Below are 54,688 nucleotides of genomic sequence, written 5' to 3' on the forward strand. Positions count from 1 at the left end.
GAAAAGTCGAAGAAACAAAACCGCGTTGTGGAAGCTCTGCAACTCGCCGCTCAAGTAGGCATGCCGGCTTGGGTGGAAGTGAATGCTGAAAAGGCTGAAGGCATCTTCAAGAAGGTGCCAGACCGTGATGAGTTTGGCGCCGACATCAACGAATCCCTGATCGTTGAGTTGTACTCGCGCTAATCGCTCGGTACGTATTTCGAGAAAACCGTCCCTAAACCGCGAGGCATCGCGGTTTAGGCGCTTCACCAGCCTTACCGGTGTAACGAGCTGGGGGTATTGAGAGGAAGTCTGAATGCAAACCAATTTGCTGAAACCCAAGGCGATCAATGTCGAGCAGCTTGGCCACAATCGTGCCAAGGTCGCACTGGAGCCGTTCGAGCGTGGGTATGGCCACACGCTGGGCAACGCCATTCGGCGCGTCCTGCTCTCGTCCATGGTGGGTTACGCAGCGACGGAAGTCACCATTGCAGGCGTTCTGCATGAGTACTCGTCCATTGACGGCGTTCAAGAAGATGTGGTCAACATCCTGCTGAACCTCAAGGGCGTGGTGTTCAAGCTGCACAACCGTGACGAAGTCACGTTGAGCCTGCGCAAGGATGGTGAAGGTGTGGTCACGGCGCGTGATATCCAGACCCCTCATGACGTGGAAATCGTCAACCCTGACCATGTGATTGCCAACCTGTCGGCTGGCGGCAAGCTGGACATGCAGATCAAGGTTGAGAAGGGCCGTGGCTACGTGCCTGGCAGCCTGCGCCGCTATGCAGACGAATCGACCAAGTCGATTGGGCGTATTGTGCTGGACGCATCGTTCTCCCCTGTGAAGCGCGTGAGCTACACGGTGGAAAGCGCCCGCGTGGAGCAGCGTACCGACCTGGACAAGCTGGTCGTCGAGATCGAGACCAATGGTGCTATCACTGCCGAAGACGCAGTGCGTGCATCGGCCAAGATCCTGGTGGAACAACTGGCTGTGTTTGCACAGCTGGAAGGCGGCGAGCTGGCCGCGTTCGATGCACCTGCAGGTCCACGCGGCAACGCCACGTTCGATCCGATCCTGCTGCGTCCTGTGGACGAGCTTGAACTGACCGTGCGTTCGGCCAACTGCCTGAAGGCTGAGAACATCTACTACATCGGTGACCTGATCCAGCGCACCGAGAACGAGTTGCTCAAGACGCCTAACCTGGGCCGTAAGTCGCTGAACGAGATCAAGGAAGTGCTCGCATCGCGTGGTCTCACGCTGGGCATGAAATTGGAGAACTGGCCACCAGCCGGTCTGGACAAGCGTTAAGTTATAATTCTGGGCTCTCCGAATAGGAGGGCTCGGTTTTTGGTTCCCTTGAAGGGGACAGTGCCTCGGGCAGTACCTTATACGGCTGCCTGATTTAATTTTAAATAAGGAAAAAGCACCATGCGTCACGGTCACGGCCTCCGCAAACTTAATCGCACTAGCTCGCACCGCCTTGCGATGCTGCAGAACATGATGAACTCGATCATCGAGCACGAAGTCATCAAGACCACCGTCCCCAAGGCCAAGGAACTGCGCCGTGTGATCGAACCCATGATCACCCTCGCCAAGGTGGACACCGTTGCCAATCGCCGCCTGGCTTTTAACCGCCTGCGTGATCGTGACAGCGTCACCAAGCTGTTCAACGACCTGGGTCCCCGCTTCAATGCGCGTCCCGGTGGTTACACCCGTATTCTGAAGATGGGCTTCCGCGTGGGCGACAACGCCCCTATGGCCCTGGTTGAACTGGTGGATCGTGCAGCTGAAACTGAAAATAATTCGGCAGCAGCTGAATAATAGGGTATAATCTATTTCTTACCGCGCGATGGAGCAGTCTGGTAGCTCGTTGGGCTCATAACCCAAAGGTCGGAGGTTCAAATCCTTCTCGCGCAACCAAAAAATAGCAGGCATCTGCTAAGCAAAACGCCCACTTCATAGTGGGCGTTTTTGTTTGTGGGCCTTGGCTGGCGCTGCGCCCACACGTGTCAGGCAATTGCTGTGTCCTGCTGGGGCAAGTGATGCGGGCAGCCCTCCGTTAGCCCGTCGCGCGTACTCAACGGGGCAAATACCCTGGTGGCTCGCTCAGGGAGGTGGCGGCTGTGTTCAGCTATTGCGCCAACTGACCCCATTGCTGAGCACCGGTTTTCTGTAGCCACAGCAAAGCGCTTTGGCTGTGACAGGGGAGCTCCTCGCAGGGAATTCCCTGCGCAGTTACGGCCCGCATCGGGAGGTCGCTCATCGCCCAAAAAGATCAGCCTTTGCCGCCTTGGTAATTGCCACCACGCAAGGGTGCGTGATGCGCCGCTCCACGGAGATTGCAAAAAACTCCTCGACCAGCTCTGTAGTGCGACCGATCACCTCGACACCGAACTGGGTGGTGGTTTCCGCGTCGAGCACCGTGGGTGAGGTAAAAACTCCCCGGCCTTCGCGGCCGAAGGCATTCATGAGGGCGCTGTCATCGAACTCTCCCACGATCCGGGGCTGAAGATGGTGTTTATTGAGCCAGTGGTCGAGCTGCTGGCGCACGGAGGACATGGGCCCCTGGATGAGCATGGGGGCTCCTTGGAGGCATTGGGGGAATGTTCCGTCCAGCTGCGCCCTCAGGCCAGGCGCGCTGAAAAAACTCATGCCGCTGGTTCCCAAAGGGTGGTTGAACGCCTTGACACCGATCTTCTTGGAGACCGGCTCGTCCGCGAGCACCAGATCGAGCTTGTGCAGGCTCAGTTGTGCAATCAGTTCTGGAAATTTCCCCTCCTGGCAGGTCATGTGCACCTGCTCAGGCATTCCAAGCGCCGGCTCCAGAAGGTGATAGGCCACGGATTTGGCAATGGAGTCGGCCACCCCCACACGAAATTCCAGCGGCTTGGCCTGGCCACGCGAGAGGCGGATGGATTTCTCCAACTCGTCACCCAGCGCAAAGATCTGTTCGGCGTATCCCAGGGCGACACGGCCTTCGCTGGTGAGTTCAAGCCCGCGCCCGCGCTTGCGAAACAGGTCGTGGCCCAGCCATTCCTCCAGTTGCTTGATCTGGCCGGACAGCGTCTGGGGCGTGGTGTGCAGTTGTTCTCCAGCCCGCATGACGCCGCCGGCTTTGGCAACTGTCCAGAAATATCGGAGGTGTTTAAAGTTCATGGGGGTAGATACTGCGGAAAAAGCGAATTATTTGCTTTGATAAAACGAATATACGCGAAGTATCAAACGTCCTACATTGAACCCTTGGCCCATTTCCGCAGCGGTTCGCGCAGCGGTCTGGAACTGTCAACGTTCACAAGGAGTAGCAACGATGCGGATCACCACCCGAGGACAACTTGCGGTATCGGCAATGACGGATTTGGCACTGCGCCAGAAGATGCGGCCGGTAGCACTGTCGACGATCAGCGCACGGCAGGGCACCTCGCTGTCGTACCTGGAGCAGCTGTTCAGTGCCCTGCGGCGTGCCGGGCTCGTGGACAGCACACGCGGCCCTGGCGGCGGCTACACCCTGGCCCGGAACACCGACCAGATCTCGGTTGCCGAGATCATCCTGGCCGTCGAAAACCTCAAGACTGACGATCTGCAAAGCCTGGATGTCGGCCAGGCTGCCCAGGTGAAGTCGATGACGGGTGAACTTTGGTCCACCTTCAACGCGCGGGTCATGGAGTACCTGCAGTCAGTGACTTTGCAGGACCTTGTGGCCGAGCAGCATGCCAAGGGGGTGGTTGCTGAGGAGATGGCGCCTGTCGCACCCCGGCCCAAGCTGAACGCCAAGCCACGCCCTTTGATGGCGCGGGTGGGGGTGCCCAACTCGGTGTTCGCACTGGGCACCATCCCGTTGCTGCAACGCCGTTGAGCTTGCGCGCCGGCGGCGCACTGTAGTTGCTGGCATGCCAGTACTACGGGCGGAGCGGAGGTGGAATCCCCGGTTCCCCTCCCTCGCTTTTGGGCGCGCGCGGCGGCTACAGCTGCTGCGCGAGCTGCTTGATCCCCCGGATCAGCATCTCCACCGAGATGGCGACCAGGATCAAGCCCATCAGGCGTTCAAACGCCATCACCACGCGTTCTCCCACCAAGCGCTGGATGCGTTCGGCCATCAACAGCACCACGGCGCACACGGCCATGGTCACGCACAGCGCGCCCACCCATTCCCAACGGCGCTCGGGGGCCTGGGCCACCAGCAACATCACCGTGGCCAGGGCTGAGGGGCCGGCCAGCGCGGGAATGGCCAGCGGCACGATCAACGGCTCACCCGGCAGCTCGGCCTGTGGGCCATCCGCCGACGGAAAGATCATGCGCAGCGCGATCAGAAACAGCACCACAGCGCCTGCAATCTGTAGCGACAGATCGCTCAGGTTCATCACGCGCAGAAACTCCGCGCCGAAAAACAGGAACACCAGCAGCAGCGCAAACGCGATCAGCACCTCCCGCAGGATCACCCTTGCACGGCGCTCGGGCGCCACACCGCGCAGTGCGTTGGCAAAAATGGGGATGTTGCCCAGCGGATCGGTGATCAGCAGGAGCAGGATGGTGGCCGATGCGAAGGTGTAGCTCACGGTGCGTACACCGCGTCCAGCGAGCGAAAGCCCTTGATCTCGATGGGATTGCCGCTCGGGTCGTGAAAGAACATCGTCCACTGTTCCCCGGGCTGGCCTTCAAAACGCACCTGTGGCTCCAGGACAAAGGCGGTGCCAGCTGCTTTCAGGCGTGCGGCCAGCGCATGCCAGTCGGGCAATTCCAGGATGGCGCCGAAGTGCGGCATGGGCACCAGGTGATTGCCGACATGGCCCGTGCGGGCGCTGGAAAAGGGTGTGCCCAGGTGCAGCGAGATCTGGTGGCCAAAGAAATCAAAGTCCACCCAGGTGTCGGTGCTTCGGCCTTCCTGGCAGCCCAGCACACCGCCGTAGAAGCGGCGGGCGGCATCGAGGTCGGTCACGTGAAAGGCAAGGTGAAACAGGCTGCGCATCCTGCAAAGGATAGCAGCCAGTATCGGTAAGGATGCGGAGGTTTTGCTGGAAGTGATGGCGGAACGCTGGAGCAGCGTGCGCCGATTCAGGCTGCGCGGCGATGCTGCTCGGCCTTCTCCTGGCAATGCACGCAGCGCGCAGCTTCGGGGGTGGCATGCAGGCGGGCGGCGGTGATGTGGGTGCCGCAGTCCGTGCATTCACCGTACGTGTCGGCTTCGATGCGGGCCAAAGCAGCTTCCACGGCGGCCAGATGGGTGGTTTCGCGTTCGTCCAGCGCAAATTCCAGTTCACGCTCGGTGGCCAGCTGGGCCCGTGGGTCCTCGGGCTGGCCAAAGTGGTCGGCAGCGGCCTCTGCACGGCCTATGACGCCGCCGCGCTGCGCAGCCAACTGCGCCCGCAGCCCGGATTGCTGGGCCAGCAACAGTTGGCGGAATGGGGCGGCTTGGGTCTTGTCCATGTGGTGTCTCCTCGGGTGAGCGGATACCTGCATGGTGCGCCTGCGTGCAGAGCCCCTGGTTGACCAGGGTCAAGGGATGACGCCCCGGCCCTTTGCGGAAGAAGGGCGCTCAGCGCTTGGCCGGCCGTGCCAGCATCTCCGCGGTATTGGTCTTGCGATCCGCATTCACGCGCTGCACGTGCGGGCGCTCGGCCATGCGGGTCAGGTAATCCCGCACCGGCAGGCCAGCCAGGTAGTCGCGGCCATAGATGATCTTGGTGGCCGAGCTGACCAGCGGCAAGTGCACGATGGCGGCGCAATCGGCCAGGGTGAAGGTGTTGCCACCCACGTAGGGGCTGAACTTCGCCAGCTGGCCGAAGGCGGCAATGTTCTTTTCCAGTTGCGCCCCCACCTTTTCCTTGGCGGTATCGCTCACCGTGCCGCCAAAAAAGGCCTGCGGGTACAGGTTGCGCGCCACCAGCTCCAGGTGCAGCTCCAGAAAGGTGATCAGCTCGCGCACCTTGGCGGCCTGGTAGGGGTCGGCGGGGATCAGTGGGTGCGCGGGGTGGGCGGCCTCGATGTAGTCGGCGATCACCGCCGATTCGCACAGCGGGCCCTGGGGGGTGCGCAGGTAGGGCACCTTGCCCAGCGGGCTGGCGCTGCGGTCGGTTTCGCCCACCCAGGCCAGTTCCTCGGTGAACGGCAGGCCCTTTTCAAGCAGCGCGAGCTTGACCTTGTTGTAGTAGTTGCTGGCCGAAAAGCCGCAGAGTGTCAGCATGGTGTTGTCTCCGTCATGGTGGTGAATGCAGCACGCATCCTAGGTGCGGGCGGGGGTGCAGTCCGTCGCGCAGATGACCTCCGTCAAGGAGTTCGCGCGCCGGCCCCCTACAATCCGCACCCATGCCCTCCCTCCAAACCATCCGCAGCCTTCGCTGGCTCGCCCGCCTTGTGCTGGCGTGGTTTGTGTTGTCCATGGGGGTGGCGGTGGCGTCGCCCCTGGTCAATCCGCAGGCGATGGAGCTGATCTGTTCGGGCTCGGGCGCCATCAAGGTGCTGGTCAAGACCGACGACGGCGCCAAGGAGCTGCCCAGCCACACGCTGGACTGCCCGTTGTGCGCGCATGTGGGCGCTCCTCCCCCATCGTCACAGGCGCAGCTGCCTGTAATCCATCCCCTGGCGCATGCCCTGCGCCCCATTCCCGCCGCACACATTGCTGCGCGCACCGCCGCGCCGCTGCCGCCGCGCGGGCCTCCGGCCTTCTCCTGAAATTGCTATTTGTTTGATAGCTGTTTGCGCTTGATAGATAAGCGCTGACGGCCTATTTGGCTTGAAATTCAGGAGTTCCCATGCGCAAAAGCCGCATGGCGCTGGCCGTGGCCAGCGCCTTTCCCCTTACCCTGTCCTGGGCTATGCCCGTGTGGGCCCAGACCGCAGACAGCACCAACGCACCCGTCAAGGAGCTGGGCGTGGTCACCATCCGAGGCGGCCAGCCCACCTCGCTGCCCACGCAGATCCCCACCACCATCGAGGGCGTGACGCGCGAGCAGATCGAGCATTCGATCAACGCCACCGACAGCGAAGACGCCCTCAAGTACCTGCCCAGCCTGCTGGTGCGCAAGCGCTACATCGGCGACTACAACCACGCCGTGTTGTCCACGCGCGCCTCGGGCACGGGCAACCCGGCGCGGTCCATGGTGTTCGCCGACGGCATCTTGCTGAGCAACTACCTGGGCAACGGCCCCACCAACGCGCCGCGCTGGATGCTGGTCACGCCCGAGGAGATCGAACGCGTGGACGTGCTCTACGGCCCCTTTTCGGCGGCCTATGCAGGCAACTCGGTGGGCGCCGTGGTGGACTATGTGACACGCATGCCCACAAAGTTCGAGGTGCACGGCAAGGTCAGCTACCAGCACCAGCCATTTGACCTGTACGGCACCAACGCCACTTACGCGGGCAAGCAGGTCAGCGCATCCGTTGGCAACAAGAACGGTGACTGGTCCTGGTTCCTCAACTTCAACAAGACCGACAGCGAAGGCCAGCCGCTCACCTTTCCCACCCGCCTCGTCTCGGCGGGCACCGTGGGCAACGCAGGTACGCCCGTCACGGGCGCCGTGCCGGGCAACAACCGCAGCAACCAGCCCTGGTACCTGCTGGGCACGGCCACGCAGTACCACACGCAGCAAGACCACATCAAGGCCAAGATCGCCTACGACTTCTCGCCCACCGTGCGTGCGGCCTACACCCTGGGCTGGTGGCACAACGAATCCGAAGGGCGCCCCACCAGCTACCTGCGCGATGCCAACGGCAATGCGGTGTACGGCGGCACGGTCAACATCAATGGCCGCTCGTTTGCGCTGGCGCCCACAGACTTCAACGTCTCCGACGAAAGCCTCACGCATTTCATGCACGGGCTCTCGGTCAAGAGCAACACCAAGGGCGTGTTCGACTGGGAGGTGGCCGCCAGCCTGTATGACTACCAGACCGACACCCTGCGCGCCGCTACCGTAGCGATGCCCGCCGCTTTGAGTGGTGGCGCAGGCCGCATCGTCAACAGCAAGGGCACGGGCTGGAACACGCTGGCGGCCAAAGGCACCTGGCGGCCCGATGGCGTATTGGGCGCGCACATCGTGGACTTTGGACTGCAGCGCGACAGCTACCAGCTACGCACCATCGAGAACGCCACGACGAACTGGATCAACGGCGCTGTGGGTGCCCGCAACCAGGCCTTCAACGGCGACACCCAACTGCTGGGCCTGTGGGCGCAAGACACCTGGAAGATCGCGCCGAAGTGGAAGGCCGTGCTGGGCGCCCGCGCCGAGCGCTGGAGCGCAAGCAACGGCCAGACCGGCAACGCCACCACCACGGTGAGCCACGCCGAGCGCAACGAAACCTACCTCTCGCCCAAGGCTGCGGTGGCCTACCAGGCCAACGACCTGTGGGTGCTGAAAGCCTCCACCGGCCGCGCCGTGCGCATGCCCACCGTGGCCGAGCTGTACCAGGGCGGCATCAACGGCAGCGGCACGCTCATCAACAACGACCCGAACCTGAAACCCGAAAAGAGCTGGACCACCGAGCTGACCGCAGAGCGGGACATGGGCAACGGTTTGCTGCGCCTGACGGCCTTCTCTGAGCGCACGAAAGACGCCCTGTACTCCCAGACCAATGTGCTCGTCACGCCCAACGTGACCAACGTGCAGAACGTGGACGCCATCCGCACCAAGGGGCTGGAGCTTTCGTACCAGGCCGCCAACGTCTTCGTGCGCGGGCTGGAGCTGGGCAGCAGCCTGACCTGGACGGATTCCAAGATCACGCGCAACGACAAGTTCCCGGTCAGCGTGGGCAAGTGGCAGCCGCGCATCCCCGAGTGGCGCGCGAGCGCCGTGGCCACGTACCGGCCGGATGACAAGTGGTCATACACGCTGGGCGCGCGCTACAGCGGCAAGCAGTACAGCACGCTGGACAACACTGACGTGAACGGCTTTGCCTACCAGGGCGCGAGCCGCTACTTCACTACCGATGTGCGCGTGCGCTACCAGATCACCAAGCAGGTGAGCGCCGCGGTCGGTATCGACAACCTCAACAACTACCGGTTCTGGAACTTCCACCCCTACCCGCAGCGCACCTACCTGGCTGAATTGAAAGTAACCCCCTGAGCGGCTTGCGCCGCTTCCCCCAAGGGGGACGCCTCCAGCGGCCCGGCGAAGCCGGTTCCGCGGTGGCGCTCGCCTCGGGCGCGCCAGTGTTGAAGGCAATGAATCGTTGAAACGCAAGGTCTGAGTATGAAATCAAACACTATGAAAAATATAGCTGCCACCGCTTTACTATTAAGCGCTGGAGGCCTTTTTGGCTCTGCATCCGCCCATGTGGTGCTCGAATACCAGGTGGCCCCGGCAGGCGCCAGCTACAAGGCGAGCTTCAAGGTCGGCCACGGCTGCGGCGCGTCGCCCACGCGGCAGGTCGCGGTGGACATCCCGGCCGGCATGCGCGGCGCGCGCCCCATGCCCAAGCCCGGTTGGACGCTGGAGGTACAGCGCGAAAAACTCGCACAGCCGTACACCAGCCACGGCCGCAGCATCACCGAAGACGTGGTGCGCATCACCTGGACGGCCAAGACGCCGGACGACATGCTGCAAAGCGCCCATTACGATGAGTTCGTGCTCGTGGCCCAGGCGCCGGAGCAGGCTGGCACCGTGTACTGGCCCGTGCGCCAGGCCTGCGCCGAAGGCAAGAACGACTGGACTGACGTGCCCAAGGCGGGCCAGAGGCTGTCGGACCTGAAGTCCCCTGCGGCAGCGCTGGAGATTCTGCCCACGGGCGGCGGTGGTGCGCACAATCATTGACAGTCAGGTCCGCCCCGCGCCTGCTTCACCCCATTTCCTCCAGACATTCGAAAGACATCCATCATGAAAAAACTGCTTCACCGCGCCGCCCTCGTTTCCACACTGGCCGCAGCACTGGCCAGCGCCCCCGCATGGGCCCAGACCGCCGCCGTCAAGGTCGAAGGCGCCTGGGCCCGTGCCAGCGTGCAGGGCCAGAAGGCCACGGGCGCCTTCATGCGCCTCACCGCCAAGGACGGCGCCCGCCTGGTGCGCGCCGAATCGCCCGCCGCTGGCATCACCGAAGTGCACGAGATGAAGATGGAAGGCGACATCATGAAGATGCGCGCCGTGCCCACGCTCGATCTGCCCGCGGGCAAGACCGTGGAGCTCAAGCCCGGTGGTTACCACGTCATGCTGCTGGACCTGAAGGCGCCCCTGGCGAAGGACAGCTCGGTGCCCATCACCCTGGTGTTCCAGGATGCCAAGGGTGCGGAAAGCAAGCTCAACCTGACGGTGCCTGTGGGCACGGCGGCACCCGGTGGTGCCACTGCGGGCGGCATGATGGATGGGCATAAACACTGAGGTTCCCGCCGCCGCAGCGCCTTCGCGGGCGCAACGCATTGGAGTAAGCTGTGCCTCCACCACAGATCACCCTCGTCCACCTCTTGCGGAGCGGCCATGAGCGACACATCGAATTTCGGTTTCGGCAAACTTGTCCCAGGTTTTGACTTTTTGCAGAGCCTGGCCAAAGGGGCGTCCAACAGCATTCCGCAGTTGCCCAACCTCAGCAACTGGGTGGCGCCTACCATCAGCGTCGAAGAACTCGAAAAGCGCATCGACGAACTCAAGGCCGTGCAGTTCTGGCTGGAACAGAACTCGCGCGCGCTGGCCGCCACCATCCAGGCGCTGGAGGTGCAGAAGATGACCCTGGCCACGCTCAAGGGCATGAACTTCAGCATGGGCGACGTGGCCAATGCCTTCAAGCTCAAAACCGCCGACACCGTGATGAGCGGTGTGCAGAAAGCCGCCGACACCGTGAGCGGCGCGGCGGGCGCCATCGCTGGGGCTGCCGCCCGTGTCACGGGCCGCGCGAGCGCTGCCGAAGAAGCAGAAGAAGACGAGCGCGAGGAAGCCGAGCCCGCCGCCCAGCCTGCCGAGGCCAAGGCGAAGGGCAGCAAGGCATCGGCCGCCGCCGCCGCGCCCACCGTGGTGGACCCTATGCAGTGGTGGGGCGCGCTCACCGGCCAGTTCCAGCAGATCGCCGCCAACGCCATGAAGGACGCGGCCAAGCAGACCGCCATCGACACCACCAAGAACATGGCCACGGGCCTCGCCAAGGAAGCCCTCAAGACGGCCACCGGCATGGCCACCCAATTCGCCGCCAAGGGCATGCAGACCATGCAGGGCGGCGCCAAGCGTGCCGCTGCACCGGGCGCCACCAAAAAGACCACCGCCACCCCGAAGCCTGCGGCCCGCAAAACCACGGCGAAACCCGCCGCCAAAAAAGCCAGCAGCAGCACCCGCAGCCCAGCGGCCCGCAAGCGAGCGGGCTGACGCCAACGCGGGCGGGTGTGGCAACAACCCGCAAGTGGGCGCAACATCGGCCCACCACCGCCCTGGCATGGAGATCCACCCCATGAAACTTTTCCCTTCCGGCCACGCCACCCACCCCCAGTGGCGCATGGCCGCCGCGCTGGTGCTGGCGCAATTGCGCGCCCAGATGGCGCTGCCCGAATACGCTTCGGCACCCACCCTGGGCCTGCTTTACGTCACCGACCACTACGGCAACGAAGCCCAGGCGCTGCTCGACTACCTGAGTGGCGAGCTGCCCGAGGTGACGGACTGGACCGGTACCGTGGGTGTGGGCGTGTCGGCCAACAATGCCGAATACTTTGACGAGCCGGCGCTGTCGGTCATGCTGCTGGATGTGCCGGCCGACCAGTACCGTGTGTTCTCCGGCGTGGCACCGCTGCCCACGCACGCGCCGCACCCGGGCGCAGGCTTTGTGGCCCACACGGCGCTGGTGCATGCCGACGGCCGCACCCCCGAACTGACCGAATTGCTGGCCGAGATGGCCGCACGCACCGACACCGGCTACCTGTTTGGTGGCCTGTCCGCCAGCCGCACGAGCAACGTACAGTTTGCAGTGGGTGGCGACGGCAACATGGCCGGGCAGGGCGGCGCCAGCGGGGTGTTTGACGGCGGCTTGTCGGGCGTGGCGTTTGGCGCGGGGGTGGCGCTGGTGTCGCGCGTCACGCAGGGCTGCCAGCCCGTGGGCGCGCTGCGCACCATCACCGCCGCGCAGGACAACGTCGTTCTGGCGCTGGATGGCGAGCCCGCGCTGGATGTGCTGCTCGATACGCTGCAGGTCTCGCTGGACAGTGGAGACCCCCAGCCCGCGCTGCGCAAGGTGCGCGCCACTCTGGCCGGGTTGGTCAGCGCGGGCGAGCAGCCTCAGGGCCAGCGCCGCACGGGCCACTTCGGCACCGATACGCGCGTGCGCCACATCGTGGGGCTCGATGGCAGCCGCCGGGGCGTGGCGCTGGCCGACCACGTGGAGGCAGGCATGCACCTGGCGTTCTGCCAGCGCAATGTGGCAGCGGCGCGCGCCGACCTGATGCGGATCTGCGCCGAGATTCGCGAGGAGCTGGAACCCGAGGAGCTGGAGCCTGCGCCGATGGTGTCGTCAGACACCCTGGGCGATCTGGCCGCGGCACCGGGGGCTGCGGCGCGGGGCACCAGCGCTCTGCCCCAGACCGGGCGGCGCATCTGCGGGGCGATCTATGTGAGCTGCTCGGGCCGGGGCGGCCCCCATTTTGGCGGGTCCAGTGCCGAGCTGCAGATCGTGCGCCACGCGCTGGGCGATGTGCCGCTGGCCGGCTTTTTTGCCGGGGGTGAAATTGCGCACCACCATCTGTACGGCTACACCGGGGTGCTGACCGTTTTTGTGAACGGCGAATAGGGCCGTCGCGATCAGGCCACCGGGCTGTCCTCGGCCTCGGCCTTTTCCTCGGGCGTCAGGCGTGTGGCGAGGATCTTGTCGATGGTCTTGCCGTCCATGTCCACCACTTCGAGCTTCCAGTCTTCCCATTGCACTGCGTCGGTCACCTTGGGCAGGCGCCCGGTCAGCAACATGATCATGCCGCTGAGGGTGTGGTAGCGGCCGCGTTCTTCCTCGGGCACGGAGTCCAGGTTCAGCCGGTCTTTCAGCTCGGGCACCGGGATGTGGCCGTCCAGCAGCCAGCTGCCGTCCTCGCGCTGCAGCGCCCACGAGGTCTCGGGGTCGCGCGGCTGGAACTCGCCGGTGATGGCCTCGATCAGGTCCTGCAGCGTGACGATGCCCTGCACCTCGCCGTACTCGTCGATGACAAACGCCATGTGCACGTCCTGCAGCCGGAAGTTGTCCAGCAGCTCCATGCCGGTGATGGTTTCGGGCACGTACAGCACGGCCTGCAGCGTCTGATCGGCCAGGGTCTGGCTGCGGTCGCGCAGCGCGCGGGCCAGCCACTGGCGGGCATTGATCACGCCCAGGATGTTGTCCATTCCTCCGCGCACCACCGGAAACCGCGCGTGGTCCGACTCCTCGATGCGCGCCAGATTCTCTTCAAACGGAGCATCGACGTCCAGGCACACCACGTCGCCGCGCGGCAGCATCAGCGAGCCGATCTGGCGGTCGTCCAGCCGGAACACATTGCGCACCATGGTGTGCTCGTGCGATTCGATCACCCCGGCCGTCGTGCCCTCGACCAGCATGGCGTGGATTTCTTCTTCCGTCACGGGGCTGCCGCTGGTTTCCTTCACACCCATCAGGCGCAGCAGCGTGCGGGTGGAGGTGGACAGCAGCAGCACAAAAGGCTTGGTGGCCAGCGCGAGAAAGTTGATGGGCCGTGCGACCAGGCGGGCAAAGGTTTCGGGGTAGGACTGGCCGATGCGCTTGGGCACCAGTTCACCCACCACGATGGAGAAATACGTGATCAGCACCACCACCAGCCCGGTGGCCGCATAGCCCCCATAGGGCAGGGGCACGCCCAGCGATTCAAGCCACGCAGCCAGCGGTGCGGCCAGCGCGGCCTCGCCCACGATACCGTTCAAGACACCGATGGACGTGATGCCGATCTGGATGGTGGACAGAAAACGCGTGGGGTCTTCGCCCAGCTTCACGGCGGCGGCGGCGCCGCTATCGCCCTCATCAATCAGCTTTTGCAACCGGGCTTTGCGGGCCGTGACCAGAGCGATCTCTGACATGGCAAACAGGCCGTTGAGGAAGATGAGGGCGAACAGTATTGCTATTTCCATACAAAGGGCGCCTTGCGCGCCCTTGGGTGTTGAGAAGCGACCAATTGTAAGGACAGGGGCCAGAGGCCTTGCGCAGGCTCCTAGCCACCTTCGGTGGGCAGACCGGTTTCGTCCCACTCGGGCAGTCCTCCGCGCAGCCAGTACACCGACTTGAACCCCTTGGCGGCGGCCACCTTGGCAGCTTTAAGAACTTGCTCACGATCTCGCAGGGGATCGCGTTGGAGCGCAATCGGGATGAGTGGATGCTTCGGGTGCGCCGCATGGGCTCATGCCCATGCAAGCAGCCGGGGCGTCCAATCGCCCGATTTCGCTCCAACCCTTCGGGCAGTGGTCTTGGCGGGCGGTCTGCGGCGTTGCGGCGCTTGTGGATAGCCGGGCTATCCACTGCGCACCGCGCCTAGCACACCATCCCGCCAAGGCCACTGCGCGACCCCTGAGAGATCGCGAGCAGGTTCTTTGGACTTCCAGCATTCGGCACCGTTGCAGGCAAAAATCACGGGCTTGGCCTTGTCCAGGCTCTGGAGCTTGTCCAGTGCCTGGAAATCGTCCTGGGCCGCATTGAAGGCCACGTCCTTGAGGCTCTTTTCCACATACGCGGCAAACACGGCGCCCCGGATGCGCTTGGCCTTGAATTCCTTCTCGGTGCGCGTGTCCACCAGCGTGGCGCCCTGCGCCTGCAGATTCTGTGCCTCGCGCGCGGTGATACGGTTCACGCCCGGCAGGCTGGTGGGCGTGAAGAGGCCCAGCTCGGCAACGCGGCGGTATTCCACAGCCTCCGGGCGCACAGACACCGGCGGCAGGCCGCTGGCGGAGGACGATGCACTGAACCACTGGGCCAGCTTGTTGCGCGCATCAGCAGACAGATCTTTCTTCACCACAATGGAAAACCCGCCCGGCACGGGCTGCGATGTGGCCAGCACGCGCGCGATGCCCGGGTGTGCCGCAGACCATTCTGCCCAGTCGTCCTCCCGCACCACGGTGGCGTCGGCCGTACCCAGCGTCAGGGCCGTGAGGCCCGCCTGGGGGAACTTCTCGTATTGCACGGCGCGCAGTTCCTGGAACGACAGCCCGGCCTCGTTGAGCATGCCGCGCGCCATGTACGTGTACAGCGAATCCTGCTGGGGCAAGTAGAGCCTTCGGCCCTTCATCGCGGGCACCGCTGCGATCTGCTGCAGCCCGACCAGCAGGTATCGGTCCGATTTGTGCGTGGCGCCCACCAGCTCATAGCCGCGTTGCAGCGCGGATGCGGCCACCTGGGCCGGGCCAATGAAGATGTCGTAGCCCGCACTGCGCGTCGCACGCATCACATCCGCCAACTCGTCGCTGGTGGTCAGCGCCACCGTCTGGCCAGCGGCCTTGGACAGACCGGACTCGGCGGAGGTGCGCAGGATGGAATGCGCCGCCTTGCGGGCGGTGGGCTCCACGGCCACGATGGCCGTCAGCTGGGCCTGCACCGCGCTGGAGCTCAGCCAAAGGAAAAGCAGCACTCCCCATTTGCCGCCGGTGGGTTTCCTGTTTGTGTTCATTGCGCTTTCCTCCCCCCCAAAACAAAGCGCGAATATGCCCACGGCCTTCGTACCTGTGTACGAATGTTTCCGATGTTTTGTGTTTGTTACTTTTGTTAACGACGCATTGCGCGCCACGGTAAAGGCTGCCGCACAGAATGCGGGCTGGGCCCGCCCCGGCATGCCCCTGTCAGGCGAGGGCGGGGAGAAAACCGTTTGTTCACCCACATTATCTGGAGACGTTTCCATGAAAGATTCCATGACCCTGCCACGCCGCCACATGCTGGCCGGAAGTGCCGCAGCCCTGAGCGCGCTGGGCCTGGCCGGATGGGCTGGCACTGCCAGGGCGCAGCAGGCCACGAGCCCTGCCAAGCCGCTGCCCGCCTATGCGGGATGGAAATCTCCGGACGCGCTGATCGTGCACAGCAGCAGCACCCTGGAAACCCGGCGCTCCGCGTTCGGCACCAGCGTCATCACCCCGTCGAACCAGCTGTACGTGCGCAACAACCTGCCCGCGCCTGATGCGGCCATCCTGGACAACCGCGATGCCTGGAGCGTCGCCATCGAAGGGGTGAAGAACCCACGCAGCCTGACGCTGGCCGAACTCAGAACCCTGGGCGTCGAGACCGTGGCCACGGTGCTGCAATGCTCGGGCAATGGACGGGGCTTTTTCCCCAGCAAGCCCAGTGGCACGCCCTGGTCCGTGGGCGCTGCGGGTTGTGTGGTCTGGAGCGGCGTGCCGCTGCGCAACGTGGTGGCTGCGCTGGGCGGGCTCGCCGACGGCGCGGCCTACCTCACGGGCACCGGTGGCGAAAAACTGCCAGAGGGTGTGGACCCGCTGTCTGTGCTGGTAGAGCGCTCGGTCCCCGTGAAAGCGCTGGACGACGCGTTGCTGGCCTGGGAGATGAATGGCGAGCCCTTGTCCCTGGCGCACGGTGGGCCGCTGCGGCTGGTGGTTCCGGGCTACCAGGGCGTGAACAACATCAAGTACGTCAAGCGCGTGGCCTTCGCCAGTGCGCAGTCGCAGGCGCGCATCATGTCGCACGGCTACCGCATGTCGCCCCCCGGCTCCAAGGCCAGCCCGGACCAGCCTTCGGTGTGGGAGATGGGCGTCAAGTCCTGGATCAACGGCCCCCTGCCCGACAAGGGCCCGCTCAAGGCGGGCCAGGTGCAGGTGCACGGCGTGGCCTTTGGGGGTACGCGGGGCATCAAGGGGGTAGAGGTCTCGGCCGATGGTGGCAAGACTTGGCAGGCGGCCAAACTCATCGGACCGGACCTGGGCCCCTTTGCCTGGCGGCAGTTTGCACTGCCGGTGCGCCTGGAGGCCGGCACGCAGGTGCTGGCCAGCCGCGCCACCGACACGGCGGGCAACGTGCAGGCCGAGCAGCGCGAGGAAAACCTGGGCGGCTACAACAACGCCAGCTGGCGCGACCATGCCGTCACGTTGACCGTGGCATGACCTTGTTCCTCCCTGAGGCGCTTTGCGCCGTCCCCCCGGAGGGGGGACGCCAGCCGTGGCCTGGCAAAGCCAGTTCCACCGTGGCACTGGCGTGGGTGCGTGCCGCTGTCGGACGGCATCGGGTGCCGGGGTGTGGCTTGCTGGTGGGGGTGGCGTTATTGTGGGCGGGTGCCAGCTGGGCCGCCGACCCTGCCGAACTGGCGCGCGGCAAGGAGCTGTTCACCAAGATCCAGCCCGCCTGCGCCGTGTGCCACACGCTGCAGGCTGCGGGCGCCGAGGGACAGGTCGGCCCGGTGCTGGATGAACTCAAGCCCGATGCGGGCCGCGTGCTGCGGGCGTTGAAGGCGGGCATCGGCGCGATGCCCTCGTATGCCGAGCGCATGAGCGAAAAGGACATGTTGGCCGTGGCCGCCTTCGTGGCCCAGGCCACGGGCGCGGCCCCATAACGCCGGGCCGCCGGTTCAGGCCGTCGTGCGCGAGGGCAGCAGCGCGGCCGGCCGCCGGTCGCGTTCCAGCCCCTGGAAGTCGAAATCCACCTGCGGCGCGCGCCCGCTCACGATGTCGGCCAGCGCCTGGCCCGAGCCGCAGGCGTGCGTCCAGCCCAGCGTGCCGTGGCCGGTGTTGAGGAACAGGTTGGCGAGCTTCGTCTTGCCGATCAGCGGCACATTGCTGGGCGTGGCGGGGCGCAGGCCGGTCCAGAACTGGGCCTGGCTCGCGTCGCCTGCGCCAGGAAAAAGCTGCTCCACGCGGCGCACGATGGCGTCGCAGCGCACCTGGTTCAGGTGGCGGTCGTAGCCGTTCAATTCAGCGGTGCCGGCAATGCGCAAACGATCACCCTGCTGGCTGGTGTAGCGCGAGAACACGAGCTTGAACTCGTCGTCCGTGAGGCTCACCTGGTGCGCCTTGGACGCGTCCTTGACCGGCATGGTCACCGAATAGCCCTTGGCTGGGTAGATCGGCAGGTGGATGCCCAGCGGCTGCGCCAGCAGCGGGCTGAACGAGCCCATGGCCAGCACGAAGGCTTCGCCCTGCACGCGCTCGAAGCGGCCCTCGGCGTTGGTCACTTCCACATGGTCGATGTTGCCGCCTGCCTCGCGCAGCGCCGTGATGTGGTGGCCCAGACGGAACTGCACACCCGCCGCCTCGCACAGTTTGGCCAGCTCGCGCGTGAACTGGTTGGCATCGCCCGATTCGTCCTCGGCCGTGAAGGTGGCGCCTGCCAGCTGCGGGCGGATGTGGGCCAGCGCTGGCTCGATGCGCACGGCCTCGTCGGCGCTGATGACCTGGCGCTCGCAGCCCAGGGCGCGCATCTGCTCGGCCGGGGCCAGGGCGCCATCGAACTCTTTCGCGTTGGTGTAGAAGTGCAGGATGCCTTGCGTGCGCTGGTCGTACTGGATGCCGGTGGCTGCACGCAACTGCTGCAGCACGCTGCGGCTGTAGGTGCCCAGGCTCACGATCTGCTCGATGTTGTGGCGCGTGCGCGCCGGCGTGCAATTGCGCAGAAAGGCCAGGCCCCAGAGCCACTGCCGCATGTCGGCGCGCAGGCGAAACAGCAAGGGGGCGTCTTCTTTGCCCAGCCACTGCAGCACCTTGAGCGGCGCGCTGGGGTTGGCCCAGGGTTCGGCGTGGCTGACCGAGATCTGCCCACCGTTGGCAAAGCTGGTTTCGGCGCCGGGGGCTCCCTGGCGGTCAATGACGGTCACTTCGTGGCCGAGCTGTTGCAGGAAATAAGCCGAAGTCACGCCGAGCAAGCCGGCACCCAAAACAATCACGCGCATTTTTGAAGCCTTTTAAGGGTTCAGCGCTTGATGGACGTGCGTTAGTAGCTATTTTTTATATAGCAAGCAGTTGGCGCGCGTCCGCCAAGCTGCCGCTCCCCCTGTCCTTGGTACCTGAGAGATTCACCACACAGCCCACATGGCGCGCGGTTTGCTCCTTCGGTGCGCCACGGTGTGCCCGTGGCGGCTCTCCAGACGGCTTTGATGAATGGTGCAGTACGGGACCTGAGCGTGTATGGGAGTTTGCGCCTTCGGTGCAGCGGCGGGCGTGTGGCCTACCGTGCTCTCCTGCGGGGCCCATTCTAGGAGGGCACGGGCGGCGGCAAAGTGTTTTTGCCGGCTAATGGGTGGCAATCGTTGCTGATGGTAGGAGGTGGCAGGTCGCCATAATCCAGCGACTTGACCCAGCCCAGGACGCTTTCCCTATGCCCGACACCGCTTTCGATCCCTTTGCCAGCGCGGCCGTCATCACCATGGCCCGCCAGGGGCGCACCCCCCGGCCGCTCGATTTGCCCGCAGCGCTGCGCCCGCGCGATGCGACCGAGGCCTATGCCGTGCAAGACATCGTGGTGCGCGAGCGGGGGGAGATTGCAGGCTGGAAGGTGGGCGCCGCGTCGCCCCAGGCCCAACCCACGCGGGCAGCGCTCACCCGTGATTCGGTGTTTGTGGCGCAAACCGTGCAGGCGGTGCATTTGTCTGCTGCAGGGTTCGCCGTGATGGGGGTCGAGGCCGAGCTGGTGTACGAGCTGGGTGCCGATTTGCCAGCCCGCTCCACGCCCTACAGTGCGGTCGAGGTGCTGGCTGCCGTGACCTCGGTGCGCGCCGCCATTGAGGTGTGTGATACGCGGTTCGCGGCCTGGGGGCTGCAGGGCGAATGGAGCCGCCTGGCCGACCAGGCCTGCCATGGCGCACTGATCGTGGGTGCGGGGGTGGCCGATGTGGCGGCGGTGAAGCCTCTGGCGCAAGCGGTGAGCTTGTCAGTGAACGGGATGGTGGCCGTGCAACACGCCACCTGGGGCAACGCGGCGGGCGATCCGCTCGGGCTGCTGGTGTGGCTGGCCAACGAAGGCGCGCGCAGCCTGGGTGGGCTGCGTTGGTGGCGCCGGGTGCGGTGGTGGTGGCTGAGTTTCCAGGCCTCGGACGCGCCGAGGTTCATCTGGTGTGACAGGCGAGGAGCGCTAGGCTCCCCCAGCGCCATCAGTTGCGACGCGGGTTGTCGGGCTGGCTGTCGCGGCGATTGGATACGCCGTCGCCATCGCGGTCGCGGTCGTTGCGGTTGGCAACGCCATCACCGTCCCGGTCCCAGCCACCGCGTTGCATTTCCCAGCGGCCTTCACGCTCCACCCACTGGGGCTGGCGGTACTGGTGGCCATGGCGTGCTTGCACCCAGTGGCCCCGGACCCAGCGGTGGCGGTTGCCACGCCATTCCCAATGCCCTTCTTCCCACACCTGTCCGCGCCGTGGGCGTGGCACGGCTTCATGCCGTGGGGGTGGGGGGGCGGGAATCACCTGGTAGTTCTGCGTGGATTGGTATCCACGTTCTGGCTGACCCGATTGAATGATGACGGTGCCTTGCGGTGCAGAGTGCGCGGGTGCAAGGGGCAGCAGTGCCATCAGGGCGAGGGCGGCTGCAGTGAATGTCTGGCGGGTCATGGTGATCTCCTAATGTTCCTTGCGGAATCGGTCTGTGCATGGTGGCGGTTCGGCGCGCTGCGCCACGTAGGCGCTGAGCGGGGTCAGCCGTAGGCGAAGAGTGCGGCTTCACCCGGGTCTTCCCGGGCCGCCCCCGGCCTTCACCCCTCCGTCAGTTGCGGTACGGGTTGTCTGGACGGCGATCGTGGCGGTTCGGCACACCGTCGCCGTCGCGGTCCCGGTCGTGGCGGTTGGACACGCCATCGCGGTCTCGGTCGTGGTGATCGCGGTCATAGCGGTTGGGAATTCCGTCGCCATCCCGGTCGCGGTCATAGCGGTTGGGGATGCCGTCTCCATCCCGATCCCAGCCACCTGGGCGCATTTCCCAGCGGCCGCCATATTCCACCCAACGGGGTTCGCGGTAGTAGTAGCCAGGGCGGGCCTTCATCCAGTGGCCCTGGACCCAGACGTGGCGGTGGCCACGCCAATCCCAGTACCCGGGCACCCACACCATGTCCCGGCGGGGGCGGGGCACCACTTCATAGCGGGGTGGTGGTGGCGGGCCGTATTGCACCACCATGGGCGCGGGCGCTTGGTAGTGGTGGGGTTGTCCCGACTGGATAACAACGGTGGCGCTGGTCTGTGCCTGCGCCACCGTAGCGGCACCCAGCGACAGCAGGGCGATAGAAACAGCGGCGAGTGCATTGCGGGCCATGATGGTCTCCTCAAAATGATTCCTTGCGGAACCGGAGACTTCATGGTGCAGACGCTGCGTCAAGACGGTGTAGGCGAATTGCGAAGTCTTGTGAAGTTGTGTTTCCTGCAGCGGTGTCGACAGGGGTTTCCGTGATTTTTCTCACACTCCAGACGGCCCACCCCGTGCCTTGCCGAGGGTGCCCTCAGCGCCACCACACCAGTGCGGCCACCACCAGCAAGGCAAACCAGGCCGGGTGCCTGCCGTCGGTGGCATAGAACACCAGCAATCCGCTGACCAGGGTGGCCAGCCCCGCCACATCAGCCACCCAGGCCCCCAGGTTGGTATCTCCTGGCACGGTCCCCAGGCGCCACAGCAGGGCGCTCAGGGCCCACCCCAACACGGTGGCCAGGTGCCAGGTGCCCCAGAGGATGCGCACCTGCCGCTCGTGCAGTACGGGCCGCCCTCCGGTGGGCACGATGCCCTGCGTGCGCAGAGCGCGAAACACGAGGAATTCACCCAGCACCGAGTGCGCAACACCCACCAGGGCGAGGCCCCCGGCTGCCAGTACCAGCGGAGTATTCATGAACAGTTTTCAAGTCAATCAGGATGGCTGTAGAAGGTGCAGACGCGGCGCATCGACCCGTCTTCGTTGCCTTCAACGCTTTGGGGGCCAGCACAGGGCCAGCGCGGGCGGCAGCGCCAGCCAGAAACCCGATGTGGGCATGAGCACAATGCCCAGCGCCGTGAGAGCCAGCAACCCGGCACCCAGCCCGCGCAAAGGAACGGGCGCCAGGGCTGCATTGCGTTCGATCAGCAACATGGCCCAGCCCAGCAACGCGAACAACACGCCGAACAGTACAAACCAGACCACGGCGCCCACGGCCGGGTCTTTTTGCACGCTGTTGAAAACGCCGCGCCGCACGATCTCTTGCAGCTGGGTCGGAAACACGACGGTGGCATACAGCGTGTGCAGCAGCGCCACGGCCAGCATCCACCGGCCCTTCCAGCGGTTGCGAAGCGGTATGGCCGTGGAGCGAGGGGAGGGGGAGGTCAGGGTGGTCATGTGGGTGGGTTCCTATGAAGAAAGAAGGGCGGGGCAATGCGTGTGGACCCGTGCGCCCAGCCCCGTAAGCAGGTGCATGAGGCCCATCCACATGCGCTCGAACGCAGGCATCTCGCCGGGCACCTGCACCAGGTGCTCGCCCAGCACGCGCTGGTGCCGTCCGGCGGTGATGGGTGGCGGCGTCTTGACGCCAAAATCGAAAACCGGTTGCGTGAAGGGCTCCATCTGCCAGGCCTGCATGTCAGCCAGTGCGGGCGCGAGTTCGGCGGTGTAGGCCGGCACGGTGAGGCTGGCATTGACGAGTCCGAGTGCCTGGTAGGCCTGCAGCACCAGTGCGTCTCGCTGTGGGTCGGTGGGAGGGCGCAGCAGTGCGGACCACGCCTGTGTCACCTGCGCCAGAAAACCGCCAGAGAGGCTGCGGGTGCAGCCAAAGTCGAGCACGCCCACCGTGCCATCGGGCGCGAACAGAAAGTTGCCAGGGTGCGGATCGGCATGCACCCGGCCCAGCACAAAGATGCAATGCATGAACCAGTCCCACAGGTGCTGTCCGGCCAGGTCGCGTTGCTGCTGTGTGGGTTGCGTGGCCAGCCAGGCCTGCAGGTGCTGGCCCGGCAGGAACTGTTGCGTGAGCACCTGGGCCCGTGTGTGCGACAGGATGGGCTGCGCGAGCACCACGCCGGGCAAAGCCGCGTGCTGCGCAAACCATTGCAGTTGCTCGGCCTCCTGCAGGTAGTCCACCTCGCGCAGCAGTGTGGCTTCGATCTCGGTCATCACGCTGTCCACCACGGTGTTGGCGGGCAGGGGCATGTCGGTGTGGGCCAGGGCGCGCAGTGCAGTGCGCATCAGTTGCATGTCGCTGGCAATGGTGGCGGCGATGCCGGGGTACTGCACCTTGACGGCCACCGTGCCGTGGCCCGCCAGTTGAGCGCGGTGCACCTGGCCCAGGCTGGCGGCGGCGAAGGCTGTGGGATCGAACTGGTCAAACAGCGCCTCGGGCTCCTGCCCGAAAGCCTGGCGGAACACGCGTCCCACCAGCGCGCGGTTGAGCGGCGGTGCCTGGTGGTGGGCGCGCGCCAGCTCCTGCCGCACGCCGTCGGGCAGCAGGCCCGGGTGCATGCTGAGCAGCTGCGACACCTTGAGCGCCGAGCCCCGCAGCTGCCCCAGAGCGCCAAAAAGGATACGGCCCAGGGCGGCCTCGTGGTCGGCCTGCGCCTGGGCTGACGGCGTGCGCACACGGTGCCCCAGCTGGGCCATGCCGATGCGCGCCGCGGCCAAGCCCGTGATGGTGCCGCGCGCCAGGCGGCCGGTGCGGGGCGCGTCAGCGCGCGCCATGGTTTGAAAGGGCCAGCTGCTGCAGCATGGCCTGCACGATGCGGCGGTGAAACGGCGTGATGACGGCCATATAGGCATGGCCCAGCGTGTTGTGGATATGCACCACGGTGCTGATGACGACCGTGGGGGCGCTGCCCGGCTGCCCGTGTTTGGTCAGCGAGACCTGCACATCCAGGTGTTTGTCGTCCTGTCCCATCACCACCTCGGTGTCGCTCAGATGGCGAATCAGGAAGATGCCCACGCGGTCTCCGACGCGGTAGCTGCGCGTATTGGTCGGGGAGGCTCCGCTGGCAAGCGGATGCACGTCCTGCAACTGCCCCACGTCCTTGAGACCCATCAGCCGCACCAGCTTGTTGCGCACGGCCAGAAGTTGCTCCGTCCACCGCGGTGTCCTGGCCAAGACGTCTAGCCAGGTCTGCAATGCGCTGGTGGCGGGGCGAGGGTCGGTCGTTGTGAAGGCGTCAAAAAAATCCGCGTCATGCAAGGTTGCATGGATGACAGTGCCTGCGGGCACCTGGATCTCGCGCACGGTGTGGGCGGTGTTCATGCGGACTTCCTCTTGCGTGGCGTGGCCGCTGGCTTTGCAGCGGTTGCCGGGCTGGCAGCGCGGGGTTTGCGCGGCGCGTGCGGCGGTGCTGAACGCTCCGGCGAGGGGGATGGTTCAGCCGTTGCCGTGTAGGCGGGGGCTGGGCCGGGCGGTGCGCCGGCCATGGCCTGCTTGGCCAACTGCAGCATGCCCATCAGGCCGCTGCTGTGCTGCACCATGCGGGCCATCTGGCTGCGCAGCACAAAGCCGCCCAACTGCAGCACGCGGTTGACGAGCCCACCGCGCAGCGCCTGCACCAGCACACCCAGCGACAGGTCCACCAGCTGCGTGGTGTCGGCAAATTCATCTGAGGTATCGGCCAGCCAATACGTCACCACACCGGCCAGGTAGTCGGTGTACAGCCCGCCCGCCAGGCCCTTGAAGTCGCAGGGCTCGATCTCGCCACTGGCCTCGGCGGCTTCCAGAAAGCTGGCGACGGCCTCGCGCAGGCTTTGCCGTGCCGCCAGGGGCTCTGCCAGCATCGACAGCGGCGAGCGCCGCGCCAGGCTGCGCACCTGGGCCACAAATTCGCGGTCGGCCAGCAGGCGCTCCAGCACCGCGTCGGTCAGGCGCTGGAGCTTCTCCTGCAGCTGATAGCCCGCAAATCCCGGCGTCTGCAGCGTGTCGGCCAGCGCCTGGTGGGCCACGTCGTCCAGGTAGCCCAGCACGATGCGGTCCTTGGTGGGGAAGTATTTGTAGATCGTGGCGTCGCCGATGCCGGCGGCGCGCGCGATGTCTTTCATCGTCGTGCCGTCGAAGCCCTGGCGGGTCATGAGGTCCACCGCGCTGGCCACGATCTGGCGGCGGGTGGCGTCTTGCTGTTGGCGGGTGGTTTTCACTTTGGTATCTTTAAAATCGTTGAATCAATGATTTAAAGAATAGTGAATTTTCATTAAAGCGTCAATGGGTATCGAAGGATGGGCCCGACGAAGGTGCAGACACCTTCGCCTGTGCGCTGGGCTGCGGCTCAGTCGTCGGGCACAAACACCTGCTCGATGGTCCGCCCGAGCACGGTGGCGATCTTGAAGGCCAGGGGCAGGCTGGGGTCGTATTTGCCCGCTTCGATCGAGTGCACGGTCTGGCGGCTCACACCCAGCGCGTCGGCCAGGGCTTGTTGGGTCATCCCGCGGTCTTGCCGCAGGGCTTTGACGTGGTTGTGCATGCGGGTTGCCTCAGTCCGGCGCCAGGCCATCGGCCACCAGCTGCGCCACGTGCTCGCCCAGCGTGGCGCTGGCCGGCCGGTAGCGGACGCCCAACTCGGCCTGGCTGCGTGCGGTGTCGAACTGCAGCGGATGACCCACGTTATGGCGCACGTAGCTGCGCGTCATGCCGGCCATGGGCGCGATGAGCCACATCAGCCATCGGGGCACCTCTTTGGTGGGCAGCTTGGCGCTGCGGTCCGGGTGGCTCTGGCGCAGGCGCTGCGCGATCTCCAGCAGGCGCAGGCTTTCGCCCACCACCAGGTAGCGGCCCGAGGCTGCCGGCTGCAGCGCGGCGCTGACGTGCGCCTGGGCCACGTCGCGCACATCCACCGTGCCCAGCCACAGCGGCGGCACGCCCTGGCGGAAGGACCCGTCCAGAAACTGGCGCAGCAGCTGCACGCTGGTGGCATCGTCGCGCTGCGACAGCGAGGGGCCGAAGATCGCACCTGGATGCACGCTCACCAGCGACCAGCGTTTTTGCCGTGCCTGCAGATCCCAGGCCAGGGCCTCGGCGCGCGTCTTGGAGAGCGCGTAGGGATTGCCTTGCGCGGTCGACGTGCGGTTGGTGTCCTTTTCGTTGAGCACATGCCCCGGGCGGGATTGCAGCTCGTCGCTGTCGCCGAACATCGCCACGATACTGCTGGTGATGACCACACGCTCCACGCTCGCCGCGCGATTGGCCGCATCCAGCACGTGGCGCGTGCCCGTCACAGCGGGGGCGATGAGCTCGCGCTCGGGGTCGGCCGAGGGCCCCAGCTTGTAGGGCGAAGCGGTGTGCAGCACCGCGATGCAACCCTGCATCGCAGCGTCAAAGCCCTGCGCACTGAGCAGGTCGGCCTCAAACAACATGAGCTGGCCTGGATGCGCTTGCGCCAGGCGCTGCAGGTGCGCGACCTTGCGCTCGTCCTTCAGGCTGCGCACCGTGCCGTGCACCGTGTGGCCCTGCTCCAGCAGCAGCTTCACGATCCACGACGCCAGGTATCCGGCCGCGCCGGTCACCAACACGCGGGCCATGCTCAGCTCACCCGGTGGTGGGTGATGCACAGACCCAGGCCCCAGGCGGCGATCAGCCCGGCGGCCACGGCCAGCGGGTGCACGGCAGGGGCCATGCCCAAGGCCTGTACCGCGGACACCACCAGCAGCATGGCCAGCACCAGCCCCACCGCCCATTGGCAGGCGCGGCCATGCATCTGGCGCTGCAGTTCGTCCAGCTGCCGGTAGCGGCGATAGCCCAGCCACGCCAACAGACCACACGCTGCCGCCAGCAGCCCCGCCGCCCACCGGCCCGACGCCAGCGGCAGGTGCGCGAGCTCCAGGCTGGCGAGGCCCAGCAAGATCACCACGAGCAGGCCGGCGAGCACCTTGGCCAGGTAGCTGATTTGTTCCAGGGGAGGGGGAAGTTCGTTCATGCGGGCCTCAAGAAGTAAAGTTTGCTTTACAAATTGTCGTGCCGCGGCGATATCCATGTCAAGTTTCTTTTACTTTTGACGATGTGGAGTCGGCCACAAACATCAAAAATTAAGTATTTTTAGCCGCTAGCGCTTGTTGTGTAAGCATTTATTGCTATCAATAAACTAGCAAATGACACACAACCCTATTGCATCGCCCAATCTCAAACAAGCGACGGCAAGCCAAACGCCCTAACGCCGCGTCGTTCCCTCACTGAGGACAGCCACGCAGTGGCTTAAAGGGGCAGCCTCCTCATCCCCGTGAACGCTTCGAACTCCCAGCTGCGCATGGCCAAGAGCAGCGTGTAGCCCTCCAGCTCCCGCGGTGGCAGCTTCTGATCGGCAAGATGCTGTTGCGCAAAGTCCTGCGCCACGCGCTGCATGCGCTCCATGAAGGCAGGCGCCAGGCCCCGGCTGATGGTGCCGTGCACCAGCAGCACACCTTCGCCAGCGCCGTCGAAGCCGCCGGAAAAGTAGTCGAGCAGCGCGTGCTCGCGAAAGTAGTTCATCACCGGGCCGTGGGGCCGCCAGCGGAAGGTCTTGGCGAGCTTCAATCGGTAGCGGTTCAGTGGCCGCAGCTCGATGATGCCGATGCGGTCGAGTTGCGCCAAGTACTTGATGCCCTCGGCCTCGGACAGGCGGTAGGTGGTGGTCACCTGCTCCAGCGTCCACTGGCTCAGCACGCAAATGGCCATCAGCAGCAGCTTCTTGTCGGCGACCACGGCGCGCTCCTGCTCCTGCGTCAGCTCCTTGAGCAGGGGCTGGTTTTCGGCCACGCGGCGTGCGAGGTCGGCAAAGTCCAGCGCCAGCGCGCGGCAGATCGCGTCGATGCGCGACAGCGGCATGTCGCCCTTGGCCAGCATGCGCTTGACGCTGGACTCGGCCATGCCCAGGGCCTGCGCCAGGTCGGCGTAGGTCATCTGGGCGGTCTTGAGTTCTTTTTTCAGGGCGAGAACGAGGTCGGCTGTGGTGCTCATGGGTATCGATTATCAATACCGAGGGTGTCTTTGGCGGCAATCGGTGCGACTTTTTGGTGGTGACGTGGCGTGGGCTGCGCACACTGCGCCGCATTCACTGCCCAACCCTGCGGATGCGAAGACCATGACCTTTCTGATTTCTCTCCCCACCCGGCGCCACAAGCCCGTGACGCACGCTGAAGCGGGCCTGCTGCTGGGCGTGGTCGCGTTGCTGGCGCTGGCCGTGTTCGGGCCGGTGTTGCCTGCCAGCGTGCACCAGCACGGTTTTGCCGATCAGCGGGCGCTGTGGGGTATTCCTTGTGCGATGGATGTGCTGAGCAATCTGCCGCTCGCCATCGCAGGGGTGTGGGGCTTGCGGGCATTGCGCCGTCTGGCCGCCGGCGCTCTGGACCACACATCCCACGCGATGGTCATGCTGTTTTTCGTGGGGTTGGTGTGCACGGCCATGGGCTCGGGCGTGTACCACTGGCAACCGCAGGACGCAGGCCTGCTGTGGGACCGGTTGGGCATGGTGCTGCCTTTTGCGGGCCTGTTGGGGCTGGCGGCGACCAGCCGCGTGAGCCAGCGGGCGGGGTGGGCCACGGCGGGCGCGATGCTGCTGGCCGGACCGCTGGCCGTGCTGTGGTGGTCGCACGCCGGCAACCTGATGCCCTGGGCGGTGGTGCAACTGGGCGGCATGCTGGTGGTGCTGGCACTGGCTTGCTGGCCCCGGCGCGATGGCGCCCTGGCGGTGCACCTGGGCGCGGTCATTGGCCTGTATGCCGTGGCCAAGTTGTTCGAGGCCGCCGATCACGCGGTGTTTGACGCCACAGCGCAGTGGGTGTCGGGACACAGCATCAAGCATGTATTCGCTGCCAGCGCTGCCTGGCCGGTGTTGCTGGCACTGGCGGCATTGCGCAACAGCGGTGCACGGGGTGCGCCGCACGTCACGCTGTCCGGGCAGAATGGCGCCCACACCGTGGGTGTCGCACGCAGGTTCCGCGCCTGAGTGGCGGGGCACTGGATACACAAACACAAAGACACAGCAAACCCATCGGAAACGAGGAGAAAAGCATGCACCCCGAGACCCCCTCAACCAGCGTTGCGCCAACGCATGAGGACCCGAACCAGTTCGCCCTGCTGCGCCAACGGCGGTTTGCGCCGTTTTTCTGGACCCAGTTTTCAGGCGCCGCCAACGACAACCTGTTCAAGTTCGCGTTCACCGTGATGGTGACCTACCAGCTCAGCGTGTCGTGGCTGCCGCCGGCGATGGCGGGGCTGGTGATCGGTGCGCTGTTCATCCTGCCGTTCCTGCTGTTCTCGGCCACGTCGGGCCAGCTCACCGACAAGTACGACAAGACGAAGATGATCCGCTTCGTGAAGAACCTGGAGATCGCCATCATGCTGGTGGCGGCGGGCGGGTTCATCGCGGGCAATGTGCCCATCCTGCTGCTGTGCACCTTCCTGATGGGCGTGCACTCCACGCTGTTCGGGCCCGTCAAGTTCGCCTATATGCCGCAGGTACTCAGCGAGCGTGAGCTCACCGGCGGCAACGGCATGGTCGAGATGGGCACCTTCGTGGCCATCCTGCTGGGCAACGTGGCGGGCGGACTGCTGGTGGCGCTGCCTGGCATCGGCCACACCACGGTGGCCGTGGCGTGTGTGGTGGCCGCGCTGATTGGGCGCGCGGTGGCGCAATTCATCCCGTCGGTGCCAGCCACCGACCCGGGGCTCACCATCAACTGGAACCCCTTCACCGAGACCTGGCGCAACCTCAAGCTTGCGCACGAGAACATCGTGGTGTTCCGCTCGCTCCTGGGCATCAGCTGGATGTGGTTCTTCGGCGCGGTGTTCCTGTCGCAGTTTCCGAGCCTGGCCAAGGAAGTGCTGCACGGCAACGAGCAGGTGGCTTCGCTGCTGCTGGTGGTGTTCTCCATCGGCATCGGCATTGGCTCGCTGCTGTGCGAGGTGCTCTCGCGCCGCCATGTCGAGATCGGCCTGGTGCCGCTGGGTGCCATTGGCATGAGTGTGTTTTCCATCGACCTGTACTTCGCGGCGCGCAGCCTGCCACCGTCGGAAATCATGGGCCTTGGCGCCTTCCTCGCGCAGAGCCAGCACTGGCGCGTGATGCTCGACCTGGCGCTGCTCAGCCTGTTTGCGGGCCTGTACAGCGTGCCGATGTACGCACTGATCCAGATGCGCAGCCAGCCCACGCACCGCGCGCGGATCATCGCAGCCAACAACATCCTGAACGCGCTGTTCATGATTGCCAGTTCGCTCATCGCCGGCGCACTGCTGGGCGCGGGCTTCACGGTGCCGCAGATCTTTTTGTTCGTAGGCTTGGCGAATGCGGTGGTGGCGTTCTACATCTTCATGCTGGTGCCCGAATACCTGCTGCGCTTCGTGGCCTGGATGTCATCGCGCTTCGTGTACCGCTTCAAGGTGCAGGGCGACGAAAACCTGCCCACCACCGGCGCGGCCATCCTGGCGTGCAACCACGTGAGCTTTATCGACGCGGTGCTGCTCATGGCCGCGAGCCCGCGGCCGATCTATTTTGTGATGGACCACCGCATCTTCCGCGTGCCGGTGCTCGGCTGGCTGTTCCGCCTGGCCAAGGCCATCCCGATCGCGCCGTACAAGGAAGACCCCGCCACCTACGACGCCGCCTTCGAGCGCGCGGCCCAGGTGCTGCGCGAAGGTGATCTGCTGGCCATCTTCCCGGAGGGCGGCATCACCAAGGACGGACAGCTCCAGGAGTTCAAGGGCGGCATCATGAAGATCATCGAGCGTGCGCGCGAAGAGGGCGTCGAGGCGCCGGTGATCCCCATGGCGCTGACCAACCTGTGGGGCTCGTACTTCAGCCGCATCGAGCAGGGCGGTGCGATGGTGCGGCCGTTCCGCAGGGGGTTCTACAGCCGGGTGGGGCTCAATGTGGGCCGTCCTGTAGCGTCTCAGGCCGTACAGCCCGCGCTGCTGCGCAGCCAGGTGGCAGACCTGTTGCAAACATGAGCACGGCAGACGTTGCCATCGCGGCCGTGCCGGCAGCGGACCCCGGTGCATTGACGGATCGCATCCTGGATTTCTTGCGCGGCATCGGCCTTGCGGTCTTTGAGGCCGAGGTGCCCGACGACAGCTTTCTGCCTGGCGTCCGCATCGAGCGGGGTGGGCTGCGCGTGGACCGGGCGCGGCTGCGCTGGCCCGGTGACCTGCTGCACGAGGCCGGCCACTTGGCGGTGGTGCCTGCCGCCCAGCGCCCCACCCTGGACGACGCACTGCAGGACCTGCCCGCAGTGCCCCATGGCGGTGAGATCGAGGCAACCGCCTGGGCGTGGGCCGCGCTGTGCCACCTGAGGATGGATTCCGCTGTGCTGTTCCACGACGGCGGATACCACGGGCGGTCCGCCGGGCTGCGCACCGCTTTCGAGCTGGGGGTGTACCTGGGGGCGTCGGGGCTGGCAGCTGCGGGGCTCACCCTGCTGCCTGCGCAGCAGGTGCCTGGCGGTCCGCATGCCTATCCCCACATGCTGACCTGGCTGCGGGACTGAGGCTCCGGAAAAGCGCAGCGCTCACTCCGCACGAATCTGCGCCCGTTGCGCAATCGCCCGCATGCGTGGCAGCTCGTCCTCGATCTGCGCCAGCACGGCATCGCCTGGTGCGTAGGCGGGCTCCAACCCGCTGGCCACCAGCTTGCTGCGGATTTCGGCATCCGCCAGGGTCTCGGCCAGTGCCTTGTGCAATTTGGCCTTGGCCTCGGTGGGCAGGCCGCGCGGCGCGACCACAGCCAGCCAGGAGTCGGCCGAGAACCCCGGAAAGCCACTTTCTGCCACCGTGGGCACGTCGGGCAGCTGCGTGGCCCGCGTGGCGCCTGTGACGGCAATGGCCTTGATCTTGCCCGCCTTGAGCTGTGGCAGCGCTGCCGCCACGGTGTCGATGGTGAGGGGGATCTGCCCGCCCATCAGGTCGGCCATGGCGGGGGCGCTGCCCCGGTAAGGCACGTGCATCAGCTTGATGCCTGCGGCCGACCAGGTCAGCTCGGCTGCGAAATGCCCCGTGGTGCCGTTGCCGAACGAGCCGTAGGAGAACTTGTCTGGAGTGCGCTGCACGGCGGCGATCAGCTGCCGGAGGTTGTTGACCGGCACATCGCGGTGGGCCAGCAGAATCAAGGGCACACGGGCGACCAGGCCGACGGGCTCGTAGCTCTTGACGGGGTCGTAGGGCAGCTTGGCGTTCAGCGCGGGGTTTACGGTGAAGGTGGAGCCCGAGCTGATCAGCAGCGTGTAGCCGTCCGCCGGTGCGTTGGCCACAAACGATGCGCCTACGATGGTGCCCGCGCCCGCCTTGTTTTCGATGACCACCGCCTGGCCCAGGCGTTCGCCCAGCTTCTTGCTGATGAGCCGGCCCACGATGTCCACCGCCCCGCCGGGCGGGAAGGGCACGATGAGCTGAACGGGTTTGGCGGGGTAGCCGTCGGCGTGGGCCTGGGTCGCAAAACCTAGCCCCCCAGAAGCGATGGCGGCAATGGATAGGGCGACGCCAGTGCGTCGCGTCAGAGGCAAGTGGTTCATTCGGCGATCCTTCGGATGAGGGCTGGTTGTGTTCAACCGTTGCTACCTGCGGACAGGGTCCAGGATGCGCCAGTCTTCGTTTCGCTCTGGCGGCCCGCCAGGGCCTGTCGCTACCACGGAAGTTCGGTCAGCCGCCATGGCCGGCGGGATGGACCGGCCGTGGCGGGGAGACCCGGCGGCGTGCACGGGTCTGAGGAAACGCAAAGATAAAAAAGCAGAGGTGCTCAGATCACGGAGAGCCCGGCCAGCCGGCACAGGCGCTGCTGCTCTGTCTCCTCGCGCGGGGCATCAGCCGTTGCGAAAAAGAAAGCTGTAGGCGTTCAACGCCGGCACCCCTCCCAGGTGCGCGTACAACACACGGGAGCCTTCGGGGAATTCGCCCTTGCGCACCATGTCGATCATGCCGTGCATGGACTTGCCTTCGTACACCGGGTCGGTGAGCATGCCTTCCTGGCGGGCGCACAGGCGGATGGCTTCGAGCGTGCCCTCGTTGGGCAGGCCGTACTCGGGGCCGCCGTAGCGCGTGTCCAGCACCACATCCTCGGCCGTGATCTCCTGGCCCAGTTCCACCAGCTTGGCCGTGTTCTGTGCGATGCGCAGCACCTGGGCATGGGTCTTTTCGGGCTTGGCCGACGCGTCGATGCCGATCACCTTGCGTGCCCGGCCGTCGGCCGCAAAGCCCACCACCATGCCGGCCTGCGTGCTGCCGGTGACCGAGCACACGACGATGTAATCAAACTGGAAGCCCAGCTCTTTTTCTTGCTGGCGCACTTCTTCGGCAAAGCCCACGAAGCCCAGGCCGCCGTACGGGTGCTCGGAGCAGCCTGCGGGAATGGGGAAGGGCTTGCCGCCGGCCTTCTTCACGTCGTCCATGGCCTGCTCCCAGCTGGGGCGGATGCCGATGTCGAAGCCCGCAGCGTCCAGGCGCACGTCGGCGCCCATGATGCGGCTCATCTCGATGTTGCCCACGCGGTCGTACACCGCGTCGGAGTAGTTGACCCAGTTCTCCTGCACCAGCACGCACTTCATGCCCAGGTGCGCGGCCACGGCGGCCACCTGGCGCGTCTGGTTGGACTGGATGCCGCCGATGGAGACCAGCGTGTCGTAGCCGCCTGCAATCGCCTCGGGGATGAGGTATTCGAGCTTGCGCGTCTTGTTGCCGCCAAAGGCCAGGCCGCTGTTGCAGTCCTCGCGCTTGGCATACAGGTGCACCTTGCCGCCCAGGTGGGCCGACAGGCGCGGCAGCGCGGTGATGGGCGAGGGCCCGAAGGTGAGCGGGTGGCGGGCGAATTTCTGCAGGTTCATGGCGGTGTTCCGGTCGATGGAAGGGATGGGGTGCAAGGGGTGGCTTGCAGTGCCTTCATCGTAGAAAGACACGCGCATCAAGTGGTTGCGAATTTCATCGGTATTTCAGGGTTTTTCATTTATGAATCAGAATATCGACGATAAATATTTCTTGAAAAGAAAAATGTGCGCAACAAAAGTTCGTGCCAAGAATGTACCGCAGGCCGATGTGTCGGCTGAGCTGGACCGCACTGACAAAGCTATCCTGCGCCAGTTGCAGCGTGATGCCTCGCTGTCCAACGTTGCGCTGGCAGAGAAGGTGCACCTGAGCGCACCCGCCTGCCTGCGGCGCGTGGAACGGCTCAAGCGCCTGGGGCTCATCGACGGCGTCGTGGCACTGCTCAACCCCAAGGCCGTGGGTGCTGGCATGCTGGTGATGATTGGCGTGGTGCTGGACCGCTCCACGCCCGAATCGTTTGCCGAGTTTGAAAAGGCCGCCGCCAAAATCTCGGGCTGCATGGAGTGCCATGTGGTCACCGGCGAGTTCGATTACTTCATGCTGGTGCGCACGCGTGACAACGACAGCTTTAACCGCCTGCACGCCGAGCAGCTGATCTACCTGCCCGGAGTGCGGCAGGTGCGCTCGTTCATGGTGCTGCGCAATGTGCTCTCGACCACGGAGTTGCCGCTGGCGCTGTAGCGGCCGTGGAGAGGCTCACTGCGCCCCGCGCAGCCGCCCCATCACGGCCGCCCAGGCCGGGCCCCCGAACACGTTGACCACGAGGCCCGCCATCAGCAGCCCCGCACCCGCAAAGTGCACGGGCAACAGTTGCTCGCCAAACACCCACCAGCCCGTGGTCAGGCCCACCACGGGCACCAGCAGGGTGAAGGGCGCCACGCGGTTCACGGGATAGCGCGACATGAGATACGTCCACAGCCCGAAGCCCAGCAACGTGGAGATCCACGCGATATAGGCCACGGCGGCCATGGATTTGAAGGACAGGTGCTGCACGGCTGCCAGTACAGCGGTGGGGCCGTCCATCACCAGCGCCAGGGCCACGAACGGCAGCGGTGCGACCACGCTGGACCAGACGATGAAGGCAAACTGGTTCATCGGCCCATACCGCCCCACGGCGCGGGTGACGATATTCCCGCAGCCCCACATCGCAGCGGCCGCCACGGTCAGCGCAAAACCCGCCAACGGCATCGATGCGCCGTGGGCACTGCCAATCAGCACCAGCCCCACGCCTGCCAGCGCCAGGCCCGCCACCTGGTTGCCCTGCCATTTCTCACGCAGCCACCAGGCCGCCAGCAGCAGCGTGAAGAACGACTGCGCCTGCAGCACCAGCGAGGCCAGGCCCGACGGCATGCCGATGTGGATGGCGGTGAACAGCAGGGCAAACTGGCCCACGGCCATGGTCATGCCATACAACAGGTACAGCCGCAACGGAACCTTGGGGGGCTTAACGAACAGCAGCGCTGGAAACGCCGCCAGCAGGTAGCGCAGCGCGCCCAGCAGCATGGGCGGCACATCCGCCACGCCGACCTTGATCACGGCAAAGTTCAAGCCCCAGACGACGATGACAAGCAGGGCGAGGGCAAGGTCGCGGGGGCGCAGGGCAGTGTTCATTCCCTGCATTTTGGAGGATTCGCTCGGTGGGTGGCCGAGCGTTTCAGGACCAGCGTGGTGCGAAAACGGACAAACCCGCAGGGAAGCTCCGCGACCTCCGGGACGTTACGCCGATTCGACCGCGAAGCTCAGCCCAGCGTTGGCCTGCAGCCGCGTTATCAGCTTGTCACCCAGCGCGGGGGCCGTGGTCCAGATGCCGCCCGGAGTCTCGGTGGCATCCTGCAGCAGGCACACGGCGGCCTCGGCGATCATCTTGGAGGTGGAGCCGTAGCCCGGGTCGCGGTCGCCCTTCACGCCCACGCGCAGGCTGTTGCCAGCGGCGTCGGTGCCCAGGAACAGCACGTCGTAAAACCCCTTCTCGCGTTCTTCGCGCGAAGGGCCTTCGCCGGGTTTGGGGCCCTTGTCAGAGCCCAGCGACTTGTCGCCCGCCACGGCATTGGCCATGGCTTCGCCCTTTTCTCCGGGGCCGGTGATGAGCATCTCGTCGTAGACGAAGTCGGCGCCGTAGGCGTGCTGCAGCAAGAAGTTGGAGCGGTGCACGTTGCGGGTGTTGATGGCCGCCATCACGAACGGTGCCACCCAGACTCCTTCACCCAAGGCTTCGTCCACCATGGGTTTGTGGCCCGAGGGCTGGCGCGGCCCGTCAAATCCGGGTGTGAGCGAGAACGGGTTCTTCAGTAAATCCAGCACGGCGGGGTTGGTGGCCGCTGCGGCCATGGTGGCCTTCAGACTGGCGGCGGTGCCGCCCGAGAACGTGCCCTTCATCTTGCGCACCCGACCGCGCACGCGTGATGCGGGGTGGCCGAAGCGCTGGCCAAATTCCTTTTGCAGCAGGAAAACGCCCAGGTCGAACGGGATGGAGTCGAACCCGCACGAGAACACGATGCGCGCGCCGCTGGCCTTGGCCGTGGCTTCGTGCGCGTCGATCATCTGGCGCATCCAGGCGGGTTCGCCGCACAGGTCCACGTAGTCCACGCCGGCCGCCGCGCAGGCGGCCACGAGTTCGTTGCCGTACAGCTGGTACGGGCCCACCGTGGTCAGCACCAGGCGGGTCTGTGCCGTCAGGGCCTGCAGGCTGGCGGGGTCGGTGCTGTCGGTCACGATGAGCGGGGTGTCGGCGGGGGCGCCGACTTCGTCGCGCACGGCGGCCAGCTTGTCGGCGCTGCGCCCGCCCATGGCCCAGCGCAGGCCGCTGCCGGCGGGGTAGCGCTGCAGCAGGTATTCGACGACCAGGCGGCCGGTGAAGCCGGTGGCGCCGTGGACGACGATGTCAAAGGGTTTGGCGGTGGTCATGGGGCGGTCTCCGTGCGGGCGTTGCAGCAGTCAAAGGCTGCGATTGTCAAAGACAAGCCGGTGCAATGATGTCGCCCAGGTGCCCCGGTCCATGTGGTGAAAGTATCGCCATTCGATACCGAAGAGCCGGGCAGCCGCCACTGGCGCAACCCGTTGGCGGCGGCGGCGGGCCGGCGCGGCACTATCCGCTCCGTGTTCAACCACGGCCCTTTCAGGCCACCCCATTTGTATGTCGTCTTCTTCCACCCTCATCCAGCGTGACACCCGTGCATGGCAGCTCCAGGTGTGGGTCTCGTTCGGCCTGGCCGTCTTTCTGTGCGCCGTGGGGCTGGCCTGGTTGCCGGGCGAACAGTTGGAGCAGGCGTTCATGGTGATGGGCTATGTGTTCTGCCTCTCGGCCGCGTTCGTGCTGGCCAAGTTCGTGCGGGACAACGAGAGCGCAGCGCGCCGCGGCGCGGGCGACACGCCGATGTGGAAGCTGGTGGTTTGGGGCGGCTTCGTGGTGGCCATGGGCCTCACCGGCTGGGGTCTGTTCGGCATGGAGATCAACGTGACCTACAAGGCCTTTCTGGGTGTGAGCTGGCTGTACCTGATCACCACCGCCTTCACGCTGGCCAAGATGCTGCGCGACCGCCACGAGGCTGACCTGCTGGAAGCACGCCTGCAAGGCCGCCGCGAAGCTGCCGCAGCACATGCTGCTACGTCTGGTAACAACGCCAGCTGAGTTTCCGGCGTTCGCCATGGAGCTATGGGGGATGCTCGGAGGTTGCCCTGAAAAAAACCGGTGCTGCAGCGCTACTGCGCAGCACCTCCTGTGAGGAGTGAAACCATGAAGAAATTGTCGAAGATCCTGACCCTTGCCCTGGCCGCCGGCCTGCTGTGCACGCTGGCTGCCCTGCCCGCACGGGCCCAGAGCGAGGCCTCGGCCGCGCTGTCGCTGTTGCCCATCGCGTCGGTGGTGGGCACGGCCTCGGTGGCGTCTGCCGCCGCTGGCGCGGTCGTGACGGTGCCAGCGGCCCTGTCGGTCGCCGGTGCGGTGCTGACGGTGAAGACGGTGGAGGCATCGGCCACTGGCACGGTGTACCTGTTGGAGCGCGCATCGGACGGCGCCCGGGTCAGCGTCGAGGTGGCGGGGCGGGGCGTGGGCGCATCGGCGCACGCCGTGGGCACCGTGGTGACCTGCAGCGTGATCGGCACGGGCGTGGTGCTGTCGGTGGCGGGCGAGGCGATTGCCTTCGTGCCCAACGCCATCGGCCGTGCGCTGCTGCACAACGAGCGTCTGTAAGGGCACCGCCATGAATGTGCAGCAGATGACCGTGACGACCCCGGCGCGTGCCCGCGTGCGCTCTTCTTTCAACCCCGCCATGCTCGGCCTGGCCCTGGTGGCTGGCGCGGCCTTGCTGGCGGTACCCGCGGCCCACGCGGGCCGCTCCTGCGAGGCCGCGAAACCCGTGCCTGCCAAAGTGATCGAGCGCGGCATGCAGCTGGCGCAGCAGACCTCGGCCGCGCTGGATGCGGAGCACGCCAGGTCCGGCGCCCAGGTGGTGGTGCTCGCCCGCGCGGGGCAGGACTTGAGCAAATACGGCCTGCGCTATTCGCACCTGGGCTGGGCGTACAAGACGCCCGAGGGCCCATGGTGGGTGGCCCACAAGCTCAATGAATGTGGCACGGCCGTTGGACACCTGTACCGCCAGGGCCTGGGCGAGTTCTTCCTGGACGACCTGTGGCGCTACGAGGCGGTGTACGCCGTGCCCACACCCGAGGTGCAGCAGCGCCTGATCGCCGTGCTGCAGGACAAGGGCCGCACCACGGCGCTGCAGCATCCGCCCTACAGCATGGTCAGCTACGCGTGGGGCCGCAAATACCAGCAATCCAACCAGTGGGCGCTGGAGACCCTGGCGATGGCCATGGAGCCCACCACGGTGCGCACACGCGACCAGGCGCAGGCCTGGTTGCAGTTCAAGGGCTACGAGCCCACCGCCCTGAAACTGGGCCCGCTGACCCGCATGGGCGGGCGCGTGGGTTCGGCCAACATCGCATTTGACGACCACCCGAACGAGAAACGGTTTTCGGACCGCATCGAGACCGTGACCGTCGATTCGATGCTGGCCTGGCTGCAACGGGCGCAGCTGGTGGCTGCACCGGTAGTGCTGGTGGTGAAGAATTGAATAAAATGGCCTTCAGCGCTTTATGGATAAGCGCTGATAGCTATCAAATGCATAGTATTCCCTGAGGGAAACGATCATGAGCAAATCGCTTCGGCTGTCCGAAAAATGGTTTCGCCGTGGCCTGTGGCTGGTGGCGCTGGTGTTTGCCAGTTTCCTCATCGGCCTGGGCGGCACCATCGTGGGCGATTTGCCCAAGGTCGAAACCCCGCTGCGCGTGGACGACTTCCTGGACAAGCCAGCGGCCGAGAGGCTGCGCGCCCAGGTCAAGGACGCGCGCCAGGCCGAGCAGGATGCGCAGACCGCGCTGGACCAGGCCCAGCTGCAGCGCAGCAAGGCCCGCAGCGAAACGCAGGCCGCGCGCGAGACCTTCAACAACTGGCTGGCCACGCGCAACGCCACCCAGCGCGCCGACCAGGACCCCGAAGTGCTGGCGCGCACCCAGGCGCTGGACGTGCTCAAGCTCGCCGAGCGCAAGACCCAGCAGGCGGTCGAGGCGCAGCAGCAGGCTGCGCTGGACGCACGCCAGGCGGCGGCAGCCACGCAGGAGCGCCTGAACGACATGGAAGCCGATGGCTACGTCAAGCTGGAGGCCGAGCGCCGCAAGGTGGAGCTGCGCGTGTTCCTGTACCGCCTGGCCCTCACCCTGCCACTCTTGGCGGTCGCCGGCTGGCTGTTCGCCAAGAAGCGCAAGGGCACCTACTGGCCGTTTGTATGGGGCTTCATCTTCTTCGCGCTGTTCGCCTTCTTCGTGGAGCTGGTGCCTTACCTCCCCAGCTACGGCGGTTATGTGCGCTACGTGGTGGGCATCGGCATCACGGCGCTGGTGGGGCGCTACGCCATCCTGGCGCTCAACCGCTACCTGGAGCGCCAGAAGTTGGCCGAAACCCTGCCCGACCAGGAGCGCCGCAAGGAGCTGAGCTACGACGTGGCCCTGGCGCGCCTGGCCAAAAGCGTGTGCCCCGGCTGCGAGCGCCCGGTGGACCTCAAGAACGAGAAGATCGACTTTTGCCCACACTGCGGCATCGGCCTGTTCGACCACTGCGGCCAGTGCACGACCCGCAAGAGCGCTTTTGCGCGGTTCTGCCATGCCTGTGGCACCGGTGCCGGCGTGCGGCTTGCCCGGGATGACTGATCGGCGCAACGCTTGAACACCGTGAAGGGGCTGCGCCGCCGTGAACTCCTGGGTGCACTGGCCGCCGCAGGCCTGGTGGGGGCCGCGGCGCCGCTGCGGGCCCACAGCGCTCCCGGGGCGCTGATCGAGAACGTGACCCGCCTGTACCCCGTGCGGGTATCCCGGGTGGTGGTGCCTGGCAGCGTGCAGGACGTGGTGCAGGCCGTGCAGAACTGGCCCGGCGCGGTGGCCGTGGGCGGCGGGCGCTACAGCATGGGCGGGCAGGTGGGCGTGGAGGGCGGCCTGCACATCGACATGCGCAGCATGAAGGGGCTGGTGTGGCTGGACACCACCGGCCGCAAGGTGCGCGTACAGGCCGGCATGCGCTGGCGCGACCTGCAAGACCACCTCGACCCCCACGACCTGGCGGTGCGCACCATGCAGAGTTATTCGAACTTCACGGTGGGCGGGTCCGTGTCGGTGAACGTGCATGGCCGCTATGTTGGGCACGGGCCCATCGGCGCGTCCGTGCGGGCCCTGCAGATCGTGCTGGCCAGCGGAGGCGTGCGCGAGGCGAGCCGCCACCAGCACCCCGACCTGTTCCGCGCCGCTCTGGGCGGCTATGGCGGGCTGGGCGTGATCACCGAGGTGGAGCTGGACCTGGATGCCAACACCGCCCTGGAGCGCGCCGTGGCCCACGTGGCGCTGGACGACTACCCGGGCTTCTTTGCCGCCAAGGTGGCCGCCAACGCGCAGGCCGTGATGCACAACGCCGACCTGTTGCCCCCCAGCTTTGACCGCGCCACTGCGGTGACCTGGACCCGCACCGACAAGCCCGTGACGGTCCCCGAGCGCCTGGTGCCGCGCGGCCAGCGGTATGACCTGGACAAGAGCGTGATCTGGGCCATGACGGAGCTGCCGGGCGGCCACCAGCTGCAGCACAAGGTGGTCCGCCCCGCGCTGCTGCGTGGACATCCCGTGGTGTGGCGCAACCACGAGGCCAGCCTGGATGCCGCCTCTTTGGAGCCGGCCAGCCGCGCACAGTCCACCTATGTGCTGCAGGAATACTTTGTGCCCGTGGCCCGGTTCGCCGCTTTCACGCGGGGTTTGGCCCACATCCTGCAGCAGCACGGTGCGCAGGTGCTCAACATCTCGGTGCGCCACGCGCCGCCCGACCCCGATGCCGTCATGGCCTGGGCGCGCGAGGAGGTGTTCTCGTGGGTGCTGTACTACAAACAAGGCACCAGCCCCGAGGCCCGCACGGCGGTGGGCCTGTGGACGCGTGCGCTGATCGACCTGGCCCTGCAGCACGGCGGCACCTACTACCTGCCCTACCAGCGCCATGCCACACAGGCGCAGTTCGCGGCGGCCTACCCGCAGGCAGACCGGTTTCGTGCCACCAAGGCCGCCTGGGACCCCGAGGGGCGGATGACCAACATGCTGTGGAAGCAGTATCTGTAGCGTGCACCGGCGCTGCGGGTGGGCTGCTTTTGCGGCCCACGCCGTTTCAGCTTTTCAGGGTGCACCGTGCCGCCCGCGACGCCTGAAACGGGCACGGCCTCAGGCCAGCAGGTGCAAAGCGGCTTTTTGGGGCTTACCGCTTTGGGGGCTTACCCCATCATCACCTGGTTGCGCCCTTGGGCCTTGGCCCGGTAGAGCGCGGCATCGGCGGCGAGCAGCAGCATTTCCATGTCGGAATCGCCGCCCAGGCTGGCGCTGTGCACAAGGCCGACGCTGACCGTGGCGTGGTGCTGCGGGGCACCGCCTTCGGCGCCAAAGGGCAACTGTTCCACCACCTTGCGCAGCCGTTCTGCAATCGCATGCGCCTCGGCGGGCGAGGCATCGGGCAGCACCACCGCAAACTCCTCGCCGCCCAGGCGGCCCAGCACGTCCTGGGGGCGCAGCGCACTGACCATGGCCTGGGCGATGCCAATCAGGAGCTGGTCGCCCGCACCGTGCCCCAGCTGGTCGTTGACCTGCTTGAAATGGTCCACGTCCACCATCAGCACCGCCAACCCGGCGGATTCGCGCTGGTAGCGTGCCACCAGCCGCTCACCCTGCTCCAGGAACGCGCGCCGCGCGAGCACCCCGGTCAGGTCGTCGTGGCGCACTGCGTGGTCCAGACGGCGCAGGGCCTCGGCGCGTGCGGCGCTGGCGCAGGCCACAGCCAGCGGCCCCAGCGCCAGCAGCGTGACGCCCACGCGCAGCGAGAACACATCGCTGGCATGCGCGGGTGTGAAATTGAGCACGCCAGTGGCCACCCCGGCCATGGTCCACAGGCACACCACCAGCGACAACAGGCTGGAAATGAAGGGGCTGTAGCTGAGCGCGCACCACAGCAGCCCCGGCACCACAAAGGCCAGCATGCCAGGACCGCCGATCACCGTGCGTACGCCCTCGGCCAGCAGCAGCGAGCTGACGGGGGCCAGGCGCCAGAACAGTGGCACACCCTGCAGACCGCCCTGCGGCGCGGGGGGCGGGGCATCTGCGCGCGGCGCAGCCAGCACCACCGGCACGATGAGCATGTAGTTCATGAGTTCGGTGCTGAACCACAGCGACAGCAGGTCGGTCCATGGGGTGTTGAAGTAGACCGGTGCGGCGCCACAGCCCGCCAGTGCCCCCACAGCACTGGCGGCCAGCGCAGCGAGCAGCAGGTAGAGCGCCGACACGGTGCGCTGCAGGCGCCGGATGCCTTCGTCCAGCCGGCGCAGCACCAGCCAGCCCGCCGTGGCGCCCAGCAGGTTGGCCGCATTGAGCCACAGAGCCATGCCCCAGTGGCTGCCCGTCACCAGATCTGCCGCCACATAGCCCACGGCGGCCGCTACCCAGGCCGGTGGGCGCGCCAGCGTGGGGTAGCGCACCAGCAGCCCGAGCAGCAGCGCATTGGCGGGCCAGAAGGCCGACAGAAAGCCGATGGGCCGCGCAAAGATGCCAACCAGGCAGGCGGCAAAGATCAGCAGTGCCAACCCCAGCCAGGCCATGGGGGGCGAAAGGGGTCGGTGGATCACAAAAGGGCGGTACATAGGTGGGCTGCAGGGGGCGGCGGGGCGGCGCCCAGGTCCATGCCGATTGTCCCCGGGCCGGGTGTGTTGGGAGCGCTGCTGCGCAACCTTCAGAAACAATTGTTGACGATCTCCGGGTGGGCCGGGGAAGGTTTTCACTCTGTGGGTAGTGTGGTGTTGCACGCTATCCGGCACTTAAAACCGCGTCTTTTCGGCCAGAGCTGTGTCGCAAATCCGCGCGATACCTGCGGGTATCGCTGTGGGTTGCGCCTTGCCCTGGCCAAAAATCCATCGGTTTTGAATGTGCCGCCAAGCATGCAGCACCCCACTAGGCGCTGCCCAGCAGCAGCGCCACGAGTTCACCCGTGCTGCTGGCCCCCAGCTTGCGCATGAGCCGTGCGCGGTGCGCGTCCACCGTGCGGTGGCTGATGTTCAGGTAGCGCCCGATCTGCTTGCTGGTGGCTCCGGTGACGATGTGCTGGGCGATTTCGCGCTCGCGCAGGGTCAGCGGTGTGCTGACGGGGCGGCGGTGCGAGATGTCCTCGAACATCCATACCGCACGGGCAAACGGATCCGCCCGGTCCAGCGTACGGCCCACCACGTGGCACCAGAACAGCGATCCGTCGCGCCGCCGCATGATGCGCTCGTCGGCATAGCCCCCCGAATCCTTCATGGCCTGCAGGCCCAGGTGGCCGGTATGGGTGAACTCGTCGAACGAGGGGTACAGCGGCGCCAGCGGCTGGCCCAGCAGGTCGGCCAGTTCGTGGCCGAACATGTGGGCAAAGGCGTCGTTGCAGATCTCGATGCTGCGTTCGCGCGTCACGCACATGCCCACCGGGGCCAGGTTGAAGGCCAGCTCCAGTGCTTCGGTCAGGGTGGCAAAGGGTGGTGCGGGCATGGGGTGCGATTCTGCCGCAGGCCAATGGGCACAGCCCTGGGGAACCAGGGCCGGTTCAGGCCGTGCGCTCGTGCGTCACCACGACACGGTTGCGGCCAGCGCGCTTGGCGTCGTACAGCGCCCGGTCGGCCGCGCCCAGCCAGTCGGCCCAGGTTCCGCCACCGGAGTTCACGCAGGCCAGTCCAATGCTGACGGTGACGGGGATGTCCTCGCCCTGCTCGGACAGCCGGATCTGTTCCACGGCTGCGCACAGCCGCTGCGCGACGGCGGCCGCATCGCTGGCCGTGGCGTCTGGCAGATAGACCAGGAATTCTTCGCCACCCATGCGGGCCAGCAGGTCCGAGTCGCGCAGCTGGCTGCGCAGGGCTTGGGCCGAGGCGACGAGCACGCGGTCGCCCCGCCGCATGGCCAAAGCGGTCATTGATGCGCTTGAAGTGGTCCAGGTCGAGCTGCGCGATGGCGCTGCCCGCCGGCAGTCGCGCGGGCAGCATCGACGTGGCCCAGCGGCGGTTGCCCGCGCCCGTGAGCGTGTCGGTTTGCGCCACCCGTTCCAGGCGCACTGCGGCCCGCTCGCTGGAGAGCGAAGAAACCATGAGTGCGATGCCGAAGTGGCAGAACATCTGCACATAGAAGGCCCGGGCAAATCCTGCGGAACTTGCGTTGTCGGTGGCGATGTACAACAGGCGCAACGCAAAGATGCTGGCGCTGAGCAGAAGAAGCCCTGCCAGCAGGGGGCGGGACGGCAGCGGTTCCGTGCGGTGATCACGCCATACCTCGTGGGCCGATCCGACCAGGGCCACGGCGGCGGTGATGTGAAAGGCGCCAGCGCGCAGCAGATTGTCCAGCGGAAACTGCGTGACCAGGCCCAGCACCAGCCAGCCACCGGGGACCAGGACGAGCACCGCCATCGGGATGCGCCTGCGCCCGCTCAATGCCCGCATGCCCGCCCAGAAGAGGGGGTAGCCGACCGTCCCCAGCAGCAGGCTGGTGTGGGTCCAGAGCCAGTCGGGCAGCACCAGGTATTCGCCCCGGCCCGCCAGTTCGGCCCCTATGGCCAGCAGCAGGTAGGCCACCGCCAGCGGCTTGAGCCCCTGGGGTCGGCACGAATGCCGGCTGACGTGAAAGATGCTCAGCGCACCGGCCACCAGGGCGGTCTTGTAGAGCAGGAGGACGGTGGGGAGATCAAGCTGGAGGCCCATGTCGCGGAGCAATGGCGGTTTGGTTGTGGTCCCAGGCGGCGGTGGACCATGTCTGTATATCTTGGCTGGAATGGGGCGACAGGCGCTACCGTGAACTCCCGCAGTGCTCAGCGGCGGCGCCAGCGTTGCGCCCACTGCCGCCGGATGACCCGCGCCACGCGCCAGGCCCACGAGGCACGGGCACGCTCCAGCACGGTGTGCTTGAGGCGCATCCAGCGCGCATAGGTCCAGGCAAACCAGTGCAACTGCATGAGTGCTGGCTGCGTCAGCGTGAACAGCCGCGCCACCACGGCGGTGCCCACCACCTTGGCCAGCACGATCACCAGCATGCCCAGCACCACATGCCCCCGGCCCACCGCCCACAGGGCCAGCAGCTTGATGGGCAGCAACAGGGCCGTGGGCAACGCAAACACGGCCACCGCCGCCCACGGCGGCAGGGCGCGCACGCAGCCTTCGATCCAGCGCAGGCCTGGCCAGCGGCCAATGCGTGCCAGCAACTGCTGCAGCGGTACCCAGCCCCATTCCTCGAACAGGATCAGCAGGGCCAGCAGCCCGCTGCCCAGGCCGGTCAGTATGCGCGCAGGCCAGCGCAGGAGGTGGTGCAGGAATTTTTGAATGATTTTGGCCTCTGGCGCTTATTTATAAAGCGCTGATAGCTAGCATTTTTATAGCTTTTGACCGTGCTTACACGCCCCGCGCCCGCTCGGCCTTGAAGCGTGCGCGGAACTGCGCGAACTCGCCGGCATCCAGCGACTCGCGCACTTCGCGCATGAGGTTCAGGTAGTAGTGCAGGTTGTGCACGGTGGTGAGCATGGGGCCCAGCATTTCGCCGCAGCGGTCCAGGTGGTGCAGGTAGGCGCGGCTGAAACCCTCGCGCCCGCCGTCGTCCCACGACACGCCCGAGCTGCCCGCGCAGGCGTAGCAGGTGCAGCTGGTGTCCAGGGGCTGGTGGTCGGCCTTGTGGCGCGCGTTGCGGATCTTGAGGTCGCCAAAACGCGTGAACAGGGTGCCGTTGCGCGCGTTGCGGGTGGGCATCACGCAGTCGAACATGTCCACGCCATCGGCCACGCCCTGCACCAGGTCTTCGGGCGTGCCCACGCCCATCAGGTAGCGCGGTTTGTGCGCAGGCAGGCGGTGCGGGGTGTGGGCCATGATGTCCAGCATCTCGTCCTTGGGCTCGCCCACGCTCACGCCGCCCACGGCGTAGCCGGGGAAGTCCATCTCGACCAGGCGCTCGAGCGACTCCTGGCGCAGGTGCTTGAACATGCCGCCCTGCACGATGCCAAAGAGCGCGTTGGGGTTCTGCAGGCGCTGGAACTCGTCACGCGAGCGTTTGGCCCAGCGCAGGCTCATCTCCATGCTCTTGCGCGCTTCGGCCTCGGTCGTCAGGTGGCCTTTGGTCTCGTACGGCGTGCACTCGTCGAGCTGCATCACGATGTCGGAGTTGAGCGTGGTCTGGATCTGCATGCTCACCTCGGGCGACATGAAGAGCTTGTCGCCGTTGACGGGGCTGGCGAACGTCACGCCCTCTTCGGTGATCTTGCGCATCGCGCCCAGGCTCCAGACCTGGAAACCGCCGGAGTCGGTGAGGATGGGCTTGTCCCACTTCTCAAAGCCGTGCAGGCCGCCAAAGCTCTGCATCACGTCGAGGCCCGGGCGCATCCACAGGTGGAAGGTATTGCCCAGGATGATCTGCGCGCCCATGTCGTGCAGGCTGCGCGGCATCACACCCTTGACGGTGCCGTAGGTGCCCACGGGCATGAAGATGGGGGTTTGCACCACGCCATGGTTGAGCGTGAGCGTGCCACGGCGTGCGTGGCTGGTGGGGTCGGTTTTGAGAAGGTCAAACTGCAGCATGATGGGGCGCATTGTCCCAGACGGGCCAGCCTGACCTGGCACAAGGGTATGGGCTGGCGCTGGCGGATGGCGTCGCTACACTGGTCTTCACTGACTCAAGGAGAACACCATGCTCAAGATCCTCATCGCCGTGGACGGCTCCGAACTCGCGCTGGATGGCGTGCACCACGCGCTGGCGCTGGTGGGCCAGGGCCTGAAGGCCAGCGTGGTCCTGGCCAATGTGCAGGAACCCGCCACTCTGTACGAACTGGTGACCACGCGCGACCCCGACCTGATCGCCGCCGCCAGCCTGGAGGCGGGTGACCATCTCATGGCGTCGGCGCGGGCGCTGCTGGATGCCGCCGGGGTCGCTTACGAAACCGATGTGGGCGTGGGCGATGTGGCCCACACGCTGGTGGACATGATCGAGCGCTCGGGCTGCGACATGGTCATCATCGGCGCCAAGGGCCAGGGCGCTATCACCAGCGCACTGCTGGGTTCGGTGTCGCAGGAGGTGGCGCATTCCAGCCCGGTGCCGGTGACCATCGTCAAGCATGCTGAGGTGCTGGAGAGCGCGGACAGCGACGTGGCCGAGGACACGGAGGCCTGAGAGGCTGAGAGTCTTTTATCCGTGCCCGCCTTGCACGCGAAAACGCCCCGGCTCGTCGTTGCAAATGCTCGCCATAGCCCGGGCTATGGCTGTGCTTTGCGCCTAGATCCGAGGCGTTTTCGCGCGCCTTTCGGGCTCGGCTAAAAAACTCTCAGCCTCTGAGCCCTTTCCGGGGCGCTCCCAGAAAAAAGAAAAGGGCCGCTGTGTGCGGCCCTGATCGGGATCTTTGAGGATGCTCGCCTGGTTTCAGGCTGCCTTGCGAAACGGCTCCGCAGGTCGCTGCAGCTTGCCATGGGGCAGGGTGGCCAGGCGCGAGAACATGCGGCGCACGTAGCCACGCACCCACAGACATTTGTTGAGTTCGTCCACGGGCAGCGGGCCCGACACCACCACGATGTCGTTGGCCACGTCCTGCGCTCCGGCGGCGCGCAGGCGGCGGCGCGTGTTGTTGGCCCAGGACTGGATGCGCGTGGGGCTGCCGTGCTGGTGCACCTCGCCCGTGTGTGCGTCGAACGCAATGGCCACGGTATCGGTTTTCAGCTTGAACCTGCGCTCACCCGTCACGGCACTGGGCGCCTCGCGCATGTCGTAGAGGTAGTAGCTGCCTGCCTTGAGCTGGTATTGCATGTCCATGGGTGTGTTCCTCTTTATCGGCATTGTCGAGGGCGCACGGTGCAGGCAATGGCAGGTAAAACGGTGGGAAAGGGGCTCTTTTTGGGAGCCCTTCGCCAAGGGCCATGCTGGTTTCTGTGCGCGTGCCATTGTGGCGGCGCGTCGGCGCCACCGCGCGAAACTTGAGGACGATGTCGTAACGAGTTGTGAGTGGAGTGTTTGGCGCGTCTGGCATTTGGTTGCGCCCGGCCGTTGCGTTGCCCAAGGGGTATGCAACTGGCGCGGCCCACGCCAGAGCAGCCAAGCAAGGGCCGCCCCGCAGCGAGGGCTGCGTCCCCCTGCCCGCGCAGCGCAGCGGAGCGAGAGCGGGGGGGAGGCGCGCAGCGCCTCAGGGGGATGTCTCTGCTAGAAATCCACCAGGCTCAGCCCCACGCTGAACACGGTGCGCTTGCGGTTGTAGTCGATCATGCTGTCGCCATAGCCGCTGAACAGCTGCGTGTGCAGGCGCAGGTTGCTCTTGTTGCCAAAAAGGCCCGTGCCCACGGTCTGCAGCCATTCCAGCCGGACCGAGCCCCGGTCGCTGCTCGACAGCGAGTGGCGCAGCGTGGCGCCCACGGTGTTGTCCTTGTTGACGTTCCAGAATGCCGACAGCTCGCCCCGGCCGATGTAGTCGCTGATGCCGGGGTTGTCGTCGCTGCCCGAGCTCTCGGGCACGCGCTTCCAGATGCGCGCGTTCACGCTCACGCTGTTGCCCAGTTCCATGCCCGTCATGAGGTACGCCCGGTTCCAGCTGCGGGACAGGGGTTTGCTCTGGCCATTGGACTGGTGCACCAGTCCGATGCCGCTGTAGCGCCACTTCCAGCCAAACGGCAGTTGGGCCGTGGTGGGGTAGACATACATGACCTCGGGCTCATGGTCGGTGGCGCGGAAGGGGCGCGAGATCTGGGGTGTGAACAGCTGCCAGTACGACTGCTGCGAGTAACCGAACCACACCGAATCCTTGAGTGTGGGGTGGCCCTGCGTGAGCAGGCCTTGCGCGACCTTGGTGCGCACCGACAGCTGGATGCGGTTCTCGGTGCGTCGGTAGGGCGTGGACTCGGTGGCCGAATGGTCGGCCGCATCCGATGTGGGCTGGCGGTTCACGTTGCTCGACGCCACCACCGACACGGTGATGGGCCGGTAGCCCCGGAAGCTGAAGGTGCCGCAGTCGCTGCCCGACTCCAGTTCCCAGAAGCGCGAGAGGTCGCTGTACTGCGGGTCGCGGCAGCCTTCGGTGCGGGCCACATCGATGACGCGGGTGGCGGGCAGGGTGGTGTCCACCGGCGGTGGTACGGCCGTCGAGGCCGTGGCGCCGGGGGCGTTCCAGCCTTGCTGGTCGGTGGCCCACTGGTCAAAGCAGGCCAGACGCGCCTGGTTGTCGTTGGACAGCGCGGCGCAGCGGCGCCAGGCGCCGTCGGCGCCCGTAGCGGGGGCTGCCGCTGCCGCGCCACTGGCGGGCGTGGACTGCGCCAGCGCGGCGCCCGCAGGTGCCAGCGCGGCGGCCACCAGCAGGGCCAGCGTGTGGTGCCGGGGCCTGCCGCTGCGCTGTGGTGCTGGCGCGGTGGTCATTGCCAGCCCGCCTGCTTGCGCAGCACGAAGGGAGCCGAGGGTGCCGAGGGGGTGGGGTTGGCGTTGTTCCATGTTCCGCGTATTTCCTTGCCGCAACTTCCATCGACCACCTGGCCTGTCCAGGTGGCACTGATGTTCGTGCCGTTGATCGATTCTTCCAGGGTCAGGTCGCCGCCATCGGCGTCTCCGCTGATCTGCGCCGTGGCGCCATTTCTTTGCACGGTGCCACGCACGCTCTGTGCCAGCTCGGGGTGCGGACCCAGTTGCAATGTGGCGGTGGCGCCAGTGGCATCCGGGGCTACGCCCTGCAGCTCGGCCAGCCAGCGCCCTTGCAGGTGCTGGTGGTCCAGCTCTGCCGTGGACGGGCATGCTGCCGTGGATTGTGGTTCATTTTGGCTGCTAGCGCTTGTAGGATAAGCGCTGATAGCTATCAAAATTAAAGCAACCCCCATCAGGGGCGTGGGCCGGTGGGTGCGGGGCTCCATGGGTGGGGTGCGTTGTGGTGGGTGCCGTGGCTGCAGGGGCGCTCATTCCGGGGTGGCTGCTGCCGCCGCGTTGGCGGCCGTGGTGGCCTGGGCCTTGGCGGCAAATTCGGCGCGCAGGGCCTTGAGCTTTTCGCGCGGGTCTTCGCGGGCGGTGGTCTTGTCCAGGCCCATCTCGGCGATGAAACGGCTGGGCTGCGCGGCCACCATCTCGCGGCCCTTCTTGCGCCGCTTGGTCCAGCTCACCGCCAGGGTGCGTTGCGCACGGGTGATGCCCACGTACATCAGGCGGCGCTCTTCCTGCAGGCGCTGCAGCGTGTCGTCGCTCACCTTCTGTTGCCGGCCCTCGTCGTCGTCGAGCTTGAAGGGCAACATGCCTTCGGTCACGCCCACCAGCACCACGTGGGGCCACTCCAGCCCCTTGCTGGCATGCAGGGTCGACAGCGTGACCATGTCCTGCTCTTTTTCGCGCTCGGAAATGGTGGACAGCAGTGCGATGGTCTGCGAGACCTCCAGCAGGCTCTTGGTTTCCTTGGCCACCACGGCGCCTGCGGTGTCGTCGATCTGGCCGCCCGCGCGCTGGGCCATCCAGTCGCAGAACTCCATCACGTTGCTCCAGCGGGCAGCGGCCACCTTTTCGCTGTCTTCGTTGTCGTACAGGTGCTGCTCGTAGCCGATTTCCTTGAGCCATTCGTTCAGGAACGTGCGGGCTTCTTCCGCGCCGTGCGTGCGGCGCGCGCTGTACTCCAGGTAGTTGATGTAGCGGCCGAACTCGTGCAGCCCGTCCATCGCGCGCTTGGGGACTGCGGCTGGCAGCATGCCGTTGAACAACGCGCCAAACATGCTCTGCTTGTGCTGCGTGGCAAACGCGCCCAGCGATGCCAGCGTGGTGTGGCCGATGCCGCGTTTGGGCGTGGTGATGGCGCGCAGAAACGCCGGGTCATCGTCGTTGTTGATCCACAGCCGGAACCAGGCGCACAGGTCCTTGATTTCGGCACGGTCAAAAAAGCTGGTGCCGCCCGACACCTTGTAGGGGATGTTCGCCTTGCGCAGCGCCTTCTCGAACGGCTTGGCCTGGTGGTTGGCCCGGTACAGGATGGCAAAGCCTTTCCAGTCCGGTGGCGGGTTGCTGGCGGCCCGCAGGCTCTGGATGCGGGCCACGGCGCGTTCGGCCTCGTGCTCTTCGCTGTCGGCGTCCACCACACGCACCGGCTCGCCTTCGCCCAGCTCGCTGAACAGGGTCTTGGGAAACAGCTTGGGGTTGGGCCCGATCACGTTGTTGGCCGCACGCAGGATGGCGCTGGTGGAGCGGTAGTTCTGCTCCAGCTTGATGACCTTGAGCTGCGGGAAGTCGATCGGCAGCTTCTTGAGGTTATCCAGCGTGGCACCGCGCCAGCCGTAGATGGACTGGTCGTCGTCGCCCACGGCGGTGAAGTGGCCCCGCTCGCCCACCAGCAGTTTCAGCAGTTCGTACTGCGTGGCGTTGGTGTCCTGGTACTCATCGACCAGCACATGGCTGAGCAGAGCCTGCCACTTGGCGCGCACTTCGGGGAAGTCGCGCAGCAGGCGCAGCGGCATGCCGATCAGGTCGTCAAAGTCCACGCTCTGGTAGGCCGCAAGGCGCTCTTCGTAGCGTGCCATCAGCGTGGCGATGATGCGCTCGTTGTCGTCCGCCGCCTGGGCCAGCGCCTGCTCGGAGGTCAGGCCCATGTTCTTCCACTTGCTGATGACCCACTGCCACTGGCGCGCCGTGGCCATGTCGGTGGTGCCCCCCGAGGCTTCCTTCAGGATGCCGGTCACATCGTCGGCATCCAGGATGCTGAACTGGGGCTTCAGGCCCAGCACCACGCCATCCTCACGCACCATGCGCACCCCCAGGGCGTGGAAGGTACACACCAGCACATCCTTGGCGCGCCGGCCGATCAGGCCCTTGGCGCGCTCGCGCATCTCGGCGGCTGCCTTGTTGGTGAAGGTGATGGCGGCAATGCGCTGGGGGTCCATCCCCTTCTCGATCATGTGGGCGATCTTTTGGGTGATCACCCGCGTCTTGCCCGAGCCCGCGCCGGCCAGCACCAGGCAGGCACCGTCGGTGTAGTGGACAGCCTGAAGCTGGGCGAGATTGAGACCGGCAGACATGGGAAGGAAGGGGGCTGAGCCGTGGAAGGCAGGAAAAGGAAGGCGGGGTGGGCGGCGTGGGCCCCTGGGCGGGTGGCGGCGGGACCAGATCGTGCCGCGCAAGGGCGCAATGATACCGGCGCAGTCCGGCAGCCTGCGTGCGCCCGGGTATGGCAACCCACGCAAGGTGGGCGGCTGACGCACCCCTGACAGGAAGCCGCCTCCGGCACCCGCCGGGCCATGCGCTCCGGGAAACCCCGCTAGGGGCTTTGTTTTCACAATTTGATACTGGCTGGCCAGTACATCCCTCAACGGGATGGGTGTGTTGTGAACCGAGCCCCACCATGAACTCCTCTGCCTTGACTTCCACCGTTCAGACCGCCGCACCGGGCATCCCAGGCCCGCGCCGCCCCCGGTGGCACCACAACGCCTGGAGCGCCGTGGTGGCCGCCAGCGTGCTGGCCTGCACAGCCCTGCTGCCCGCGCAGGCCCAGATCGGCAGCACGGCGCCCGTGCGCATTGGGGTGGTGGGGCCGTTCACGGGGCCCTCGGCCGACTTTGGCGTGCCCATGCTCAATGGCATCAAGCTGGCCGTGGATGAGATCAACGCCGTGGGCGGCTACCTGGGGCGACCGCTGGAGCTGGTGATCAAGGACGATACGGCCAATCCGGACCAGGGCCGCAAGGTGTCGCAGGAACTGATCAGCGAGAAGGTGGTCGCCACCATCGGTTTTTGCAACACCGGCGTTGCGCTCAAGGCCATCGACCTGTTCCAGGAGGCCAAGAGCCCGCTCATCGTGCCGTGCTCCACGGGCACGGCGGTCACCGCCAAATATCCCGCTGCAGACAGCTACATCTTCCGCGTGCAGGGACGTGACGCGATCCAGGCCCCTTTCATGGTGGAAGACATCGTCAAGCGCGGCTGGGACAAGGTGGCCATCTTTGCCGACAAGACCGGCTACGGCGAAGGTGGCTTCAACGATGTGGTGGCTGCCCTGGCGGCCAAGAACCTCAAGCCCGTGCACGTGGCGCGCTTCGACCTGGGTGTGAAGGACCTCACGGCCGAACTCACGGCCGCCCGAGCCGCCGGGGCCAATGTGATCCTCAGCTACACCGTGGGCCCGGAAAACGCGGTGATCGCCAATGGCAAGAAGGCGCTGGGCTGGAAGGTGTCCCAGGTGGGGCCATGGACGCTGTCGTTCCCGTTCTTCCTGGAGGGTGCCAAGGACGCCGCCGAGGGCGCACTCATGGTGCAGACCTTCATTGCCGAACCCAGCAACGAACGCCGCGCATCGTTCCTGTCGAGCTACACCCGCAAGTACCACGGCAAGGTGGCCGTGCCCATGGCGGCCGCCAATGCCTACGACGCCACTTACCTGCTGATGTATTCCTTCCTGGGCGTGCGGGACGGCAACCTCAACGGCAAGGCCGTCAAGGAGTCGCTGGAAGGCAAGATGAAGACCTACTACGGCGTGGTATCCACCTACGACAAGCCGTTCAGCGTGCAGGACAAGGACGCCATCACGCGCAACATGCTGGTGATCGGCATGGTCAAGAACGGCGCCATCACCTTTGCCTACCCCGAAGACGCCAAGCGCAACCTCATCATCCAGCGCAAGCAGTAAGGCACCCACGGCCGTGGCCGTGGTGGTTGGGGGATCACCGTTCGCGAACCCTCCCCCCTGACGTTGCGCTGACCACCGCCCGGGGCTGGGGGTCCTGGCGCAGTGCGCAGCACGGACAATAGCGCCGTGCTGTCCGTCCTCCTCATCACCTTCCCCTTCTTTGCCCTCGTGCTCTGCGGCTACCTGGCCGCACGGCGTGGGGTGCTGCCCCAGCCCGCCATCCCGGGGCTCAATGCCTTCGTGCTGTACTTCGCGCTGCCCTGCATGCTGTACCGCTTTGGCGCCAGCACGCCCATCGCGCAGCTGCTGGACCCGGCCGTGGCGGGCGTGTATGTGCTGTGCGCGCTGGTGATGGTGGGCGCCACGGTGGCGCTCACGCGCAGTGCGCGCATCGGCTGGAACGATGCGGCGTTTGGTGCGCTGGTGGCCGCCTTTCCGAACACCGGCTTCATGGGCGTGCCGCTGCTGGTGGCGCTGCTGGGCGCGCAGAGCGCAGGCCCGGCCATCGTGACCATCGTGGTGGACATGGTCGTCACCAGCTCGCTGTGCATTGCGCTGTCGCGCCTGGATGGCGCGGGCACCCATGGCGTGGGCGTGGCGCTGCGCAGTGCCTTCCGGGGCATGGCCACCAACCCCATGCCCTGGTCGATCGCGCTGGGCGCACTGGCATCGGCCCTGCACTTCCAGCTGCCCGGCCCGGTGGACAAGACCATTGCCATGCTGGCCGACGCGGCCTCGCCCGTGGCGCTGTTCACCATCGGCGCGGTGCTGGCGCGCTCGCAGATGAACCAGCACGAACAGGTGCCCGCGCGCGATTACGTGCCGGTGGCCCTGGCCAAGCTGCTGGTGCACCCGCTGCTGGTATGGGGCGTGGGCATGGCCGCCATGATGCTGGGCGTGCCGCTCACGCCGTTTGCGCTGACGGTGCTGGTGCTGCTGGCGGCCTTGCCCAGCGCGAGCAACGTCTCGCTGCTGGCCGAGAAGTTCGGTGCCAACA

General features: G+C 66.2%; 57 protein-coding genes, 1 tRNA gene, 1 pseudogene and 1 riboswitch (2 of these 60 running past the window's edge). Of the genes and pseudogenes, 25 read left to right on the top strand and 34 right to left on the bottom strand.

What is annotated here, in order from left to right:
* From rpsD to ASE39_RS22595, 4 genes are all read left to right on the top strand, one after another.
* Positions 1–183 carry the 3' portion of a 30S ribosomal protein S4 gene (gene rpsD / locus ASE39_RS22580; RefSeq protein WP_010466299.1) on the top strand. Its footprint begins 441 nt before the window's first position, so the window shows 183 of its 624 coding nt (coding positions 442–624); its start codon lies off the left edge, out of view; it ends in the stop codon at positions 181–183.
* 112 nt (positions 184–295) lie between these two features.
* Positions 296–1,288: a DNA-directed RNA polymerase subunit alpha gene (gene rpoA, locus ASE39_RS22585; RefSeq protein ID WP_008906514.1), complete on the top strand. Its 993-nt coding sequence runs from the start codon at positions 296–298 to the stop codon at positions 1,286–1,288.
* 120 nt (positions 1,289–1,408) lie between these two features.
* Complete coding sequence (gene rplQ, locus ASE39_RS22590) at positions 1,409–1,801, top strand: 50S ribosomal protein L17 (RefSeq protein ID WP_029414313.1); 393 nt, start codon at positions 1,409–1,411, stop codon at positions 1,799–1,801.
* A 22-nt stretch (positions 1,802–1,823) separates the two neighbouring features.
* Positions 1,824–1,900: transfer RNA gene (locus ASE39_RS22595), tRNA-Met, on the top strand.
* 339 nt (positions 1,901–2,239) lie between these two features.
* Here the strand turns inward: ASE39_RS22595 and nhaR are convergent.
* A complete protein-coding gene (gene nhaR / locus ASE39_RS22600; protein ID WP_029414312.1) occupies positions 2,240–3,136 on the bottom strand; it encodes a transcriptional activator NhaR in 897 nt (298 codons plus the stop codon).
* A gap of 151 nt (positions 3,137–3,287) precedes the next feature.
* On the opposite strand from nhaR, the gene ASE39_RS22605 reads away from it, so the two are divergent.
* Complete coding sequence (locus ASE39_RS22605) at positions 3,288–3,833, top strand: Rrf2 family transcriptional regulator (protein ID WP_029414311.1); 546 nt, start codon at positions 3,288–3,290, stop codon at positions 3,831–3,833.
* Positions 3,834–3,939: 106 nt separating this feature from the next.
* Here ASE39_RS22605 and ASE39_RS22610 read toward each other — a convergent pair whose 3' ends face one another.
* The 4 genes from ASE39_RS22610 to ASE39_RS22625 form a co-directional block, all read right to left on the bottom strand.
* On the bottom strand, positions 3,940–4,533 hold the full coding sequence (locus ASE39_RS22610) for a MarC family protein (RefSeq protein ID WP_057272605.1): 594 nt from the start codon (positions 4,531–4,533) through the stop codon (positions 3,940–3,942).
* Positions 4,530–4,943 carry a VOC family protein gene (locus ASE39_RS22615; protein WP_010466288.1) on the bottom strand — a complete coding sequence of 138 codons (414 nt, stop codon included), beginning with the start codon at positions 4,941–4,943 and terminating at the stop codon, positions 4,530–4,532. The genes ASE39_RS22610 and ASE39_RS22615 overlap by 4 nt, the downstream gene beginning before the upstream one ends.
* Before the next feature lie 86 nt (positions 4,944–5,029).
* On the bottom strand, positions 5,030–5,401 hold the full coding sequence (locus ASE39_RS22620; protein WP_057229922.1) for a TraR/DksA family transcriptional regulator: 372 nt from the start codon (positions 5,399–5,401) through the stop codon (positions 5,030–5,032).
* Between the two features lie 109 nt (positions 5,402–5,510).
* Positions 5,511–6,158: a glutathione S-transferase gene (locus ASE39_RS22625; RefSeq protein ID WP_057272606.1), complete on the bottom strand. Its 648-nt coding sequence runs from the start codon at positions 6,156–6,158 to the stop codon at positions 5,511–5,513.
* Between the two features lie 122 nt (positions 6,159–6,280).
* On the opposite strand from ASE39_RS22625, the gene ASE39_RS22630 reads away from it, so the two are divergent.
* From ASE39_RS22630 to ASE39_RS22655, 6 genes are all read left to right on the top strand, one after another.
* Positions 6,281–6,646: a DUF2946 family protein gene (locus ASE39_RS22630; RefSeq protein WP_010466282.1), complete on the top strand. Its 366-nt coding sequence runs from the start codon at positions 6,281–6,283 to the stop codon at positions 6,644–6,646.
* Between the two features lie 80 nt (positions 6,647–6,726).
* Positions 6,727–9,033, top strand: a complete 2,307-nt coding sequence (locus tag ASE39_RS22635) for a TonB-dependent receptor (protein WP_057272607.1) — start codon at positions 6,727–6,729, stop codon at positions 9,031–9,033.
* Positions 9,034–9,174: 141 nt separating this feature from the next.
* The gene (locus ASE39_RS22640) at positions 9,175–9,720 is read left to right on the top strand and encodes a YcnI family protein (protein ID WP_242421535.1); all 546 of its coding nucleotides are present in this window, start codon (positions 9,175–9,177) and stop codon (positions 9,718–9,720) included.
* Positions 9,721–9,783: 63 nt separating this feature from the next.
* Entirely contained in the window at positions 9,784–10,281 is a 498-nt protein-coding gene (locus tag ASE39_RS22645) for a copper chaperone PCu(A)C (protein WP_057272609.1), read from the top strand.
* 96 nt (positions 10,282–10,377) lie between these two features.
* Entirely contained in the window at positions 10,378–11,253 is an 876-nt protein-coding gene (locus ASE39_RS22650; RefSeq protein WP_057272610.1) for a PhaM family polyhydroxyalkanoate granule multifunctional regulatory protein, read from the top strand.
* An 82-nt stretch (positions 11,254–11,335) separates the two neighbouring features.
* Complete coding sequence (locus tag ASE39_RS22655) at positions 11,336–12,661, top strand: FIST N-terminal domain-containing protein (RefSeq protein WP_057272681.1); 1,326 nt, start codon at positions 11,336–11,338, stop codon at positions 12,659–12,661.
* A gap of 11 nt (positions 12,662–12,672) precedes the next feature.
* On the opposite strand, the gene ASE39_RS22660 is transcribed toward ASE39_RS22655, so the two are convergent.
* Together ASE39_RS22660 and ASE39_RS22665 are read right to left on the bottom strand one after the other, a co-directional pair.
* The gene (locus ASE39_RS22660; protein WP_057272611.1) at positions 12,673–13,995 is read right to left on the bottom strand and encodes a hemolysin family protein; all 1,323 of its coding nucleotides are present in this window, start codon (positions 13,993–13,995) and stop codon (positions 12,673–12,675) included.
* Between the two features lie 377 nt (positions 13,996–14,372).
* On the bottom strand, positions 14,373–15,521 hold the full coding sequence (locus tag ASE39_RS22665) for a PhnD/SsuA/transferrin family substrate-binding protein (RefSeq protein WP_082615549.1): 1,149 nt from the start codon (positions 15,519–15,521) through the stop codon (positions 14,373–14,375).
* A gap of 226 nt (positions 15,522–15,747) precedes the next feature.
* Here ASE39_RS22665 and ASE39_RS22670 point away from each other — a divergent pair, with 226 nt between their 5' ends.
* Positions 15,748–16,959, top strand: coding sequence for a sulfite oxidase (locus ASE39_RS22670; RefSeq protein WP_057229905.1), 1,212 nt, complete (start codon positions 15,748–15,750; stop codon positions 16,957–16,959).
* Between the two features lie 137 nt (positions 16,960–17,096).
* A complete protein-coding gene (locus tag ASE39_RS22675) occupies positions 17,097–17,405 on the top strand; it encodes a cytochrome c (RefSeq protein WP_010466263.1) in 309 nt (102 codons plus the stop codon).
* A 15-nt stretch (positions 17,406–17,420) separates the two neighbouring features.
* On the opposite strand, the gene ASE39_RS22680 is transcribed toward ASE39_RS22675, so the two are convergent.
* The 13 genes from ASE39_RS22680 to ASE39_RS22735 form a co-directional block, all read right to left on the bottom strand.
* Positions 17,421–18,737 (bottom strand): D-amino acid dehydrogenase, encoded by a 1,317-nt coding sequence (locus ASE39_RS22680; protein WP_057272612.1) that lies wholly within the window; start codon positions 18,735–18,737, stop codon positions 17,421–17,423.
* Between the two features lie 91 nt (positions 18,738–18,828).
* Positions 18,829–18,942, bottom strand: a riboswitch (glycine riboswitch).
* Between the two features lie 573 nt (positions 18,943–19,515).
* The gene (locus tag ASE39_RS27220) at positions 19,516–19,893 is read right to left on the bottom strand and encodes a hypothetical protein (RefSeq protein ID WP_242421536.1); all 378 of its coding nucleotides are present in this window, start codon (positions 19,891–19,893) and stop codon (positions 19,516–19,518) included.
* Positions 19,894–19,934: 41 nt separating this feature from the next.
* Positions 19,935–20,390, bottom strand: a complete 456-nt coding sequence (locus ASE39_RS26140) for a YXWGXW repeat-containing protein (protein WP_082615550.1) — start codon at positions 20,388–20,390, stop codon at positions 19,935–19,937.
* 151 nt (positions 20,391–20,541) lie between these two features.
* The gene (locus ASE39_RS22690; protein WP_057272614.1) at positions 20,542–21,084 is read right to left on the bottom strand and encodes a YXWGXW repeat-containing protein; all 543 of its coding nucleotides are present in this window, start codon (positions 21,082–21,084) and stop codon (positions 20,542–20,544) included.
* 184 nt (positions 21,085–21,268) lie between these two features.
* Entirely contained in the window at positions 21,269–21,649 is a 381-nt protein-coding gene (locus ASE39_RS22695) for a hypothetical protein (protein WP_057229897.1), read from the bottom strand.
* 72 nt (positions 21,650–21,721) lie between these two features.
* The gene (locus ASE39_RS22700; RefSeq protein ID WP_242421538.1) at positions 21,722–22,129 is read right to left on the bottom strand and encodes a DUF6463 family protein; all 408 of its coding nucleotides are present in this window, start codon (positions 22,127–22,129) and stop codon (positions 21,722–21,724) included.
* A gap of 12 nt (positions 22,130–22,141) precedes the next feature.
* Complete coding sequence (locus ASE39_RS22705) at positions 22,142–23,461, bottom strand: AarF/ABC1/UbiB kinase family protein (RefSeq protein WP_057272616.1); 1,320 nt, start codon at positions 23,459–23,461, stop codon at positions 22,142–22,144.
* A complete protein-coding gene (locus tag ASE39_RS22710; RefSeq protein ID WP_057272617.1) occupies positions 23,448–24,008 on the bottom strand; it encodes a DUF2867 domain-containing protein in 561 nt (186 codons plus the stop codon). Before ASE39_RS22710 ends, ASE39_RS22705 begins: the two co-directional genes overlap by 14 nt.
* The gene (locus tag ASE39_RS22715) at positions 24,005–24,886 is read right to left on the bottom strand and encodes a TetR family transcriptional regulator (RefSeq protein WP_057272618.1); all 882 of its coding nucleotides are present in this window, start codon (positions 24,884–24,886) and stop codon (positions 24,005–24,007) included. The genes ASE39_RS22710 and ASE39_RS22715 overlap by 4 nt, the downstream gene beginning before the upstream one ends.
* A gap of 128 nt (positions 24,887–25,014) precedes the next feature.
* Positions 25,015–25,209 carry a helix-turn-helix transcriptional regulator gene (locus tag ASE39_RS22720; protein WP_010466251.1) on the bottom strand — a complete coding sequence of 65 codons (195 nt, stop codon included), beginning with the start codon at positions 25,207–25,209 and terminating at the stop codon, positions 25,015–25,017.
* Positions 25,210–25,219: 10 nt separating this feature from the next.
* Positions 25,220–26,263, bottom strand: coding sequence for an NAD-dependent epimerase/dehydratase family protein (locus tag ASE39_RS22725; protein ID WP_057272619.1), 1,044 nt, complete (start codon positions 26,261–26,263; stop codon positions 25,220–25,222).
* 2 nt (positions 26,264–26,265) lie between these two features.
* Positions 26,266–26,658, bottom strand: a complete 393-nt coding sequence (locus ASE39_RS22730) for a hypothetical protein (protein WP_057272620.1) — start codon at positions 26,656–26,658, stop codon at positions 26,266–26,268.
* A 275-nt stretch (positions 26,659–26,933) separates the two neighbouring features.
* Positions 26,934–27,674: a helix-turn-helix transcriptional regulator gene (locus tag ASE39_RS22735; protein WP_057272621.1), complete on the bottom strand. Its 741-nt coding sequence runs from the start codon at positions 27,672–27,674 to the stop codon at positions 26,934–26,936.
* 124 nt (positions 27,675–27,798) lie between these two features.
* On the opposite strand from ASE39_RS22735, the gene ASE39_RS22740 reads away from it, so the two are divergent.
* The 3 genes from ASE39_RS22740 (at position 27,799) to ASE39_RS22750 (ending at position 31,198) form a co-directional block, all read left to right on the top strand.
* Complete coding sequence (locus ASE39_RS22740; protein WP_057272682.1) at positions 27,799–28,662, top strand: hypothetical protein; 864 nt, start codon at positions 27,799–27,801, stop codon at positions 28,660–28,662.
* Positions 28,663–28,727: 65 nt separating this feature from the next.
* Positions 28,728–30,662, top strand: coding sequence for an MFS transporter (locus tag ASE39_RS22745; RefSeq protein ID WP_010466246.1), 1,935 nt, complete (start codon positions 28,728–28,730; stop codon positions 30,660–30,662).
* Positions 30,659–31,198: a hypothetical protein gene (locus ASE39_RS22750; RefSeq protein ID WP_057272622.1), complete on the top strand. Its 540-nt coding sequence runs from the start codon at positions 30,659–30,661 to the stop codon at positions 31,196–31,198. Before ASE39_RS22745 ends, ASE39_RS22750 begins: the two co-directional genes overlap by 4 nt.
* A gap of 21 nt (positions 31,199–31,219) precedes the next feature.
* Here ASE39_RS22750 and ASE39_RS22755 read toward each other — a convergent pair whose 3' ends face one another.
* Both ASE39_RS22755 and ASE39_RS22760 read right to left on the bottom strand, forming a co-directional pair.
* Positions 31,220–32,218 carry a tripartite tricarboxylate transporter substrate binding protein gene (locus tag ASE39_RS22755; protein ID WP_057272623.1) on the bottom strand — a complete coding sequence of 333 codons (999 nt, stop codon included), beginning with the start codon at positions 32,216–32,218 and terminating at the stop codon, positions 31,220–31,222.
* 288 nt (positions 32,219–32,506) lie between these two features.
* A complete protein-coding gene (locus tag ASE39_RS22760) occupies positions 32,507–33,523 on the bottom strand; it encodes a 1-aminocyclopropane-1-carboxylate deaminase (protein WP_010466243.1) in 1,017 nt (338 codons plus the stop codon).
* A 163-nt stretch (positions 33,524–33,686) separates the two neighbouring features.
* On the opposite strand from ASE39_RS22760, the gene ASE39_RS22765 reads away from it, so the two are divergent.
* The gene (locus ASE39_RS22765) at positions 33,687–34,202 is read left to right on the top strand and encodes an Lrp/AsnC family transcriptional regulator (RefSeq protein WP_057272624.1); all 516 of its coding nucleotides are present in this window, start codon (positions 33,687–33,689) and stop codon (positions 34,200–34,202) included.
* A gap of 15 nt (positions 34,203–34,217) precedes the next feature.
* Here ASE39_RS22765 and ASE39_RS22770 read toward each other — a convergent pair whose 3' ends face one another.
* Positions 34,218–35,132 carry an O-acetylserine/cysteine exporter gene (locus tag ASE39_RS22770; protein WP_010466241.1) on the bottom strand — a complete coding sequence of 305 codons (915 nt, stop codon included), beginning with the start codon at positions 35,130–35,132 and terminating at the stop codon, positions 34,218–34,220.
* Positions 35,133–35,237: 105 nt separating this feature from the next.
* A complete protein-coding gene (locus ASE39_RS22775) occupies positions 35,238–36,425 on the bottom strand; it encodes a saccharopine dehydrogenase NADP-binding domain-containing protein (protein ID WP_057272625.1) in 1,188 nt (395 codons plus the stop codon).
* A 229-nt stretch (positions 36,426–36,654) separates the two neighbouring features.
* On the opposite strand from ASE39_RS22775, the gene ASE39_RS22780 reads away from it, so the two are divergent.
* From ASE39_RS22780 to ASE39_RS22800, 5 genes are all read left to right on the top strand, one after another.
* Positions 36,655–37,149: a YiaA/YiaB family inner membrane protein gene (locus tag ASE39_RS22780; protein ID WP_057272626.1), complete on the top strand. Its 495-nt coding sequence runs from the start codon at positions 36,655–36,657 to the stop codon at positions 37,147–37,149.
* Between the two features lie 105 nt (positions 37,150–37,254).
* Entirely contained in the window at positions 37,255–37,710 is a 456-nt protein-coding gene (locus ASE39_RS22785; RefSeq protein ID WP_057229875.1) for a hypothetical protein, read from the top strand.
* Between the two features lie 79 nt (positions 37,711–37,789).
* Entirely contained in the window at positions 37,790–38,593 is an 804-nt protein-coding gene (locus ASE39_RS22790; RefSeq protein WP_057272683.1) for a DUF2145 domain-containing protein, read from the top strand.
* A gap of 76 nt (positions 38,594–38,669) precedes the next feature.
* On the top strand, positions 38,670–39,725 hold the full coding sequence (locus tag ASE39_RS22795) for a zinc ribbon domain-containing protein (protein WP_057272627.1): 1,056 nt from the start codon (positions 38,670–38,672) through the stop codon (positions 39,723–39,725).
* Positions 39,726–39,746: 21 nt separating this feature from the next.
* Entirely contained in the window at positions 39,747–41,165 is a 1,419-nt protein-coding gene (locus tag ASE39_RS22800) for an FAD-binding oxidoreductase (protein ID WP_242421542.1), read from the top strand.
* A 149-nt stretch (positions 41,166–41,314) separates the two neighbouring features.
* On the opposite strand, the gene ASE39_RS22805 is transcribed toward ASE39_RS22800, so the two are convergent.
* The 6 genes and pseudogenes from ASE39_RS22805 to tgt all read right to left on the bottom strand — a co-directional run bounded on the left by ASE39_RS22805 (position 41,315) and on the right by tgt (position 46,660).
* Positions 41,315–42,727, bottom strand: a complete 1,413-nt coding sequence (locus ASE39_RS22805; RefSeq protein WP_057272629.1) for a GGDEF domain-containing protein — start codon at positions 42,725–42,727, stop codon at positions 41,315–41,317.
* 307 nt (positions 42,728–43,034) lie between these two features.
* Entirely contained in the window at positions 43,035–43,604 is a 570-nt protein-coding gene (locus tag ASE39_RS22810) for a LuxR C-terminal-related transcriptional regulator (RefSeq protein ID WP_057272630.1), read from the bottom strand.
* Between the two features lie 55 nt (positions 43,605–43,659).
* Complete coding sequence (locus tag ASE39_RS27225) at positions 43,660–44,025, bottom strand: GGDEF domain-containing protein (protein WP_242421539.1); 366 nt, start codon at positions 44,023–44,025, stop codon at positions 43,660–43,662.
* Between the two features lie 34 nt (positions 44,026–44,059).
* Positions 44,060–44,803, bottom strand: a pseudogene (locus tag ASE39_RS27360) (GGDEF domain-containing protein); the annotation flags it as partial.
* Positions 44,804–44,910: 107 nt separating this feature from the next.
* The gene (locus ASE39_RS22820; protein WP_010466229.1) at positions 44,911–45,300 is read right to left on the bottom strand and encodes a hypothetical protein; all 390 of its coding nucleotides are present in this window, start codon (positions 45,298–45,300) and stop codon (positions 44,911–44,913) included.
* A 187-nt stretch (positions 45,301–45,487) separates the two neighbouring features.
* Positions 45,488–46,660 carry a tRNA guanosine(34) transglycosylase Tgt gene (tgt, locus tag ASE39_RS22825; RefSeq protein ID WP_010466228.1) on the bottom strand — a complete coding sequence of 391 codons (1,173 nt, stop codon included), beginning with the start codon at positions 46,658–46,660 and terminating at the stop codon, positions 45,488–45,490.
* A 109-nt stretch (positions 46,661–46,769) separates the two neighbouring features.
* Between tgt and ASE39_RS22830 the strand changes: the two genes are divergently transcribed.
* Positions 46,770–47,249 (top strand): universal stress protein, encoded by a 480-nt coding sequence (locus ASE39_RS22830; protein WP_010466227.1) that lies wholly within the window; start codon positions 46,770–46,772, stop codon positions 47,247–47,249.
* A 246-nt stretch (positions 47,250–47,495) separates the two neighbouring features.
* On the opposite strand, the gene ASE39_RS22835 is transcribed toward ASE39_RS22830, so the two are convergent.
* From ASE39_RS22835 to ASE39_RS22850, 4 genes are all read right to left on the bottom strand, one after another.
* Positions 47,496–47,882, bottom strand: coding sequence for a hypothetical protein (locus ASE39_RS22835; protein ID WP_057229863.1), 387 nt, complete (start codon positions 47,880–47,882; stop codon positions 47,496–47,498).
* Positions 47,883–48,266: 384 nt separating this feature from the next.
* The gene (locus tag ASE39_RS22840) at positions 48,267–49,469 is read right to left on the bottom strand and encodes a phospholipase A (protein WP_199864323.1); all 1,203 of its coding nucleotides are present in this window, start codon (positions 49,467–49,469) and stop codon (positions 48,267–48,269) included.
* Entirely contained in the window at positions 49,466–49,954 is a 489-nt protein-coding gene (locus tag ASE39_RS22845) for a hypothetical protein (protein WP_057272632.1), read from the bottom strand. The genes ASE39_RS22840 and ASE39_RS22845 overlap by 4 nt, the downstream gene beginning before the upstream one ends.
* 42 nt (positions 49,955–49,996) lie before the next feature.
* A complete protein-coding gene (locus tag ASE39_RS22850) occupies positions 49,997–52,087 on the bottom strand; it encodes a UvrD-helicase domain-containing protein (RefSeq protein WP_057272633.1) in 2,091 nt (696 codons plus the stop codon).
* A gap of 323 nt (positions 52,088–52,410) precedes the next feature.
* Here ASE39_RS22850 and ASE39_RS22855 point away from each other — a divergent pair, with 323 nt between their 5' ends.
* Positions 52,411–53,691 (top strand): ABC transporter substrate-binding protein, encoded by a 1,281-nt coding sequence (locus ASE39_RS22855; protein ID WP_050812567.1) that lies wholly within the window; start codon positions 52,411–52,413, stop codon positions 53,689–53,691.
* A 126-nt stretch (positions 53,692–53,817) separates the two neighbouring features.
* Positions 53,818–54,688, top strand: partial view of an AEC family transporter gene (locus tag ASE39_RS22860; protein WP_057230056.1) — the 5' portion only. Its footprint extends 83 nt past the window's final position; only the first 871 of its 954 coding nucleotides appear in the window; its start codon is at positions 53,818–53,820; its stop codon lies off the right edge, out of view.

This window comes from Acidovorax sp. Root267, from assembly GCF_001429215.1.
GTDB lineage: Bacteria > Pseudomonadota > Gammaproteobacteria > Burkholderiales > Burkholderiaceae_C > Acidovorax > Acidovorax radicis.

Excerpts from the sequence above, each read along its gene's own strand:
- ASE39_RS26140 (WP_082615550.1), bottom strand. The coding sequence starts at position 20,390 with ATGACCCGCCAGACATTCACTGCAGCCGCCCTCGCCCTGATGGCACTG.
- ASE39_RS22785 (WP_057229875.1), top strand. The coding sequence starts at position 37,255 with ATGAAGAAATTGTCGAAGATCCTGACCCTTGCCCTGGCCGCCGGCCTG.
- ASE39_RS22765 (WP_057272624.1), top strand. The coding sequence starts at position 33,687 with ATGTGCGCAACAAAAGTTCGTGCCAAGAATGTACCGCAGGCCGATGTG.
- ASE39_RS22735 (WP_057272621.1), bottom strand. The coding sequence starts at position 27,674 with ATGAGCACCACAGCCGACCTCGTTCTCGCCCTGAAAAAAGAACTCAAG.
- ASE39_RS22665 (WP_082615549.1), bottom strand. The coding sequence starts at position 15,521 with ATGAACACAAACAGGAAACCCACCGGCGGCAAATGGGGAGTGCTGCTT.
- ASE39_RS22650 (WP_057272610.1), top strand. The coding sequence starts at position 10,378 with ATGAGCGACACATCGAATTTCGGTTTCGGCAAACTTGTCCCAGGTTTT.
- ASE39_RS22660 (WP_057272611.1), bottom strand. The coding sequence starts at position 13,995 with ATGGAAATAGCAATACTGTTCGCCCTCATCTTCCTCAACGGCCTGTTT.
- ASE39_RS22740 (WP_057272682.1), top strand. The coding sequence starts at position 27,799 with ATGACCTTTCTGATTTCTCTCCCCACCCGGCGCCACAAGCCCGTGACG.
- rplQ (WP_029414313.1), top strand. The coding sequence starts at position 1,409 with ATGCGTCACGGTCACGGCCTCCGCAAACTTAATCGCACTAGCTCGCAC.
- ASE39_RS22760 (WP_010466243.1), bottom strand. The coding sequence starts at position 33,523 with ATGAACCTGCAGAAATTCGCCCGCCACCCGCTCACCTTCGGGCCCTCG.
- ASE39_RS22845 (WP_057272632.1), bottom strand. The coding sequence starts at position 49,954 with ATGGAGCCCCGCACCCACCGGCCCACGCCCCTGATGGGGGTTGCTTTA.
- ASE39_RS22855 (WP_050812567.1), top strand. The coding sequence starts at position 52,411 with ATGAACTCCTCTGCCTTGACTTCCACCGTTCAGACCGCCGCACCGGGC.
- ASE39_RS22625 (WP_057272606.1), bottom strand. The coding sequence starts at position 6,158 with ATGCTGACACTCTGCGGCTTTTCGGCCAGCAACTACTACAACAAGGTC.
- tgt (WP_010466228.1), bottom strand. The coding sequence starts at position 46,660 with ATGCTGCAGTTTGACCTTCTCAAAACCGACCCCACCAGCCACGCACGC.
- ASE39_RS22850 (WP_057272633.1), bottom strand. The coding sequence starts at position 52,087 with ATGTCTGCCGGTCTCAATCTCGCCCAGCTTCAGGCTGTCCACTACACC.
- ASE39_RS22830 (WP_010466227.1), top strand. The coding sequence starts at position 46,770 with ATGCTCAAGATCCTCATCGCCGTGGACGGCTCCGAACTCGCGCTGGAT.
- nhaR (WP_029414312.1), bottom strand. The coding sequence starts at position 3,136 with ATGAACTTTAAACACCTCCGATATTTCTGGACAGTTGCCAAAGCCGGC.
- ASE39_RS22720 (WP_010466251.1), bottom strand. The coding sequence starts at position 25,209 with ATGCACAACCACGTCAAAGCCCTGCGGCAAGACCGCGGGATGACCCAA.
- ASE39_RS22775 (WP_057272625.1), bottom strand. The coding sequence starts at position 36,425 with ATGACCACCGCCAAACCCTTTGACATCGTCGTCCACGGCGCCACCGGC.
- ASE39_RS22640 (WP_242421535.1), top strand. The coding sequence starts at position 9,175 with ATGAAAAATATAGCTGCCACCGCTTTACTATTAAGCGCTGGAGGCCTT.
- ASE39_RS27220 (WP_242421536.1), bottom strand. The coding sequence starts at position 19,893 with ATGAACCTCGGCGCGTCCGAGGCCTGGAAACTCAGCCACCACCACCGC.
- ASE39_RS22770 (WP_010466241.1), bottom strand. The coding sequence starts at position 35,132 with ATGAACACTGCCCTGCGCCCCCGCGACCTTGCCCTCGCCCTGCTTGTC.
- ASE39_RS22780 (WP_057272626.1), top strand. The coding sequence starts at position 36,655 with ATGTCGTCTTCTTCCACCCTCATCCAGCGTGACACCCGTGCATGGCAG.
- ASE39_RS22810 (WP_057272630.1), bottom strand. The coding sequence starts at position 43,604 with ATGCCCGCACCACCCTTTGCCACCCTGACCGAAGCACTGGAGCTGGCC.
- ASE39_RS22655 (WP_057272681.1), top strand. The coding sequence starts at position 11,336 with ATGAAACTTTTCCCTTCCGGCCACGCCACCCACCCCCAGTGGCGCATG.
- ASE39_RS22840 (WP_199864323.1), bottom strand. The coding sequence starts at position 49,469 with ATGACCACCGCGCCAGCACCACAGCGCAGCGGCAGGCCCCGGCACCAC.
- ASE39_RS22615 (WP_010466288.1), bottom strand. The coding sequence starts at position 4,943 with ATGCGCAGCCTGTTTCACCTTGCCTTTCACGTGACCGACCTCGATGCC.
- ASE39_RS22695 (WP_057229897.1), bottom strand. The coding sequence starts at position 21,649 with ATGAATACTCCGCTGGTACTGGCAGCCGGGGGCCTCGCCCTGGTGGGT.
- ASE39_RS22730 (WP_057272620.1), bottom strand. The coding sequence starts at position 26,658 with ATGAACGAACTTCCCCCTCCCCTGGAACAAATCAGCTACCTGGCCAAG.
- ASE39_RS22670 (WP_057229905.1), top strand. The coding sequence starts at position 15,748 with ATGAAAGATTCCATGACCCTGCCACGCCGCCACATGCTGGCCGGAAGT.
- ASE39_RS22700 (WP_242421538.1), bottom strand. The coding sequence starts at position 22,129 with ATGACCACCCTGACCTCCCCCTCCCCTCGCTCCACGGCCATACCGCTT.
- ASE39_RS22645 (WP_057272609.1), top strand. The coding sequence starts at position 9,784 with ATGAAAAAACTGCTTCACCGCGCCGCCCTCGTTTCCACACTGGCCGCA.
- ASE39_RS22620 (WP_057229922.1), bottom strand. The coding sequence starts at position 5,401 with ATGGACAAGACCCAAGCCGCCCCATTCCGCCAACTGTTGCTGGCCCAG.
- ASE39_RS22790 (WP_057272683.1), top strand. The coding sequence starts at position 37,790 with ATGCTCGGCCTGGCCCTGGTGGCTGGCGCGGCCTTGCTGGCGGTACCC.
- ASE39_RS22835 (WP_057229863.1), bottom strand. The coding sequence starts at position 47,882 with ATGGACATGCAATACCAGCTCAAGGCAGGCAGCTACTACCTCTACGAC.
- ASE39_RS22725 (WP_057272619.1), bottom strand. The coding sequence starts at position 26,263 with ATGGCCCGCGTGTTGGTGACCGGCGCGGCCGGATACCTGGCGTCGTGG.
- ASE39_RS22745 (WP_010466246.1), top strand. The coding sequence starts at position 28,728 with ATGCACCCCGAGACCCCCTCAACCAGCGTTGCGCCAACGCATGAGGAC.
- ASE39_RS22680 (WP_057272612.1), bottom strand. The coding sequence starts at position 18,737 with ATGCGCGTGATTGTTTTGGGTGCCGGCTTGCTCGGCGTGACTTCGGCT.
- ASE39_RS22630 (WP_010466282.1), top strand. The coding sequence starts at position 6,281 with ATGCCCTCCCTCCAAACCATCCGCAGCCTTCGCTGGCTCGCCCGCCTT.
- ASE39_RS27225 (WP_242421539.1), bottom strand. The coding sequence starts at position 44,025 with ATGACCGCTTTGGCCATGCGGCGGGGCGACCGCGTGCTCGTCGCCTCG.
- ASE39_RS22705 (WP_057272616.1), bottom strand. The coding sequence starts at position 23,461 with ATGGCGCGCGCTGACGCGCCCCGCACCGGCCGCCTGGCGCGCGGCACC.
- rpoA (WP_008906514.1), top strand. The coding sequence starts at position 296 with ATGCAAACCAATTTGCTGAAACCCAAGGCGATCAATGTCGAGCAGCTT.
- ASE39_RS22805 (WP_057272629.1), bottom strand. The coding sequence starts at position 42,727 with ATGTACCGCCCTTTTGTGATCCACCGACCCCTTTCGCCCCCCATGGCC.
- ASE39_RS22690 (WP_057272614.1), bottom strand. The coding sequence starts at position 21,084 with ATGGCCCGCAATGCACTCGCCGCTGTTTCTATCGCCCTGCTGTCGCTG.
- ASE39_RS22635 (WP_057272607.1), top strand. The coding sequence starts at position 6,727 with ATGCGCAAAAGCCGCATGGCGCTGGCCGTGGCCAGCGCCTTTCCCCTT.
- ASE39_RS22750 (WP_057272622.1), top strand. The coding sequence starts at position 30,659 with ATGAGCACGGCAGACGTTGCCATCGCGGCCGTGCCGGCAGCGGACCCC.
- ASE39_RS22755 (WP_057272623.1), bottom strand. The coding sequence starts at position 32,218 with ATGAACCACTTGCCTCTGACGCGACGCACTGGCGTCGCCCTATCCATT.
- ASE39_RS22795 (WP_057272627.1), top strand. The coding sequence starts at position 38,670 with ATGAGCAAATCGCTTCGGCTGTCCGAAAAATGGTTTCGCCGTGGCCTG.
- ASE39_RS22710 (WP_057272617.1), bottom strand. The coding sequence starts at position 24,008 with ATGAACACCGCCCACACCGTGCGCGAGATCCAGGTGCCCGCAGGCACT.
- ASE39_RS22605 (WP_029414311.1), top strand. The coding sequence starts at position 3,288 with ATGCGGATCACCACCCGAGGACAACTTGCGGTATCGGCAATGACGGAT.